General features: G+C 70.6%; 54 protein-coding genes (1 of these 54 cut by a window edge). 26 read left to right on the forward strand and 28 right to left on the reverse strand.

Annotated elements, in window-relative coordinates; genetic code table 11:
* The 5 genes from ABZS69_RS57955 to ABZS69_RS57975 form a co-directional block, all read right to left on the reverse strand.
* On the reverse strand, positions 1–440 hold a 440-nt coding region (locus ABZS69_RS57955; RefSeq protein WP_355390547.1), incomplete at its 3' end, for a glycoside hydrolase family 3 N-terminal domain-containing protein.
* A gap of 20 nt (positions 441–460) precedes the next feature.
* Positions 461–1,294, reverse strand: coding sequence for a carbohydrate ABC transporter permease (locus tag ABZS69_RS57960; RefSeq protein ID WP_355390549.1), 834 nt, complete (start codon positions 1,292–1,294; stop codon positions 461–463).
* On the reverse strand, positions 1,291–2,244 hold the full coding sequence (locus tag ABZS69_RS57965; RefSeq protein WP_355390552.1) for a sugar ABC transporter permease: 954 nt from the start codon (positions 2,242–2,244) through the stop codon (positions 1,291–1,293). Before ABZS69_RS57965 ends, ABZS69_RS57960 begins: the two co-directional genes overlap by 4 nt.
* Positions 2,245–2,251: 7 nt before the next feature.
* Positions 2,252–3,535 (reverse strand): extracellular solute-binding protein, encoded by a 1,284-nt coding sequence (locus tag ABZS69_RS57970; protein ID WP_355390555.1) that lies wholly within the window; start codon positions 3,533–3,535, stop codon positions 2,252–2,254.
* Positions 3,536–3,564: 29 nt separating this feature from the next.
* Positions 3,565–3,870 (reverse strand): endo-1,4-beta-xylanase, encoded by a 306-nt coding sequence (locus ABZS69_RS57975; RefSeq protein WP_355390558.1) that lies wholly within the window; start codon positions 3,868–3,870, stop codon positions 3,565–3,567.
* 173 nt (positions 3,871–4,043) lie between these two features.
* Here ABZS69_RS57975 and ABZS69_RS57980 point away from each other — a divergent pair, with 173 nt between their 5' ends.
* From ABZS69_RS57980 to ABZS69_RS57995, 4 genes are all read left to right on the forward strand, one after another.
* Complete coding sequence (locus tag ABZS69_RS57980; protein WP_355390561.1) at positions 4,044–5,066, forward strand: LacI family DNA-binding transcriptional regulator; 1,023 nt, start codon at positions 4,044–4,046, stop codon at positions 5,064–5,066.
* Positions 5,067–5,225: 159 nt separating this feature from the next.
* A complete protein-coding gene (locus ABZS69_RS57985) occupies positions 5,226–5,588 on the forward strand; it encodes a YbaB/EbfC family nucleoid-associated protein (RefSeq protein WP_355390564.1) in 363 nt (120 codons plus the stop codon).
* Entirely contained in the window at positions 5,585–6,490 is a 906-nt protein-coding gene (locus ABZS69_RS57990) for a hypothetical protein (RefSeq protein WP_355390567.1), read from the forward strand. Before ABZS69_RS57985 ends, ABZS69_RS57990 begins: the two co-directional genes overlap by 4 nt.
* A 12-nt stretch (positions 6,491–6,502) precedes the next feature.
* On the forward strand, positions 6,503–6,862 hold the full coding sequence (locus ABZS69_RS57995) for a hypothetical protein (RefSeq protein ID WP_355390569.1): 360 nt from the start codon (positions 6,503–6,505) through the stop codon (positions 6,860–6,862).
* 3 nt (positions 6,863–6,865) lie between these two features.
* Here the strand turns inward: ABZS69_RS57995 and ABZS69_RS58000 are convergent, their stop codons facing one another.
* Both ABZS69_RS58000 and ABZS69_RS58005 read right to left on the reverse strand, forming a co-directional pair.
* Positions 6,866–7,750: a class III extradiol ring-cleavage dioxygenase gene (locus ABZS69_RS58000; protein ID WP_355390572.1), complete on the reverse strand. Its 885-nt coding sequence runs from the start codon at positions 7,748–7,750 to the stop codon at positions 6,866–6,868.
* Positions 7,747–8,394 carry a MarR family transcriptional regulator gene (locus ABZS69_RS58005; RefSeq protein ID WP_355390574.1) on the reverse strand — a complete coding sequence of 216 codons (648 nt, stop codon included), beginning with the start codon at positions 8,392–8,394 and terminating at the stop codon, positions 7,747–7,749. The genes ABZS69_RS58000 and ABZS69_RS58005 overlap by 4 nt, the downstream gene beginning before the upstream one ends.
* Positions 8,395–8,516: 122 nt before the next feature.
* Between ABZS69_RS58005 and ABZS69_RS58010 the strand changes: the two genes are divergently transcribed.
* Positions 8,517–8,891: a DoxX family protein gene (locus ABZS69_RS58010; RefSeq protein ID WP_355390577.1), complete on the forward strand. Its 375-nt coding sequence runs from the start codon at positions 8,517–8,519 to the stop codon at positions 8,889–8,891.
* A gap of 115 nt (positions 8,892–9,006) precedes the next feature.
* On the opposite strand, the gene ABZS69_RS58015 is transcribed toward ABZS69_RS58010, so the two are convergent.
* Entirely contained in the window at positions 9,007–10,044 is a 1,038-nt protein-coding gene (locus tag ABZS69_RS58015; protein ID WP_355390580.1) for a LacI family DNA-binding transcriptional regulator, read from the reverse strand.
* Positions 10,045–10,275: 231 nt separating this feature from the next.
* On the opposite strand from ABZS69_RS58015, the gene ABZS69_RS58020 reads away from it, so the two are divergent.
* The 4 genes from ABZS69_RS58020 to ABZS69_RS58035 are packed head-to-tail and all read left to right on the forward strand — an operon-like array spanning position 10,276 to position 15,914.
* Positions 10,276–11,589, forward strand: a complete 1,314-nt coding sequence (locus ABZS69_RS58020) for an extracellular solute-binding protein (RefSeq protein ID WP_355390583.1) — start codon at positions 10,276–10,278, stop codon at positions 11,587–11,589.
* A 35-nt stretch (positions 11,590–11,624) separates the two neighbouring features.
* Entirely contained in the window at positions 11,625–12,515 is an 891-nt protein-coding gene (locus tag ABZS69_RS58025; protein WP_355390586.1) for a sugar ABC transporter permease, read from the forward strand.
* The gene (locus tag ABZS69_RS58030) at positions 12,512–13,339 is read left to right on the forward strand and encodes a carbohydrate ABC transporter permease (RefSeq protein WP_355390589.1); all 828 of its coding nucleotides are present in this window, start codon (positions 12,512–12,514) and stop codon (positions 13,337–13,339) included. The genes ABZS69_RS58025 and ABZS69_RS58030 overlap by 4 nt, the downstream gene beginning before the upstream one ends.
* A 7-nt stretch (positions 13,340–13,346) precedes the next feature.
* The gene (locus ABZS69_RS58035) at positions 13,347–15,914 is read left to right on the forward strand and encodes a family 78 glycoside hydrolase catalytic domain (protein ID WP_355390592.1); all 2,568 of its coding nucleotides are present in this window, start codon (positions 13,347–13,349) and stop codon (positions 15,912–15,914) included.
* A 112-nt stretch (positions 15,915–16,026) separates the two neighbouring features.
* Here ABZS69_RS58035 and ABZS69_RS58040 read toward each other — a convergent pair whose 3' ends face one another.
* Genes ABZS69_RS58040 through ABZS69_RS58050 form a run of 3 tightly spaced genes read right to left on the reverse strand, consistent with a single transcriptional unit; the run spans position 16,027 to position 18,273 of the window.
* Positions 16,027–17,298: a cytochrome P450 gene (locus ABZS69_RS58040; protein ID WP_355390595.1), complete on the reverse strand. Its 1,272-nt coding sequence runs from the start codon at positions 17,296–17,298 to the stop codon at positions 16,027–16,029.
* A 1-nt stretch (position 17,299) separates the two neighbouring features.
* On the reverse strand, positions 17,300–17,500 hold the full coding sequence (locus tag ABZS69_RS58045; RefSeq protein WP_355390598.1) for a ferredoxin: 201 nt from the start codon (positions 17,498–17,500) through the stop codon (positions 17,300–17,302).
* Complete coding sequence (locus ABZS69_RS58050) at positions 17,497–18,273, reverse strand: TetR family transcriptional regulator (protein ID WP_355390601.1); 777 nt, start codon at positions 18,271–18,273, stop codon at positions 17,497–17,499. The genes ABZS69_RS58045 and ABZS69_RS58050 overlap by 4 nt, the downstream gene beginning before the upstream one ends.
* 285 nt (positions 18,274–18,558) lie before the next feature.
* Between ABZS69_RS58050 and ABZS69_RS58055 the strand changes: the two genes are divergently transcribed.
* The 3 genes from ABZS69_RS58055 (at position 18,559) to ABZS69_RS58065 (ending at position 20,999) form a co-directional block, all read left to right on the forward strand.
* The gene (locus tag ABZS69_RS58055) at positions 18,559–19,128 is read left to right on the forward strand and encodes a helix-turn-helix domain-containing protein (RefSeq protein WP_355390604.1); all 570 of its coding nucleotides are present in this window, start codon (positions 18,559–18,561) and stop codon (positions 19,126–19,128) included.
* 512 nt (positions 19,129–19,640) lie between these two features.
* On the forward strand, positions 19,641–20,237 hold the full coding sequence (locus ABZS69_RS58060) for a hypothetical protein (RefSeq protein WP_355390607.1): 597 nt from the start codon (positions 19,641–19,643) through the stop codon (positions 20,235–20,237).
* 243 nt (positions 20,238–20,480) lie between these two features.
* Entirely contained in the window at positions 20,481–20,999 is a 519-nt protein-coding gene (locus ABZS69_RS58065) for a hypothetical protein (protein WP_355390610.1), read from the forward strand.
* Between the two features lie 158 nt (positions 21,000–21,157).
* Here ABZS69_RS58065 and ABZS69_RS58070 read toward each other — a convergent pair whose 3' ends face one another.
* Positions 21,158–22,138, reverse strand: a complete 981-nt coding sequence (locus ABZS69_RS58070; protein ID WP_355390613.1) for an aldo/keto reductase — start codon at positions 22,136–22,138, stop codon at positions 21,158–21,160.
* A 262-nt stretch (positions 22,139–22,400) separates the two neighbouring features.
* Between ABZS69_RS58070 and ABZS69_RS58075 the strand changes: the two genes are divergently transcribed.
* On the forward strand, positions 22,401–22,883 hold the full coding sequence (locus ABZS69_RS58075) for an Lrp/AsnC family transcriptional regulator (protein ID WP_355390616.1): 483 nt from the start codon (positions 22,401–22,403) through the stop codon (positions 22,881–22,883).
* 139 nt (positions 22,884–23,022) lie between these two features.
* Positions 23,023–23,640 carry a hypothetical protein gene (locus ABZS69_RS58080; RefSeq protein ID WP_355390618.1) on the forward strand — a complete coding sequence of 206 codons (618 nt, stop codon included), beginning with the start codon at positions 23,023–23,025 and terminating at the stop codon, positions 23,638–23,640.
* 40 nt (positions 23,641–23,680) lie between these two features.
* Here the strand turns inward: ABZS69_RS58080 and ABZS69_RS58085 are convergent, their stop codons facing one another.
* Both ABZS69_RS58085 and ABZS69_RS58090 read right to left on the reverse strand, forming a co-directional pair.
* Positions 23,681–24,811, reverse strand: a complete 1,131-nt coding sequence (locus ABZS69_RS58085; protein ID WP_355390621.1) for a hypothetical protein — start codon at positions 24,809–24,811, stop codon at positions 23,681–23,683.
* Positions 24,812–24,938: 127 nt separating this feature from the next.
* Positions 24,939–25,520 (reverse strand): TetR/AcrR family transcriptional regulator, encoded by a 582-nt coding sequence (locus ABZS69_RS58090; protein ID WP_355390624.1) that lies wholly within the window; start codon positions 25,518–25,520, stop codon positions 24,939–24,941.
* A gap of 99 nt (positions 25,521–25,619) precedes the next feature.
* Here ABZS69_RS58090 and ABZS69_RS58095 point away from each other — a divergent pair, with 99 nt between their 5' ends.
* Positions 25,620–26,813: an MFS transporter gene (locus tag ABZS69_RS58095; RefSeq protein WP_355390626.1), complete on the forward strand. Its 1,194-nt coding sequence runs from the start codon at positions 25,620–25,622 to the stop codon at positions 26,811–26,813.
* Between the two features lie 118 nt (positions 26,814–26,931).
* Here ABZS69_RS58095 and ABZS69_RS58100 read toward each other — a convergent pair whose 3' ends face one another.
* On the reverse strand, positions 26,932–27,765 hold the full coding sequence (locus ABZS69_RS58100; protein WP_355390629.1) for a DUF5829 family protein: 834 nt from the start codon (positions 27,763–27,765) through the stop codon (positions 26,932–26,934).
* A gap of 248 nt (positions 27,766–28,013) precedes the next feature.
* Between ABZS69_RS58100 and ABZS69_RS58105 the strand changes: the two genes are divergently transcribed.
* A complete protein-coding gene (locus ABZS69_RS58105) occupies positions 28,014–28,496 on the forward strand; it encodes a nucleotide excision repair endonuclease (protein WP_355390632.1) in 483 nt (160 codons plus the stop codon).
* Positions 28,497–28,650: 154 nt separating this feature from the next.
* Here the strand turns inward: ABZS69_RS58105 and ABZS69_RS58110 are convergent, their stop codons facing one another.
* Entirely contained in the window at positions 28,651–29,667 is a 1,017-nt protein-coding gene (locus ABZS69_RS58110; protein WP_355390634.1) for a hypothetical protein, read from the reverse strand.
* 49 nt (positions 29,668–29,716) lie between these two features.
* Positions 29,717–30,961, reverse strand: a complete 1,245-nt coding sequence (locus ABZS69_RS58115; protein ID WP_355390636.1) for an ROK family transcriptional regulator — start codon at positions 30,959–30,961, stop codon at positions 29,717–29,719.
* A 95-nt stretch (positions 30,962–31,056) separates the two neighbouring features.
* Between ABZS69_RS58115 and ABZS69_RS58120 the strand changes: the two genes are divergently transcribed.
* Positions 31,057–31,398 (forward strand): DUF5713 family protein, encoded by a 342-nt coding sequence (locus ABZS69_RS58120; protein ID WP_355390639.1) that lies wholly within the window; start codon positions 31,057–31,059, stop codon positions 31,396–31,398.
* A gap of 72 nt (positions 31,399–31,470) precedes the next feature.
* Here ABZS69_RS58120 and ABZS69_RS58125 read toward each other — a convergent pair whose 3' ends face one another.
* Positions 31,471–32,016, reverse strand: a complete 546-nt coding sequence (locus ABZS69_RS58125; protein ID WP_355390642.1) for an ATP-binding protein — start codon at positions 32,014–32,016, stop codon at positions 31,471–31,473.
* A gap of 241 nt (positions 32,017–32,257) precedes the next feature.
* Between ABZS69_RS58125 and ABZS69_RS58130 the strand changes: the two genes are divergently transcribed.
* The 3 genes from ABZS69_RS58130 (at position 32,258) to ABZS69_RS58140 (ending at position 34,849) form a co-directional block, all read left to right on the forward strand.
* Positions 32,258–32,785, forward strand: a complete 528-nt coding sequence (locus tag ABZS69_RS58130; RefSeq protein WP_355390645.1) for a hypothetical protein — start codon at positions 32,258–32,260, stop codon at positions 32,783–32,785.
* Between the two features lie 67 nt (positions 32,786–32,852).
* Entirely contained in the window at positions 32,853–33,524 is a 672-nt protein-coding gene (locus ABZS69_RS58135) for a response regulator transcription factor (protein ID WP_355390648.1), read from the forward strand.
* Positions 33,521–34,849, forward strand: a complete 1,329-nt coding sequence (locus ABZS69_RS58140; RefSeq protein WP_355390651.1) for a HAMP domain-containing sensor histidine kinase — start codon at positions 33,521–33,523, stop codon at positions 34,847–34,849. Before ABZS69_RS58135 ends, ABZS69_RS58140 begins: the two co-directional genes overlap by 4 nt.
* On the opposite strand, the gene ABZS69_RS58145 is transcribed toward ABZS69_RS58140, so the two are convergent.
* Together ABZS69_RS58145 and ABZS69_RS58150 are read right to left on the reverse strand one after the other, a co-directional pair.
* Positions 34,850–36,319: a hypothetical protein gene (locus ABZS69_RS58145; RefSeq protein ID WP_355390654.1), complete on the reverse strand. Its 1,470-nt coding sequence runs from the start codon at positions 36,317–36,319 to the stop codon at positions 34,850–34,852.
* A gap of 82 nt (positions 36,320–36,401) precedes the next feature.
* On the reverse strand, positions 36,402–37,880 hold the full coding sequence (locus tag ABZS69_RS58150) for a PucR family transcriptional regulator (RefSeq protein ID WP_355390657.1): 1,479 nt from the start codon (positions 37,878–37,880) through the stop codon (positions 36,402–36,404).
* 118 nt (positions 37,881–37,998) lie between these two features.
* Between ABZS69_RS58150 and ABZS69_RS58155 the strand changes: the two genes are divergently transcribed.
* Both ABZS69_RS58155 and ABZS69_RS58160 read left to right on the forward strand, forming a co-directional pair.
* On the forward strand, positions 37,999–39,276 hold the full coding sequence (locus tag ABZS69_RS58155) for an MFS transporter (RefSeq protein WP_355390660.1): 1,278 nt from the start codon (positions 37,999–38,001) through the stop codon (positions 39,274–39,276).
* Between the two features lie 9 nt (positions 39,277–39,285).
* Complete coding sequence (locus ABZS69_RS58160) at positions 39,286–40,893, forward strand: amidohydrolase (protein WP_355390663.1); 1,608 nt, start codon at positions 39,286–39,288, stop codon at positions 40,891–40,893.
* On the opposite strand, the gene ABZS69_RS58165 is transcribed toward ABZS69_RS58160, so the two are convergent.
* The gene (locus ABZS69_RS58165) at positions 40,881–41,657 is read right to left on the reverse strand and encodes a phytanoyl-CoA dioxygenase family protein (protein ID WP_355390666.1); all 777 of its coding nucleotides are present in this window, start codon (positions 41,655–41,657) and stop codon (positions 40,881–40,883) included. The two genes, ABZS69_RS58160 and ABZS69_RS58165, sit on opposite strands and share 13 nt — an antisense overlap.
* 93 nt (positions 41,658–41,750) lie before the next feature.
* Between ABZS69_RS58165 and ABZS69_RS58170 the strand changes: the two genes are divergently transcribed.
* Entirely contained in the window at positions 41,751–42,611 is an 861-nt protein-coding gene (locus tag ABZS69_RS58170) for an AraC family transcriptional regulator (RefSeq protein ID WP_355390669.1), read from the forward strand.
* A gap of 42 nt (positions 42,612–42,653) precedes the next feature.
* Positions 42,654–43,916 carry an ABC transporter substrate-binding protein gene (locus tag ABZS69_RS58175; protein ID WP_355390672.1) on the forward strand — a complete coding sequence of 421 codons (1,263 nt, stop codon included), beginning with the start codon at positions 42,654–42,656 and terminating at the stop codon, positions 43,914–43,916.
* A 7-nt stretch (positions 43,917–43,923) separates the two neighbouring features.
* Here the strand turns inward: ABZS69_RS58175 and ABZS69_RS58180 are convergent, their stop codons facing one another.
* Positions 43,924–44,166, reverse strand: a complete 243-nt coding sequence (locus tag ABZS69_RS58180) for a LuxR C-terminal-related transcriptional regulator (RefSeq protein WP_355390675.1) — start codon at positions 44,164–44,166, stop codon at positions 43,924–43,926.
* Between the two features lie 122 nt (positions 44,167–44,288).
* Between ABZS69_RS58180 and ABZS69_RS58185 the strand changes: the two genes are divergently transcribed.
* Together ABZS69_RS58185 and ABZS69_RS58190 are read left to right on the forward strand one after the other, a co-directional pair.
* On the forward strand, positions 44,289–44,414 hold the full coding sequence (locus ABZS69_RS58185) for a hypothetical protein (protein ID WP_355390678.1): 126 nt from the start codon (positions 44,289–44,291) through the stop codon (positions 44,412–44,414).
* Positions 44,415–44,746: 332 nt separating this feature from the next.
* Positions 44,747–46,363, forward strand: coding sequence for an AMP-binding protein (locus tag ABZS69_RS58190; protein WP_355390681.1), 1,617 nt, complete (start codon positions 44,747–44,749; stop codon positions 46,361–46,363).
* Positions 46,364–46,411: 48 nt separating this feature from the next.
* Here the strand turns inward: ABZS69_RS58190 and ABZS69_RS58195 are convergent, their stop codons facing one another.
* The 6 genes in view from ABZS69_RS58195 to ABZS69_RS58220 are tightly spaced (at most 27 nt apart) and all read right to left on the reverse strand, a layout consistent with a single transcriptional unit that may run on beyond the window.
* Positions 46,412–48,157 (reverse strand): CBM35 domain-containing protein, encoded by a 1,746-nt coding sequence (locus ABZS69_RS58195; RefSeq protein ID WP_355390684.1) that lies wholly within the window; start codon positions 48,155–48,157, stop codon positions 46,412–46,414.
* Between the two features lie 27 nt (positions 48,158–48,184).
* On the reverse strand, positions 48,185–49,897 hold the full coding sequence (locus ABZS69_RS58200; RefSeq protein WP_355390687.1) for a CBM35 domain-containing protein: 1,713 nt from the start codon (positions 49,895–49,897) through the stop codon (positions 48,185–48,187).
* Positions 49,894–52,026 (reverse strand): discoidin domain-containing protein, encoded by a 2,133-nt coding sequence (locus tag ABZS69_RS58205; RefSeq protein WP_355390690.1) that lies wholly within the window; start codon positions 52,024–52,026, stop codon positions 49,894–49,896. The genes ABZS69_RS58200 and ABZS69_RS58205 overlap by 4 nt, the downstream gene beginning before the upstream one ends.
* Before the next feature lie 9 nt (positions 52,027–52,035).
* Positions 52,036–53,976 (reverse strand): glycosyl hydrolase family 28 protein, encoded by a 1,941-nt coding sequence (locus ABZS69_RS58210; protein WP_355390693.1) that lies wholly within the window; start codon positions 53,974–53,976, stop codon positions 52,036–52,038.
* A complete protein-coding gene (locus ABZS69_RS58215) occupies positions 53,973–55,784 on the reverse strand; it encodes a glycosyl hydrolase family 28 protein (protein WP_355390696.1) in 1,812 nt (603 codons plus the stop codon). The genes ABZS69_RS58210 and ABZS69_RS58215 overlap by 4 nt, the downstream gene beginning before the upstream one ends.
* Positions 55,781–56,002: the end of a carbohydrate-binding protein gene (locus ABZS69_RS58220; RefSeq protein ID WP_355390698.1), read on the reverse strand. 960 nt of this gene lie beyond the right edge of the window; 222 of the gene's 1,182 nt are visible here — the last part of the coding sequence; its start codon lies beyond the right edge, outside the window — the gene reads right to left on this strand; the stop codon is at positions 55,781–55,783. Before ABZS69_RS58220 ends, ABZS69_RS58215 begins: the two co-directional genes overlap by 4 nt.

Consider the following 56,002-nt stretch of genomic DNA (forward strand, 5'->3'; position numbering starts at 1 on the left):
ATCGCCGCGGCCATGCGCTCGACGAGACCGGGATCGAACGTCGCCGCCCAGGCCAGCGGCGTCGGGTACGCCGTCGCCCCGAACGTCGCGAACCCGGTCAAACACTCCTCATGGGCGATGGCCGGAACGCCGAGCCGGTTCGAGGCCACCACGAGCTCCTGCAGCCTCCGCAGCCGGGCCGCGCCCTCGGCCGCCGACAGCGGCGCGGTGCCGTACACGCGGGTGAGATGCCCGACCCCGCCGCGCAGCCGCTCCTCCACCCCGTCCACCGCCGCGAAACGGTCCTGCAGGGGCGCGACGTTCCCGGGGTCGTCGGTCTGGACCCACACGGAGCCGAGCTGCGCGACCTTCTCCTCCAGCGTCATCTCGGCCAGCAGTGCCTCGACGCGTTCGGCGAACGGGCGGCCGCGGTCACGCCACGGCTCATTCACGAATGTCATGACTTCCTTAGAGTGAGTGATCAGCCCTTGAAGGCGCCGTCCATGATCCCGGCCACCATCCGCCTGCCGACGAACACGAACAGCACCAGCAGCGGCAGGGTGGCCAGGAAAGAGCCCGACATGGCCAGGCCGAGGTCGACGTCGAGGCTGTTCTGCAGCGCCTTGATGGCGATCTGCGCGGTGTACATCTCGGGCGACTTCAGCACGATGAACGGCCACAGGAAGTCGTTCCACGAGGTGACGAAGCCGAGCAGCCCGAGCACGAACGCGGCCGGCCGCACCAGCGGGAACGCGATGCGCCAGAAGATCTGCCAGGTGTTCGCCCCGTCGATGCGGGCGGCCTGCAGGATCTCGTCGCTGATCGTCGACGACAGGTGCTGGCGCATCCAGAAGATGCCGAACGCGCTGGCCAGGCCGGGCACGATGAGCGCCTGCAACGTGTCCACCCAGTCCAGGGCAGAGATGATCATGTACTGCGGGATGACCGCGAGCTGCGTGGGCACGGTCATGGTGAGCACGACGATCAGGAAGAGCGCGTTGCGGCCCGGGAAGCGCAGCTTGGCGAAGGCGAACCCGGCCAGGGAGCAGAGCACCGCGTGCCCGACGCCGATCGTCCCGGCCACGATCAGGCTGTTGACGATCGAGCGTACGAACGGCACGGTCGTGAACACCAGCTCGGCCAGGTGGAAGAAGTTCCCGCCCGGCGCGATCTCCGGCGGCAGCTGGGTGGCGGTCGCCGTGTCGGTCGTGGCCACCACGAACATCCAGTACAGCGGGAAGACGCAGGCGAACGCGGCCAGCCCCAGCAGGAGGTAGGTCCACCAGGGGACCCGATTGCTCTTGGCGCTCATCATCGCTCCGGGCGGATGCGGGTGGACAGGAGATAGTTGACCGTCGCGGCGACGATGACCAGGACGAACAGGGCCACGCCGATGGCCGCGCCGTAGCCGAACTGGAACTGGCCGAAGCCCTGCTCGTACAGGAAGAGCGTCAGCGTCTGGCACTGCCGGACGGGGCCGCACGTCAGCGGCGCGGCCCGCGAGATCAGCAGCGGCTCGGTGAAGATCTGCAGGCCGCCGATCGTCGAGGTCACGACCGTGAACACGATGACCGGCCGAAGCGACGGGATCGAGATGTGGCGGAACTGCTTCCACCCGCCCGCGCCGTCCACCGCGGCCGCCTCGTAGATGGCGCGCGGGATCGCCTGCAGGGAGGCCAGGTAGAGCAGGGTCGTGTAGCCGAACCAGCGCCAGGTCACCATCACGGCGATCAGCAGGTGGCTGCCCCAGACCGACTGCTTGAAGTCGATCGGCTCCACGCCGGCGAACCCGAGCAGCCAGTTGAGCAGGCCGTAGTCGCGGTCGAACATCTGGGCGAAGACGATCGTGGTGGCCGCGACCGAGGTGATGTACGGCACCAGCATCGACATCCGGAAGAACACCGCCAGCCGCAGCCGCGCGTGGTTGAGCAGGTGCGCCAGGAGCAGCGCCAGCACCAGTTGCGGGACGGTGGACAGCACCCAGATGCTGATCGTGTTCCTGAGGGCGTTCCAGAACCGGGCGTCGGCGAGCAGGCGGGTGAAGTTGTCGAAGCCGATGAAGACGTGATCGCCGATGGGGTTCCAGTCGAACAGCGCCACGTAGAACGTGAACAGCAGCGGAACCAGGCCGAAGACCGCGAAGATCAGGAAGAACGGGGCGATGTAGATGTACGGGGCGATGCGCTCCCCGATGCTCTGCCGCACCCGGGTCGTGAGCGCGGGCGGCGTCTCCACCGCCCGCGGCGTGCTGAGGCTCGTCGTCACTCTGGTCCTACTTGCCGATGGCCGTCTTGACGTTGGCCAGCGCCGAGTCCCAGGCCTTGGCGGGGTCGCCCTTGCCCTGCTCGACGTTCGTGATCGCGTTCTGCAGCTCCTGTCCGATGGCCGAGCTGTCCGGGCCGATGTAGAACGGCTTGAGCCCGAGCAGCGAGTCCGTGTAGATGGTCCCGATCGGCGCGCCGGAGAAGAACTCGTCCTTCAGCCCGGTGAGCTGGGCGTCCTTGTAGACCGACGGGGTCGTGGGCAGCGAGCCGGAGTCGACGAAGTGCGTCAGCTGGCCCTGCGGCGACTGGGTCTTGGTGATGTACTCCCAGGCGGCCTTGGCATTCTTGGCGCCCTTGGGGATGGCCAGGTAGCTGCCGCCCCAGTTGCCCGCCCCGCCGGGGATGGTGGCGACGTCCCACTTGCCCTTGGTGTCGGGGGCGTTCCTGCGGATCGCGCCCAGCATCCACGACGGCGCGGAGATCACCGCGAACTGGCCCTTGCCCATGCCCGCGCTCCAGCCCTCGGAGAACGAGCTCTGCTTGGCCGTGATCCCGGCCTGCGCGGCCTTGATCGCCAGATCGAAGCCCGCCTTGACCTGCGGGCTGGTGCTGTAGACGACGTTGCCCGAGGGGTCGTAGTACTTCTGCGGCCCCTGGTTGACCGCCTGGTAGAAGACGCTGGTGGCCGCGTTGTCCACGAACGCCTTGCCGGTCTTGGCGGTGTACTTCTTGCCGGTCTCGATGAAGGCGTCCCAGGTGGGCCAGAGCTTGCTCACCTCCTCGCGGTCGGTCGGCAGCCCGGCCTCCTTGAACAGGTCCGCCCGGTAGGCGACGGCCATGCCGCCCACGTCCGTCGGGATGCCGATGATCTCGCCACCCTTGGCGGTGCTCGCGCTCATCACCCAGTCGAGGTAGTCGCCCTTGATCTTGTCGGCGCCGAGCTGGCGCAGGTCGTAGAAGTTCTGGGGCTGCTGAACGAACTTGGGCAGGTCGTCGCCCTGGATGAGGACGAGGTCGGGCACCTTCCCGCCGGCCAGCGCCGTGGTGAGCGCCTGCGCCGTCTCCACGGAGCTGCCCACCTCGGTGAGCTTGATCTGCACGCCCGAGTTCTGCTTCAGGTAGTCGTCGACGGAGGCCTTCTGGTTGATCCCGGAGAACGACCAGAACTCGAACGACTTGCCGCCGTCACCGGACGGCTGCGACGGGGTGCCGCCGCCTCCGCCTCCGCAGGCGGCCGTGGACAGGGCGATGGCCGCGGCGAGCACGACCGGTGTTACGTTGCGGAACTTCACGACGATCTCTTTCGATGGGGGTCCGGCGCTCAGGAGCGGAGCGCAGTGGCTATGGCGAAGTAGGCGGGCTTCTGGCGGAAGTCCTCGTCGTACGGCACGTCGTCCACCCAGCCGGGGAGCTGGTTGTGCCAGACGAGGGTGTGGCCGCGGACGGACTGGCCGTGTGACCTGGCCAGTTCGACGGGGTTGTCGGTGGCCGAGCCGAAGTGGCGGCCCTTGGCGGCGGCGAGCCGTCCGAGCGTGGTGTCCGCGCCTGCGGGAGTCGCGCCTGCCGGGGTCGCGAGCGCGCCGGCGAGCGCCGCCGACAGGCCGTGTTCGGTGGGAGGTCGGTTCATGCAGCGCTCCTTCGAATGAGAGGGTTCGCAAGCGCGCCGGAAAGTTTCGGTCGAATCTCCGATCGTTAAGCCCGGACTCTAGGTCTGATTCCAGAAACCCGTCAAGAACCTCCTCGTAAGATCGCCGAAACAATCGGACCCAATTGCCGAAACTCTCCCGTTAGACTGCGGCCATGACCGCCACCGAGGAGCCGTCCCAGCCGCTGACCATCACGCAGCTCGCCGAGCTGGCCGGCGTGTCCACCGCGACCGTCTCCAAGGTGGTCAACGGCCGCTCCGAGGTCGCCCCCGAGACCCGCGCCCTCGTCGAGAGCCTCATCCGCCGCCACGGCTATCGCCGCCAGCGCCGGCGCGTGACCGCGTCCGCCCTGGTGGAGGTGGTGTTCCACGCGCTGGGCGGCGACTATCCGATCGAGATGATCAAGGGGGTCGACCAGGTCGCCCGCGAGCACCAGCTGGCTGTGGTGATCTCCGACATGCAGCAGCGCTCCGGCCCCGGGCACGGCTGGATCGAGGGCGTGCTGAGCCGCCGCCCGGCGGGCGTGATCGCGGTGTTCTCCGGCCTGACCGAGGAGCAGCGCGACCAGCTCGTCACCCGTGACATCCCCATCGTCCTGCTCGACCCGTCGGGCGACCCGAGGCCCGGCGTACCGTCGGTCGGCGCGGGCAACTGGAGCGGCGGGCTGTCGGCCACCCGCCACCTGATCGACCTCGGCCACCGCCGCATCGCCGTCATCACCGGCCCCGACTGGGCCCTGTCCAGCAGGGCCCGGCTCGACGGCTACCGCACCGCGCTCGACCTGGCCGGGGTGCCCGTCGACCCCGCCCTGATCGGCTCGGGCGACTTCGTCATCGAGGGCGGGCTGGCCCAGGCCCACCGGCTGCTGCGCCTGCCCGACCCGCCGACCGCGATCTTCGCCTGCAACGACGGGCAGGCCGTCGGCGTCTATCGCGCCGCCTATGAGCTGGGCCTGCGCATCCCCGAGGAGCTGAGCGTGGTCGGCTTCGACGACCTGCCCTCGGCGGAGTGGGCCGTCCCGCCGCTGACCACGGTCCGCCAGCCGCTCACCGAGATGGCCGCCGCGGCGACCACCATGCTCATGAAGCTCGTGCAGGGCGAGCCGCTGCCGCAGACCCGGGTCGAGCTGGGCACCGAGCTGATCGTCCGAGCCAGCACCGCGCCGCCGTCACGCTGACCGAAACTTTCTGGATTCTTGCCGTACGTATCGGGGATTGCCTGCGGACTCCCCGTTCGGCTATTAACCTCAGAGGACCATCTACCAAATCCGAAATAACCCACATTTCCTGCCTGTTAAGCGTAGTCTGAAGATCACGCGACGAATGCAGGAGGCGGGATGACATCACCGGCCGATCCGTTCGGCGTCGCCGGGGACCCGGAGCTGGGGCGGCTGATGGACCGCTTCCAGCGGGACGTGGCGGCACTGGAGCAGCTCAGCGCCCAGATGGCCGCGGTCAAGGGCCGGGGCGAGGCGGCGGAGGGGCGGGTGGTGGTCGAGGTGACGCAGACCGGAGCGCTCTCCGGGCTCACCATCGACCCGCGGGCCATGCGGCTCGGCTCCGGCGAGCTGACCGCGGCGATCCTCGAGGCCGCCGCGAAGGCCGCCCGGAACGCCGAGGAGGCGTCGACCTCCCTGGTGGCCCCGTTCGTCACCGGCACCGTGCTGGGCGACGAGGACGACGGGGCCCGGCGGCGTTGAGGATCAGTCCCGGCCGCGCGAGCATCTACGGCTTCGGCGCGCTCGGCATCGCGGGCTTCGTGTTCAAGATGCTGGCCGTCGACTACCCCGAGGGCGACCCGGCCAAGGCCCGCAGGGCCGCCGAGGTCTGGACCCGGCTGGCCGAGCGCATCGAGCAGAGCCCGGACAAGACGTACCCGGCGGCCGAGTCGGTGTGGCGCAAGAACAGCGGCGGCGGGGTGGAGGAATTCAAGTCGGCCGTCACCTCGGGGCTGTACCCGGACCCCCCGAAGCTGGGGTTCGCCACCGAGCTCGCCCGGCGCTGCCGGCAGAACAGCGCGGCCTGCCTGCAGTACGCCGAGGTGATCGAGAAGGCCAGGGACGCGTACTGGACGCTCGCCCTGGCCAACTTCGCCAGCTTCATCTTCATCACCACCTTTCCCTGGCAGGCGGGGACGGCGTACCAGATCACCCAGTTCCTCATGCGGCGGGCCCAGGCCGGCGTGCTGTCCAAGCTGCTGGAGCACAGCATCGCCAGGATCGTGCTGGCCAAGCTGACGGAGTACACGATCGGCAGCACCTTCTTCGCCGTCGGGGACGTGAGCGTGGTGGCCGGCGTCAAGGCGCTGCGGGGCGAGGACCCCGGCTCCTTCGAGGAGAACGCGACGCAGGCGCTGAAGGAGTTCGCCGCCTCGGTCGCCTTCTACGGCGTGTTCGACGCCGCCATGCCACTGGCCAAGAGCGTGACCGGCAACGCCGACCTGCAGTATTTCCTGAGCCGGATGGCCGGCGGGTCGATCGGCTACGGCCCCTCGTACGACCTCATGAACGGGCAGGAGGGCACCGACCTCATCCCCACCTGGAAGGAGACCCTCGGCCGGATGCTGCTGTACTTCACCATGGCGCACAAGCCCGCGGGCTGATCGGAGGACGACGTGGAGATCCACAAGGACGTGATCCGCTCGGCGGCGGACGCGTTCGACCTCGAAGGGGGCAACCTCGCCACGTTCATCGGCGAGGCGGCGAAGGACCTGGAGGCGATCGGGAACTTCTGGGGCGACGACAGGATCGGCACGACCTTCTACAAGGGCGAGGGCGGCGGCTCCGGGTACGAGGCGGTCACCGGTCAGATCATGGAGGGCTGCGACGTGCTCGTGGACGCCCACGCGGAGATCGCGAAACGCCTGCGCTTCATGATGGGCAACATCCAGGTGACCGACTGGAACATGGTGGCCGTCATCCTGTCGAAGCTCCCGCCCGCCGACCCCGACCGGCCGATCTGGGGAGCGGCCTGAGCGCTACGCCGCCGTCTGGAAAGACCGCTTCGAGAAGCCGATCATGTAGCCGTCGATGACGGTCGTCACCGGCCGGTCCGCCCGTCCGCTCGCCCCCAGCGTGATGAACAGGGGGATGTAGTGGTCGACGGTCGGGTGGGCGTACGGCATGCCGGGGGCGCGGGTCCGGAACGCCGCCAGCTCCCCCACGTCACCCCTGGCCAGGGCATCGGCGGCCCACGCGTCGAAGTCTGAGGACCAGGCGGGGACGGCGCCCCGGTGGAGCATCTCCGGGGTGACGAAGGGCAGCCCGTGCGTCATGAACCCCGACCCGATCACCAGCACGCCCTCCTCCCGCAGCGGGGCCAGCCGCGCCCCGAGCTCCAGCAGCCGGTCGGGGTCGTGGGTCGGGATGCTGAGCTGCAGCACCGGGAGGTCGCCCAGCGGGTACATGGCCATCAGCGGCACCCAGGCCCCGTGGTCGAGGCCGCGGCTGGGGTGCCGGTGGACCGGCTCGCCGTCGGGCATCATCGCGGCCACCCGCCGGGCGAGCGCGCTCGCGTCGGGGGTGTCGTACTTCATCGTGTAGTAGCGCGGGTGGAAGCCGCCGAAGTCGTACACCAGCGGGGTGCCGGCGGCGGGCGCGGACAGGGCCAGGGGCGCGGCCTCCCAGTGGGCGGAGACGATGAGGATGCTCTTGGGCTTGGGCAGCGACTGGGCCCAGGCGAACAGCTCGGCGATCCAGGGGCCGTCGTCGAAGAGCGGGGGCGCGCCGTGGCTGACGTACAGGGCGGGGAGCGGGCCGTCGGCGGGCGTCCACGGGCGCTGGGCGCGGGCCAGGGGCAGCGCGCCGGGCAGGAACGCGTCGTACGCGCCGGCGGGGACGTCCGGGTTGAGGATGGAGGTCATGAAGGCTCCTGATCGAGGGCCGGGTCGGGGGCACCGTTGCGGACAGAGTCGGGGTCACGGCCGGGGGTGGGGTCGAGGTCGAGGTCACGGCCGGGGTCGGGGTCGGGGTCACGGCCAGGGCCGGGGTTGGGGTCGGGCTCTGGGCGCGTGGTGGCCGGGTGCCGGTCCAGGCACGTGTCGCCGGGGTCGATGGCGCGGGTGATGCGCTGACCGATGTCGCGGAGCTGCCGGATCTGCGCCTTGGTGAGAGGGTCGAAGACAAAGCCGCGTACGGCCTCGACGTGCCCGGGAGCGGTCTCGACGACCTTCTCCCAGCCCTCCTCGGTGAGGACGGCCAGGGTGTAGCGGCCGTCGGCCGGGTCGGGCGTGCGGCGCACCCAGCCGCGCTTCTCCAGCCGGTTGACGACGTGGGACAGGCGGGACAGCGACCCCTCCGAGATCATCGCCAGGTCGCTCATGCGCATGGCCCGGTCGGGCGTCATCGACAGCCCCGCCATCACCTGGTACTCGAAGTGGCTGATCCCGGCGTCGCGCTGCAGCTGCCCGTCCAGCGCGGCCGGCAACCTGATCAGCACGCTGACCAGGCTCAGCCAGCTCTCCATCTCCTCGGCGGCAAGCCAGCGCGGCTCCTGAGGGTCCTCCATGCCACCCACTCTAACTTGACGCATCAAGTGATCGCGCTCCGCCTCACGCTTGACGCTTCAAGTCGTAGCTGCGTACATTCCGGTTGAAGCTTTAAGTCATCTCGCAATCGATCGGAATCCCGATGAACGTCGCTTTGTGGATCATCGCCGGCCTTCTCGCCCTGCTCTTCCTCGGAGCCGGCGTGATGAAGCTGTCTCAGCCGAAGGAGAAGCTGGCCGCGTCCGGCATGGGCTGGACGGAGGACTTCTCCGCCGGCGCCGTCAAGGGCATCGGCGCGCTGGAGCTGCTGGCCGCCATCGGGCTCATCCTGCCCGCGGCGCTGGGCATCGTCCCGGTGCTGACGCCGCTGGCCGCCGCCGGTCTGGTCGTGGTCATGGCCGGGGCGGCGATCACGCACGCCCGGCGCAAGGAGTACCAGATGATCATCGCCAACGCGGTGCTCCTCCTGCTGGCCGCCGTGGTGGCCTGGGGCCGCTTCGGCCCGTACTCCTTCTGACGACCGCCCTCCCTGGCCCTTCCGAGCGGGCACGACCCGCACGCCAGGCGGAGGCCGGGGGTCGGGCGCGGTCCGGGGGTCAGGCGGAGGCCGGGGGCCAGGCGCGGCCCAGGCGTCAGGCCGGGGGCGGGGCGGTGGAGCGGCGGGTGACCAAGGTCGGGGTGACGGAGAAGCGCACCGCGGTCGTGCGGCCCTCGATGCGCTCCAGCAGCAGCCGGCCCGCCGTCTTGCCCATGATGGCCCCGTCCTGGTCCACGCTGGTCAGCGAGATGTGCGACAAGCTCGCCGCCCGGGCGTTGTCGTAACCGACCACGGAGACGTCGCCGGGTACGGCGAGCCCGGCCTCGTGGACGGCCGCGAGCGCGCCGAACGCGGCCTGGTCGGCGCCCGCGAAGATCGCGGTGGGCCGGGGCGAGCGGGCCAGCAGTTCGCACGCGCCCTGATGGCCGCCCTCCTCGGTGTAGGAGGTGGCGGCGAGGGCGACGTGCTCGGTCAGGCCATGCTCGGCCATCACCCGCTCGTACGTCCTGGCCCTGATCGTGTGCAGCAGCGCCACCGAGCGGACGGGCCCGACGTCCTTCTGCGTGATGTGCGCGATCCTGCGATGCCCGAGCGCGACGAGATGCTCGACGGCGAGCTCGGCCCCCGCCTCGTCGTCGTCTAACACGGAGTCGTAGACCGCCGAACGGTCGTGGCGGCCGAGCACGACCGTAGGCGTGTTCCTGGCCATCTCCTCCAGCCGGACCCTGGCGATGACGGGCGCGACGACGAGGATGCCGTCGACCTGCCGATCGACCAGGGCGTCGATCGCGCGAACCTCGGCCTCGGCGTCCCTGCCGCTGCCCTGGACGATGATGGCCTGGTAGCCGGCGCCCGCGATCTGCTCGTCGAGGCCGTCGAGGATGTCGGCGAAGAACGGGTTTCTGATGTGCGGCAGCACCACGCCGAACGTGAACGTGCGCCCCCGCATCGCCCGGGCCGCGGCCTGCGGGCGGTAGCCGAGCTCGTCGATGGCGGCCTGCACTTTGACGCGCATCGCCTCGCTGACCCCGTACGCGTTGCGCAGCACCTTCGACACGGCGGTGGTGGAGACCCGGGCGTGGCTGGCCACATCGGTGATCGTCACCCGTCGCCGCCCGTCGCGCGTGACCATGTGACGCACCCCGTTCGACTCGACGCGACCCGATTGTACGAGCTCCAGGCCGGTACCGCGATGAATAACGTTACCCATTCAAAAGATCGGACAACCCCGAGTCAGCCCGTCCCACGTGGATCACGATTGGGGACCGTTCCTCAAATCGTGCCTTGACGCCTCGCGCTGTAACGCTTACGTTAACTCGCATCGGGGGGCGTTAAAACGATTCAACGGACCCGGAGGGGCGTTGTGAAGACCTCTCACCGCATGCTGGGAGCGGCTCTGGCCGTTCTCACGATGACGGCTTTGACCTCCTGCGGCTCGGGCTCCGGCTCGGGCTCCGAGCCGGCGGCCGACGGCACGGTCACCCTGAAGTTCCTCGTGGACAACGGCCAGGCTACGGTCGACACGGCCAAGGCCATGACGGACGCGTTCATGCAGGCCAATCCCAAGATCAAGATCGAGACCGAGACGCGGCCGCCCGGCAGCGAGGGCGACAACATCGTCAAGACCAGACTCTCGACGGGCGACATGTCGGATGTGTTCTGGTACAACTCCGGGTCGCTGCTCCAGGCGCTCAACCCGTCGCAGACCCTGGTCGACCTGACCGGCGACCCGGTGATGCAGAACGTCCAGAAGGACTTCCTCCCTGTCGTGTCCCAGGGCGACCACGTGTTCGGCGTGCCCGCCGGCACCGCCATGGGCGGCGGCATCCTCTACAACCGCAAGGTCTACGAGAAGCTCGGCCTGCAGGTCCCCAAGACCTGGGACGAGTTCATGGCCAACAACGAGAAGATCAAGGCGGCCGGGATCGCGCCGGTGATCTCGACGTTCAAGGACTCCTGGACCTCGCAGCTGTTCGTGCTCGGCGACTTCTACAACGTCCAGGCCGCGGTCCCGAGCTTCGCCGCCGACTACACCGCCGGCAAGGCCAAGTTCGCCACCACCCCGGCGGCCATGGCCGGGTTCCAGCACCTGGCCGACGTGAAGGCCAAGGGCTACCTCAACGAGGGCTACGGCTCGGCCACCGCCGACCAGGGCATGAAGCTGCTCGTCGAGGGCAAGGGCGCGCACTACCCGATGCTCAGCGCCCAGGTGCCGCCGCTGGTGGCCTCGATGCCGCAGGCGGCCACCGACATCGGCTTCTTCGGCATCCCCGGCACCGACGCGGCCAAGGACGGCGCCACCATCTGGGAACCCGCCGCCGTCTACATCCCCAAGACGACCAAGAACCTTGATGCGGCCAAGAAGTTCCTGGCCTTCGTCGCCTCGCCGGCCGCGACCGAGGCGGTCAGCAAGGTCGTCCAGCCCGCGGGGCCGTACCGCATCCAGGGCGCCAAGCTGCCGGACGACGCCGTGCAGGTGGCCAAGGACCTGCAGGCGTACATCGACAGGAGCGCCACCGCGCCCGCGCTGGAGTTCCTGTCCCCGGTCAAGGGCCCGTCGCTGGAGCAGATCACCGTCGCCGTCGGCTCCGGGCTGACCCCGGCCGCCGAGGGGGCCGCCCAGTACGACAAGGACGTCGAGAAGCAGGCCAAGCAGTTGGGGCTCGCGGGGTGGTGACAAGGCAGGACGCCGGGTCCCGGACGGGGCCCGGCGTGGCACCCACGCGGCCGCCCACCGGCCCGGCGAAGCGCAAATCGGCCTACCCGTACGCGCTGTACCTGCCGGCCGCCGTTGTCTACCTGGTCATCTTCCTGGTGCCGACGGTCATGGCCTTCTACTTCGCCCTGACCCGCTGGACCCTGTTCGACAGCACGTTCGTCGGCCTGGACAACTTCCGCGACTTCCTTTCCGAGCAGAACCTGCGCATCGGCTTCGCCAACACGCTCTTCTACGCCGTCCTCACCAGCGGCCTCAAGGTCGTCCTCGGCCTGCTCCTCGGCGTGCTGCTCACCAGCAGGCTGCGGCTGCGCGGATTCCTGCGCTCGGTGGTGTTCTTCCCCGTCCTGGTCTCCACGGTCGCGGTCGGCATCACCTTCAGCGCGCTGCTGCGGCCCGACACCGGCCTGGTCAACAAGGCCCTGGCCCTGGTCGGCATCGACGGCCCCGACTGGCTCGGCGACGCCAACACCGCCCTGCTGTCGGTCGCCCTGGTCGACGTGTGGAAAGGCGTCGGCATCGCCACCGTCATCTACATCGCCGGCATCCTGTCCATCCCCCGCGACTACTACCAGGCCGTGGCCGTGGACGGCGGCGGGGCCTGGCACCGCTTCCGCCACGTCACCCTGCCCCTGAGCTGGCCGGCCACGTACTCCGTCATCATCCTGTCGTTCATCGGGGGCCTGCGCTCCTTCGACCTCATCTGGACGATGACCCGGGGCGGACCCGGCTTCACCAGCGACACCATCGCCTCGATCATCTACAAGCAGTACCAGGCCGGCTTCTTCGGCCTGTCCACCGCCGGCAACGTGCTGCTGTTCATCGTCGTCAGCATCATCGTCGTCCCGCTCAACTACTTCCTCGGCAAGAGGCAGGTGGCCGCATGACCGCACTGAGAAGGCTCGGCGCGGAGGCGATCGCGCTGGTGCTGGCCGGGGTCATCTTCCTCGTCCCGTTCGCGCTCATGCTGCTGACCGCGGTCAAGGACCAGACGCAGGCCACCGACCTGGACTTCGCCTGGCCGGTCAACTGGCCGATCGTGCAGAACTTCGTGGACGTGATCGAGGCCCGCGACTACGTGCTGCTGCGCGCCTACGTCAACAGCACCGTCCTGACTGTCGCGTCGGTCGCGCTGATCGTCGTGTTCGCCTCCATGGCCGCGTTCGTGCTGCAGCGCCGCTCGGGCAGGCTCGGCTCGGTGGCCAACTTCCTGGTGCTGTCCGGGCTGATCATCCCGCCCGCGATCGTGCCCACCATCTGGCTGCTGCAGGCCCTCGGCCTGTTCAAGACCCTGCCGGGGCTGATCCTGGTGGAGGTCGCGTTCGGGCTCTCGTACGCGGTGTTGCTGTTCCGGGCGTTCATCGCGGCCATCCCGCGCGAACTGGACGAGGCCGCCCAGATCGACGGCTGCACCGGCCTCTCGCTCTTCTTCCGGGTGATCTTCCCGCTGCTGCGGCCGGTCACCATCACCGTGATCCTGACCAGCTCGGTGGCCGTCTTCAACGACTTCGTCAACCCGCTGTACTTCACCCCCGGCGACGACAACGCCACCGTGCAGGTCACCCTCTACAACTTCCAGAGCCAGTACAACACCCAGTGGAACCTGCTCTTCATGGACATCGTGCTCATCACGATCCCGCCGTTGCTGCTCTTCATCTTCTTCAATCGCAAGATCGTCGCCGGCATGACCGCCGGTGCAATCAAGGGCTAGGAGACCCGTGACCCTCGTGCATGTCGAAGCGCCCGTCTTCGAACACCACCACGACCCCCTCGGCATCGGCGAAGGCGCGCCGCGCCTGTCGTGGACCATCACCACCGAGCTCCCCGGCTGGCGGCAGGCCGCGTACGAGATCGAGCTCAGCGACGGCACGGCCGGCGGCCGCGTCGAGTCGGCGGAGTCGGTGCTCGTGTCCTGGCCTGGCGCGCCGTTGAGCTCGCGCGAACGGCGCGGCGTCCGGGTGCGCGTGCACGGCCGCGACGGCTCGGTCAGCGACTGGAGCCCCTGGTCGTGGGCGGAGGCCGGGCTGCTGGAGCCGGCCGACTGGACGGCGGGCGCGGCCGCCCCGCCGCTGGAGCTGCTGGGCCTGCCCGACGGCCCCGCGCTGCTGCTGCGCCGCGGCTTCACCGTCCGCGGCCCGGTCGAGCGGGCCCGCCTGTACGTCACCGCCCACGGCATCCACGAGACCGAGATCAACGGCCAGATCGTCGGCGACGACGTCCTCGCCCCCGGCTGGACCAGCTACGGCCACCGCCTGCGCTACCGCACGCACGACGTCACCGACCTGCTGACCGAGGGCGGCAACGCCATCGGCGCCACCCTCGCCGACGGCTGGTACCGGGGCCGCATCGGCTTCCGCGGCGGCAAGACGGACCTGTACGGCGACCGCACCGCGTTCATCGCCCAGCTGGAGATCGCCTACACCGACGGCACCACCGACGTGGTGGCCACCGACGGGAGCTGGCGCTGCGCGACCGGGCCGGTCACCGCCACCAGCCTGTACGACGGCGAGCGGTACGACGCCCGCCTGCTGCCCGCCGGCTGGTCGAGCCCCGGCTTCGACGACGCGGCCTGGCTGCCCGCCGACTCCCTGAGTCACGACCCGGCCCTGCTCATCTCGCCGACGGGCCCGCCGGTCCGGCGCGTGGAGACGCTCGCGCCGGTCGAGGTGCTGGCCGGGCCGGACGGGGAGACGATCCTCGACTTCGGCCAGAACATCGCCGGCCGCCTGCGCATCCGCGTCCAGGGCCCGGCCGGGCACACCGTCACCCTCCGCCACGCCGAGGTCCTGGAGAACGGCGCCCTCGCCCTGCGCCCGCTGCGCGACGCCGCGGCGCTCGACCAGTACACGCTGCGCGGCGACGACGGGCCCGAGGAGTGGGAGCCGCGCTTCACCACGCACGGCTTCCGCTACGCCCAGATCGACGGCTGGCCCGGCGAGCTGGACCCGGCCTCCGACGTCGTGGCCGTGGTCTGCCACACCGACATGCGGCCCATCGGCGACTTCGACAGCTCCGACCCGCTGCTGAACCGCCTGCACGACAACGTCCGGTGGAGCATGCGCGGCAACTTCGTCGACCTGCCCACCGACTGCCCCCAGCGGGACGAGCGCCTGGGCTGGACCGGCGACATCCAGGTCTTCGCGCCGGCCGCCGCCTTCCTGTACGACTGCGCGGGCCCCCTGTCGTCCTGGCTGGCCGACCTGGCCGTCGAGCAGGTCGAGCAGGGCACGGTGCCGCATTACGTGCCGTGGGTGCCGCTGCTGTTCGGCGTGTCGCCGACCGCCGCGTGGGGCGACGCCGCGGTGCTGGTGCCGTGGACGCTCTACCAGCGGTTCGGGGACCTCGGGCTGCTGGGCCGGCAGTACGAGAGCATGAAGGCGTGGGTGGACCAGGTCGCGGGACTCTCCGGCGAGGACCACCTGTGGGACGAGGGGTTCCAGTTCGGCGACTGGCTGGACCCGGCCGCGCCGCCGGACGACCCCGGCAAGGCCCGTACCGACCACGCGCTCGTCGCCACCGCGTACCACGCCCACACCGCCGCGGTCCTGGCCGAGACGGCGGCCCTGCTGGGGCACGACTCCGACGCCGGGCACTACGCGGGCCTGGCGCGGGAGGTGCGTGCGGCGTTCCGCCGGGAGTTCGTCACGCCGTCGGGGCGGCTGGCGTGCGACACCCAGACCGCCTACGCCCTGGCCCTGACCTTCGACCTGCTGGAGGGGTCCGAGCAGCGGGAGCGGGCCGGGCGGCGCCTGGTCGAGCTGGTCGTCCAGGACGACCACCGCATCGGCACCGGGTTCGTCGGCACGCCACTCGTCTGCGACGCGCTCTGCTCGGTCGGGGCGTACGACACGGCGTACACGCTGCTGCTCCAGCGCAACTGCCCGTCCTGGCTGTACCCGGTGACGATGGGCGCCACCACCATCTGGGAGCGGTGGGACAGCATGCTGCCCGACGGTTCGGTCAACCCCGGTGAGATGACCTCGTTCAACCACTACGCGCTCGGCGCGGTGGCCGACTGGATGCACCGCACCGTCGCCGGGCTCGCCCCTGCCGCCCCCGGCTACCGCCGCCTGCGCGTGGCTCCCCGGCCTGGGGGCGATCTCACGCACGCCTCGGCCCGCCTCGACACCCCGTACGGACCCGCGTCCGTCGCGTGGGAGCGGGACGGCGAGACGCTCACGGTCACGGCGACCGTGCCTCCGGGGACGGTCGCCGAGGTGGATCTGCCGGGGGCCATCCCGCAGGAGGTGGGCGCCGGAACCCACACGTTCACCACGACGCTGTGAACCGCCCGGCGCCCGGACTCGGTACCGCCGAGCCCGGGCGCCGGCACCACCGTCAGCCCGTCCGCCCTCTTGCTACGCCGCTGGGCCCGTCCGCCCTCTCGCTACCCCGTGGTCAGCCGATGCGGAGTGGCAGCGTACGCGGGCCGCGTACCTGGCCCGTGGCCCAGGTGACCGCCGCCGGGTCGGCGAGGCTGAAGGCCGGGATGCGCTCCAGCCACACCTCCAGGGCGACCCGCAGCTCCATGCGGGCCAGGTGCGAGCCCACGCAGCGGTGGATGCCCAGGCCGAAGGCGGCGTGCCGGTTGACCTCGCGGTCGATGACGACCTCACCGGCCCGGTCGAACTGCCGCGGGTCGCGGTTGGCCGCCGGGAACGACAGCAGCACCCAGTCGTCGGCCTTCATGTCGACGCCGTTCCAGCTCATGTCCTCCTTGACCAGCCGCGCCATGGTGACCGGCGCGTAGGCCCGCAGGAGCTCCTCCATCGCGGTCGGCAGCAGCCCGGGCTCGGCCACCAGCCGCTCGCGGTCCCGCGGCGTCCTGGCCAGATGCCACAGCGAGGCGCCGATCGCGCTCCACGTGGTGTCGATCCCGGCGATCAGCAGCAGCGCCATCGTCCCGGCCACGTGCGAGGACTGCAGCTTCTGCCCGTACAGCTCGGCGTCGACGAGGTAGGTCGTAAGGTCGTCGCGCGGACGGTCCACGTGGTCGCGGATCTGGACGAGCAGGTAGTCGAACAGCTGCTCCATCCGAGCCATACGCTCCTCCGGCGGCCGGTTCACGCCTTCGAGCACGTTCTCGATGAACTCGCGGAACCTGGGCCCGTCCTCGGGCGGGAAGCCGAGCATGTCGGCGATGACCCGTACCGGGATGTGCTGGGCGTAGTCGCGGGCCGCGTCAACGACGTCCTGGCCGGCCAGCGCGTCGATGAGCGAATGGCAGAACGCCCGCGTCGCCGCCTCCCGCCTGGCGACGGCGGTCTTGGTGAACGCCGGCAGCAGCAGCCTGCGCGCGTCGTGGTGGAACGGCGGGTCGGAGGAGATCGGCGGCGAGCCGCCGATCGGAGCCACCTCGCGGGGCGGCCGGAAGTTGCTCATGATGATCGAGCGCGAGGAGAAGCGCTCGGTGTCGTACGCGATGGCGGCCACGTCCTCGTGCCGCGTCGGCAGCCAGCCGCCGCCGAACCGGTCGGTGTGCGCGATCGGGCAGCGCTGCCGCAGCTCGTCCTGGATGGGGTACGGGTCCGCGGCCCACTCGGGCTCCAGGTGGGAGAAGTCCGTCGCCCAGTCGGCCACCGGGCCGGTGACGATCTCGCTGCGCGTGCCAAGGGGCTGGTCGTCCCCTGTCTCCCGGAAGTCCTGGCTGAAACGGTCGTCAACGCTCATCTCACGCCTCCTCCACGAGGTCGATCGCTCGCTCCGGGCAGTTGGCCGCCGCCCGGCGCGCCGCCGGCTCCTCACCCGACGGCACGACACCGTCGCCGACGACCTGCCCGTAGCCCTCATCGTCCTCACCGAACAGGCCCGGGGCCAGGTCGTAGCAACGACCGTGTCCCTGGCAGCGCCCAGGATCAATCTGTACTTTCACTGCGGGAGCTCCCCTCTGTCGGGCGGGACGACGGCACTGTCGGGTGGGACGACGGCACTGTCGGGTGGGACGACGGCACTGTCGGGTGGGACGACGGCACTGTCGGGTGGGACGACGGCACTGTCGGGTGGAGTAACGACTCCCTCTGGCGAGGCAACGACTCCGCCGGGTGGAGCGACGGCTTTGTCGGGCGGGGCGACGGCGGCCACGACGCGGGTCAGCAGCGCCGACCACTCAGCTTGATCGACGCCGTGCAGGTCCGGCGTGATGAGCGCGCTGCCCATCGCCAGCAGCAGGCAGAAATGGGCCAGCGCGTCCGGCGACAGCCCGGGGTCCAGCTCCCCGTCGCCCTGACCCGCGCGTACCAGCTCGGCGATCCAGTCGGCCCGCTCCCCCACGTAGTCGCGCATCGGGCGGGCCACGTCCTCGTCACGCCTGGCCGCGACCAGCGCCTCGACAACGAGGTAACCGGCAGCCTCACGGGGACGCGGCAGCCGGGGCCCGAGCACCAGGAGCAACTCCGCGACCGACCGGTCGGGGTCGGCCGCGAACAGGCCGGCCAGAATCCGCCTCCCGTGGGCACGCAGCGCGGCGACGAGCAGCTCGGCCTTGGAGCCGAAGTGCGCGTACAGCGCTCCGTTGCTCACCCCTGCGGCGGCGGCGATGTCGGCCACGCGCATGCCGTCGTACCCACGCGCGGCGAACACCTCGGCAGCCGCCTTCAACAACCGCTCCCGCGTCTCGGCAGCCGTGACGCCCGCGATGCGACCCATATCTGAATTTAAAGATTGTTCATTTCATTCGTCAATGCCAGGCCGGATTGGCTGGGTACGGGGGCCTACGAGAGGCAGTGTGAGCAGCGAGCTCGCCGATAGGCAACGGATGATGTTGGAGGTGGCGATGCGCCGCCGGCCTGCGCTGATCGCGGGTCAGGTGGTGAGTGCCGGGCAGTGGTTCGCGTCCTTGAAGGCGGTGGCAATGCTGGTCCACCGACGCGTGATTTCAAGATCCAGTAGACGTCTTGAGTATTCTCACCTGCTGGTCTTACCGTCGTGGCCATGCGACAGATCGATGACCCGGACGTGCTCAAGGTCTTGACCAGCCGGTTTCGATGGAAGCTCTTCAGCCTCCTGTTCCGGATCGGCCCGGTCACGGTGAGCGAGCTCGCCAGGCGGATGGATGCCGACCCCGGCCAGGTGAGCTATCACCTGCGGCAGCTGCAGAAACATGACTTGATCGAGGACGTGCCGGAGCTCGCCCGCGACAGCCGGGAACGCTGGGTGCGGTCAGCCATGGGCGGGTTGGCAGTGGTGAAGGACTTCGAAGCCCCGGAAGCCAGAGCCGCGGTGCGGGCGTGGACTTCACAGTGGGTGATCGACCAGTTCGAGCGGCTGCGCGACTACGAACGCACCCACATGACGCTTCCTGAGGACTGGCAGAACGCGGGCTTCGGAAGCAGCCGCCACCTACGGCTCACCAAGGATGAGCTGGCGCAGCTGTCCGACCAGCTCGATGCCGTGTTGCAGCCGTGGCGCGAGCTGACCAGATCGCGCGTCGAATCGAGCGACGCTCCGCCGGACACCCGCCCGATCTTCCTCTTCTACCACGCATTCCCCGAGGAACCTTGAGGAGCCTTCCATGCATCACATGTATGAAGAGCTCGTCCGTGCGGACCTGGCTGAGCAGCGAGCCGAGGCCGCACGGCTACGCATGATCCCTCAGCGCCCGCGCCGACCTGTTCTTCCGCGCCTCCGCGGCCGGTTCGCGGTCACCCTCCGCCGCCTCGCCGATCACCTCGAACCCGCCTGATAGTCCGTACGGGTATCTGTAGGCGTAGATCGCCAGAGCACGACCCGCATGTCACGGGTGCGTATGTCGGCGAACAGCTCCCGCCCACTCCTGGTCCTGTCCAGCCCGATCTGGGAGACCGCAAAGCGGCACTATGCGCACCTCAAGGAGTTCCTCCTGCAGCATGCCGTTCAGATGGCAACGCGCATCGACCGCGCCTGATGACTCGCGAACCGATCGAGAGTGGGTGCAACCCCAGCGACTGGCGGGAGGTTGAGCTCGTGATTCTCTGGACTCCAGGTTTCATTGGCGGATTCGTACCTGATCGCGGATCGCGGCCTCATAGGGAGATGTGTTGATCTCGGACTATCAGCAACGGTTGCGCCAGCACCTCCTGGCTGCTCCCGTCCTCCAGGCCCCGGCGCCCTGGCAACCGGTGCTGGACAACAGGACGCCCATCGGCGGCCTGTTGGGCATCGGCTTCGCCGTCCATCCAGAGAGCCGACGCGATCTGGTCATGGTCGTCTCCAGTGACGGCCACGGGCTCTTCGACGCGGTCACCGGCGAGAAGATCGCCCGGGACCGTGATCCCGACCCCGACACCAGCACCCCCGACGCCTCCCCGGACCTCACCTGCCCCGGCCTCGGGCCGATCACAGGCACCCGGGTACACATTGCCGGCCTCTTCGGTGGCGGCCTCCACAGCACCACCCCGGACGGCTGGGCCCTCGATGTCGTCAGCCCCGAATGGCCCAACGATCGCGTCCTGCTTTCCGCGGGTGGCGACATATACAAGGACCCACCGGGAGAACGCTGGTGGCACGTCTTCCACTCCAACTACTCCACCTTCCGCGCTGCCGGATTCTCGCCCTCGGGCCTCACCCTTGCGGTCGCTACCAGCAGCGACCTCACCCTCTGGACTCGGCCAACCCTCAACTTCCGGGCGTGAACACGGAGCTTGGCCTCACCTGATCGTCGTCGGCGGACCGGCGGCACCCATGTTCTGGGCCGTTCACGTCTTGATGGCCGTGCGGAACGGATGCCCACCGTGGACGATGGTCGAGTCGCCGGGGCTCAAACCACTCGCCCTCTGGGAACCAGGCGAGCCGCACCGCCCGATGCCTGACCTGCCGCCCCATGGGTGAGCACGAGCCGCCGGAAACGTCAGTTCGTGATCTTAAGCTTGGCGGTCATGAACACCACGCGGACCGTGTCGTTCGATCTTCACGTCAGCTACCGGCAGGCGTACCTCATCGACTACGGCACGATGGCCCCGGAAGCCTTCCCCGATGACCATCCGGAGCACCCTGTGGGGATCATACGGGTGAAGGACGATAAAGCTCTCCTGGTCACGGGTCTGCACACGGGCATCGTCGGCTTCTCGGCGATGGTGGCCGACCACGACCCGGGAGCATACATCGACGGGTACGAGGACATTGTGGAGATCAGTTTTCGCTCCGAGATCGGACGCGTCTGGCTGTGCGAGTGGGCAGGCGAACGAGTCCATGACCTACCGGAGTTGCCCTCGGGTCCGGGGTGGTATCGGCTGCGCTATCACGCCGTGAACATGGACGAGGGCGCGGAGGTGAACAGCTCGATGGACGTGGTCGTCGACCGCTATCTGCTGCAGGTCTGGCCGCAGAGTGCATCCGCACCGCGTGTGGTCAAAAGCACGAGCCATCAGCTCGCCTACTGGCGCAGTGCGGGCTGACGTCCCGACGGAGGCCTCTGACCGACCGGCCGGGCAGGTGACGGCGGCGATCAAGCGCGTCCTCGAACCCCGCTCGGATCGCGCTGTCAAGCTGATCAGACATTGGTCCAAATGACAGTTCCCTGGTCGACGAGCGGTTTCGCTGTCATGTTCGGCTTTCAGGAGTGCCCGATGATTCGATGTGGACGGTAGGGGGCCTCCAGGCGGGCCGACTCCTCCTCGCTCAGGGACACCTCCACCGCAGCGATCGCGTCGTCCAGATGGCCCACCTTGCTCGCCCCGACGATCGGCGCGCTCACACCAGGTCTCCCGAGCAGCCATGCGAGCGCAAGCTGTGCCGGAGGCAGTCCTCGTTCGCCGGCGACCGCGCGCAACACGTCGACGACGTCGAAGTCCGCGTCCTCGTACATGCTGTCGGCCAGCGGGTCGCTGCCGGATCGGACCGTGCGCCGGCGGCCGTCGCGGTGGCGGCTCCCGGTGAGCAGCCCGCGTGCGAGCGGGCTCCACGGGATGGCGCCCACTCCCTGGTCCAGGCAGAGCGGGATCATTTCCCGCTCCTCCTCCCGGTACACGAGGTTGTAGTGGTTCTGCATCGACACGAATTTGGTCCAGCCGGCCGTCTGAGCGGTGTGCTGCGCCTTGGCGAACTGCCAGGCGTACATGCTGGAGGCCCCGATGTAACGCGCCTTGCCGGCCCGCACCACGTCGTGCAGGGCCTCCATGGTCTCCTCGATCGGCGTCTCCTCGTCCCAGCGGTGGATCTGGTACAGATCGACATAGTCGGTCCCGAGCCTGGTCAGCGAGGCGTCGATGGCTGACAGCACGTGTTTGCGGGACAGCCCCCGATCGTTCGGGCCCGGCCCCGTCGGGAAGTAGACCTTCGTGGCGAGAACGTAGTCGTCGCGGCGGGCGAAGAGCTTGCCGAGCAGCCGCCCGGTGATCTCCTCGCTCGCGCCGTCGGAGTACATGTCGGCGGTGTCGAAGAACGTCACGCCGGCCTCGACCGCGCGCCGCACGATCGGCTCGGCCACGTCCTCGCGCAGCATCCACTCCCGGGAACGCGGATCGCCGTACGTCATCATGCCCAGGCAGATCCGGGAGACCCGCAACCCCGACGAGCCCAGCTTCACGTATCGCATTTCGTCTTGCCTTCCTGTAAGAGCGCGGCCTTCACCGCAGAGGCCGGAGCTCCCGATGGAGCGAGCCGGGCGAAGGTCCGCCAGGGGTGCCGCCACAGCCCGAGAACGAGTGCGGCGCTCCAGATCCTCAGCCCCGCGACCCTGGCGAACAGGAGCACGGCACTCCCGATGAAGTAGGTCCGTGGAGGCGCCGCGGACAGGACGGCGCGAGGGCCGATGGGCGGCATGAGCCCAATCGTCGGCCAACCCGTAATTTAGGAGAATGGCGAATCGAAAGATCAGACCCGAGCGGGCATACGAATCCAAGGGAATCGACGCCCTCGACCTTCGTATCCTCGCCGAGCTGCAGGTCGACGCCAGAGTGAGCTTCGCCGAACTGGGCCGCCGGGTCACCCTTTCAGCCCCCGCCGTGGCCGACAGGGTGCAGCGGCTGGAGGAGAGCGGAGTGATCACCGGCTATCACGCCGAGGTCGACCCGCGGGCCCTGGGCTTTCCGGTCACCGTGATGGTTCGCATCCGCCCGGCGATCCGGGAGTTGCACCGCATCTCCAAGATCGCCCAGGAAGTTCCCCAGATCGTCGAGTGCTACCGGATGACGGGTGACGACTGCTTCTACTTCACGATGCACCTGCGGGCGGTCGACGAGCTCGAACCGATCCTCGACCTGTTCACCCCGTACGGTCACACGACCACGTCTCTCATCCACACCGCGCCCGTACCACGCCGCCCCCTCCCCCTTGAGTGAGCCCGCAGCCCCATTGAGAGGTCCCCGCAACGTGCTCCCCGGCAGGGTCGTATTCGTCGATTGGCATGGTGTGCTGTCCTGCGACCCCTTCTGGGCGTCCATCCGGGACGAGGCCCGGCATCCCCTTCACTCCCAACTTGTGGAGAGCCTGGCGCCGATCTTCGCCGGCGAGACGGCCCGCGCCTGGATGAAGGGCCGGCTGTCCTCCGCTCAGGTCATCGCGGACATGGGCATCAAGCTGGACCGCCGGTTCCGCGACGACTTCCTCCAGCGCCGGTTACTGACCGACTGCGCCCGGATGCGGGTCAACGTTCCGTTGTTCGAGATGCTCCGCGAGGTCAAGACAAGTGCCTCGGTCGTCGTGTCCACCGACAACATGGACTGCTTCGCCGACACTTTCCGGCGGGTACGCAAGTCCCGGCGCCCCACAGACCGCCGTTCGGCGGCGACGTTGGCCCACTGGGCCTACATCTGCGACGACCTGATCTGTTCCAGCGACGTCGCGGTGCTCAAGAGCGAAGGTCCCGCCGGATTCTTCGGGCCTTGGCTGAGCCGGCACGGCATGACCTTCCTCGACGCGCTGCTCATCGATGACTCGGCGAGCAACTGCGCGGACTTCCGGCAGCAGGGAGGAACCGCCTTGTGCTGGAGGATGGGCGCCGGCGACATCGCCGAAGTCGCCGCCGCGCTGAGCCGATGGCTCGACGCGCCTGCCGAATCCGAACTCCCGCCTGGTCACCGACGTAGGTCTGGCTGAAATACGCTTCGCCTCGGTCACCCACACCGCGGGCGAGGTGTCAGCCGCGCAGCCGTTCAACCGTGATCACTCGGGCGGCTTCCGCCTCTGTCGCCGCCCGGACCTCCACGAAATCGTTCTCGTTCCGCAGGATAGTGACGATCCCGGTCAGCAGGGTGTTCATCCGGATGGCATCACGGGCGACGACCTGCCGGCCTGCCGACAGCACGTCGGCGTGCGCGTTCTCGTCCTTGGCCCACACCCAGGCCCGGCCGCTGTGCCCCGGATCGGGCCCGATCAGGACGGTACGCACGCTGGACGCCTCCAGCACCAGCGTGGGAGCGTCGTCCGGGTTCAGCTCCCGGCCGATGCGCCTGTCCACGCGCAGCCGCGTGGCGTAGTACTCCAGCCTCGACCGCGACCAGGACTCCAAGTTCCGTGGCAGGTTGCCGAGCATGTCATACCGCAGGTCGCCCAGCACCTCGTCGATGCGCCGCCAGTCGTCGTCGGGCGTCGAGGGTCCGGCCTCGGCGCTCGGAACGCGTTCCAGGCGATCCACCTGAGGGTCGTACCGGATCACCGAGGTGGCGGAATCGGCCCAGGGGTGCGGTCGCAGCGCGGGCCACTGCCCCGGCTGCGGGGCGCGGGAGCCGCGGGCGAGCGGAAGGACCTCGCGCATCCTGACCGCCGCCGGCCCGCCCGCCTCCGAATCCGCGCGCAGGGCGGGACCGGCGGCGTCTGCCAGCGGCCAGAACCGCAGCAGCCAGCGCTCCTCGACGGTTTCGGTCTCGCTGTCGTCCCACGCGGCCGGCCGGGTACGCACCGCACCGGTGTAGACGCGCAGCCCGTAGGCGCAGAACGGCGGGCCCAGCAGCAGTTTCTGGCCGGTGGGGCTGAGTCCGGGGCAGCGCAACTCCACGATGCCACCCGGGCTCAGGTAGACGACCTGCCCCGCCGCTGCCCAGGGCGCGCCGGGTGCGTCCTCGACCCCGGGCTCGGCGTTCCAGGCCTCCATCCGTACGCGGGCCCTCCGCGCCCGGACCTTGCTCACCAGCTCGACCGAACCCAGAGCGATGCCACCGGGCTCGCTCCCCAGGTCGGCGTCGTCGCCCAGGCCGGATGCGTCGTCGAGACCGAAGCCGCCGTACGAGGTCGGGACCTCGTCCTCGACGCCGCGGATCAGTTCGGGCATTGCGTCCCTCCATCGCGATCATCGCCTGTCAACGGGGACGCTAGCGACCGCGGGCGACATTTACGGTCTGACGTGAGCCACGATGAATCGCCTCCCGCGCGCGGCAGGCCGACGGGCAGCTGTCACGTCAGGGCGCGGAGGTCGTGAGCGTTCTGATCGTGAAGTCGATCGCCGTGGCGAGCCGTTGGGGGTCGTGGCCGGCGCGTTCGCGTACGCGCAGTCCGAGCACCGTCGTGAACAGCAGCTCCACCGCCGCCTCGACGTCCAACGCGGCGGGCAGGTCGCCGTCGCGGATGCCGCGGCGCAGCAGTGACGCCAGGGTGTCCCGGGTGACCTCGAACGCGGCCTCGGTCTTCCGCTGGACCTCGGGGTCGGTGGTGCCGAGTTCGGCGGCCGTGTTGACCACGAAGCAGCCGCGGCCGGCCTCGTGGCTGATCATCCAGATCAGCCACTCCCGCAGGATCTGGAGGCTGGGGCCGGGCGCGCCGAGCTGCTCTTCGGCTTGGGTGGACTCCGTCGCCCGATAGTGGTCCAGCGCTCGCAAGAACAGCGTGTGCTTGTCGTTGAATGTCCGGTACAGACTGCTCTGCTTGAGCGCGAGCTCGGCGCCCAGGTCGCGGACGGACGTGGCGTGGTAGCCGCGACGCCAAAACAGGTGGGTCGCCTTGGCGATCACATCCTGCTCGTCGAACTCCCTGGGCCGTGCCATGGCCGCCACTCTACCAGAATTGTGGAGCGATCGCTCCCGTATTAGGGTGTGTCGTCGTATGGGAGCGATCGCTCCCGAATGAGTGAAAGGAGGTTCGACGTGACGGCGACGGAACCTACGACGACCGGCCGGGACGCGACAGCGAGGAGTCATTGGGCCGCGGTGTCCGCCGTGGCCTTCGGGACGTTTCTCCTGGTGACGGCCGAGCAATTGCCCATCGGACTGCTCACCCCCGTCGGGTCGGCGCTGTCTGTGTCCGAGGGTGCGGCGGGGTTGATGGTCACGGTCCCCAGCGTCGTCGCCGCCATCGCGGCGCCGGTCGTGCCGGTGCTCGTCGGCAGGATGAATCGCAGGCTCCTGCTCGTCGCCCTGATGGGGCTCATGACGCTCGCCAACCTGGCCTCCGCCCTGGCGCCGGACTACCCGCTCCTGATCGCCGCCCGCGTGCTGGTCGGGGTGGCGATCGGCGGGTTCTGGGCCGTGGCCGGGGGTCTGGCCGTACGGCTCGTCCCGGCGGCGCACGTGCCGCGGGCCACCGCGATCATCTTCGGCGGCGTCGGGGCCGCGAACGTGTTCGGCGTCCCCATCGGCACGATGATCGGCGGGCTGGCGAGCTGGCGGATCGCGTTCGGCGCGCTGGGCGCGCTCGCGCTCGCCGTGCTCGTCGCCCTGCTGGTGGTGCTGCCGCCGTTGGCCGCCGCTCGGCCCGTCGGCCTGCGGCGGCTGGCCGGCCAGTTCCGCGACCGGGGTGTCCGGGTCGGCATCCTGGCGACCTTCCTGATCGTGACCGGCCACTTCTCGGCCTACACGTTCGTGAGCCCGGTGCTGCGGGAGCTGTCCGGCATCGACGGGCGGCTCGTCGGGCCGCTGCTGTTCGGATTCGGCGTGGCGGGCATCGTGGGGAACTTCGTCGCGGGTGCCGCCGTGGCAAAGAGGCTCCATCGCACGGTCCTCGCCATCGCCGCCATCTTGGGGGTGACCCTGCTGCTCTACCCCGTGGCGGGGCTCTCCGCCGCGGGCGGGGTGACGCTGCTCGTGGTCTGGGGCCTGGTGTACGGCGGGGTCTCCACGAGCCTCCAGACGTGGATGATCAGGGCCGCGCCGCAGGCGGTCGAGGAAGCCTCCGCGCTGTGGGTGGCGGTGTTCAACCTCTCGATCGGTCTCGGCGCGCTGGCCGGCGGCGCGATCGTCGATGCCCTGCCGCTCCAGGGGATCCTGTGGCTCGCCGGCGTTCTCGTCCTGCTGGCCGCGCCGACAGTGTGGAGCGCGCGCCGGATCGCCGGCCTCGGCTGACCCGGCCGCCCGCGCGAGGGGGGACGCGGGACGTTGTGGGTGGTGGCGGGGACGAGGCAGATGACGCCCGGCCGGCGACGATCGATGCGTCGCCGGCCGGGCGCGTACAGGAGGGGCTTTACCGCGGGGCGTCGAAGGTCCACTCGGCGCGGGCGCCGGGGCCCACGGCAAGGGTCGAACGTCCGATCCGCTCCTCGGTACGGCTCTCCACGGAGCGGTTGAGCGACATGGAGACCTGCTTCAGACCCGCCTGCTCACGAGCGACGGAGTCGAGCTGGATGGTGGTGCCGCCGCCGGTCGCGATGGCGCCGCCGCCGGTGGTCGCGACGTCGAACCCGCCCGCCTTGAGCAGCGGCACCGTGTTGGCCAGGTCCCGCGCGGTGACGCCGATGCGGAGGTAGGTGATGTCGCGCATCAGGTGGTCCTGGTAGGCGTCGGGCAGGTAGCGTTCCCGGCTGACGTCACCCGGGTAGCTCTCCGGCTCGGTCTGGCTGCGCGGGTCCGCGAAGTACTCCGGGAAGTACTCCATCGACCACGGGTCGAACGCCTCGTACTGGGCGGAGGTGGTGCGGATGGTGTCGAACCACGGGATCGGGACACCATCGCCAAAGTCACGCGTCTGACGGTATTCGGCCGGGTCGGAGATGCCCTGGGCCTTCAGCGCCGCGGTCACCTTGGCCAGGTCGCCGACCCGCTCGGTCGAGACGGCCAGACCGGCGGAGCCGAAAAGCGCGTCCTGGCCGGGCAGGTCGCCCTCGCCGAACAGCTCGATGTACGTCTCGCGGCCCTTGAGGTAGCGGCCCTTCCAGGTCAACCCGCCACCGGTCGTGGTGCGGACCTCGAAGTTGGCGAACTCACGCAGGTAGGCGGAGTTCTCGACGGCGTCGGCCGTCTCGCGGTCCACCACGCTGTAGGAGTGGTTGTAGAACAGCAACTGCCCTTGGGACGACACGCGGAATTCTTCCGCCTGAGCCGTCCCCACACCCCCGGCGAGCGCAACGGTGCAGGTCGCCGCGATAGCGGTCATCATCCGTAATGTCCGGCGAATCAGCATGGGAGTGATCTTAAAGCGCGGATGATCACCTTCACTATCGTTTTGACAGGACCCAAACTGTCAATGTGGCGTTCCTATAGCAGCCATGTAGCGAGCCCCCGCCACAATCGTTGACACCCCTGGCGGCCGATGTTTCACTCGGCCGGGTGTCAGCCAGATCCCCGGCTGCCCGCGCGGCGGCGCGGCTGCCTCGTGAGCCCGGCGTCTATCGCTTCCGCGACCGGCGCGGCCAGATCCTCTACCTGGGTCGCGCCACCGACCTCCGGAGCCGGGTGCGGTCCTACTGGGGTGACCTGCGCGATCGCCTCCACCTGACGGAGATGGTCGCCCGGATCGTCCGGGTCGAGGCGGTGGTGTGCGGCTCGGTGCACGAGGCCGCGTGGCTCGAACGCAACCTGCTGGAAGCCGACCTGCCCCGCTGGAATCGCACGCCGGGCGGCGCGGTGAACTCGATCTACATCCTGGTCGACCCGCGTCCGCGCACCGCCGGGGTGCGGACGAGCCACGTCGCCCGCTTCGACGGTGTCATCGACTTCGGCCCCCGCCTCGGCGGGACGAACGCCGGCGCCGCGCGTGCGGGTGGGCGGACGGCCTCGCCGTCACGTTCACCATTCGCGGCGGGCGCCTGAACGGGTGGGAGCAGCGCGAGTGCGGGCGCTCGGCCGTTGCCCGGGCGAGCGCCGCCACGCCTCCTGAATGGGCCGAGTTCGCCCGGCGCAACGCCGAGCTGGCCGCGGCGCTCGTCCGAGCCTGACCGGGGCGCCCGCTCGCGGGTGGCGCGCGTCAGAACTCGATGAATCCGTACAGCGCGAGATGGTTCGACTTCGTGCCGCTCACCGTGTGGTCAATGCTCGACGGCTGTACGGCGCCCTTGACGAAGAGGTAGTCGATCTTCCTGGAGCCGCTGGTCGCCTTCGCTCCATAGCCGGTCATGCCGAAGCCGCTGAGAGTCGTGCAGGCGATGTTCGTGCGATTCGCGTCGATCCCGATCACGCGGATCGTGGACGCGTTCATGAGGCTCGTGGCGTCCGTGCCGACATGGATGCCGGAGTTCGCGATGCCCGTGTAGTCGTCGCCAGCGCAGGCGTTCGCGCCGTTCTGTTCCGGGAGGTGCATGGTCGCGGCGAAGACCGTCGTGCCCGTTTCCTTGATCGTGAATTTCGCGGCGATGGCGCTCGTGCGCTTCCACTTGTATTGGTTGGTGGTGCCGTCGTCGCTGTTCGGCGGCTTGTAGAGGGTGCACCCGGCGCCGCCGCCGTACGAGGTCCCGGGCTTCAACCAGCCGGCGCTCCAGTATTTCGAGACGTCGCCCGCCGCCAGGCTCAGCGTTCTGGTGTTGTAGACGATCCCGTTCGTCTGCTTCTTCTTCAGGTCGCCGAGCTCCTGCTGGCTGCATTTGTGCGTGCTGCCCCACACCTCGGGGTCGTCCCAGGCCACGAGCACCTTGTACGTGCCCGCCGGATATCCGAACTTGGCCGAGAGCTGGTCGGCGTACGCCGTGGCCTGTCCGGTGCCGCGTACCTGCTGCACGATCAGGAGGTCGGGAGCCTGCACGCCGGAGGTGCCCGTCTTGCCGCTGTCGTCGACCAGCATCGACGTGAGGTGGTCCGGGCCCGAGATCCGGGTGCACGAGCCGTCGGCGTTGTTCCGCACCAGGTTCTCGATGTTGTTGTTGTAGACCCGTAAGACCCGGTCGGCCGCCGCGGTCGTGGGTGCCGCATGCGCGATCGAGGGGGTGGTGAGCGACGCGGTCATCGCGAGCGCGATCGCGCCAAGGGATGATCGGTAAAGGAATGACATTACCGCAGAGTAGCCGTACACCCTCGAATCGCCGCGAAAACACCATAGTTCACAGATCGCCGTAGAACACCCGCTCGCGTGCCTGCTCGACCGCGACCAGCAGGGCGCCGCGCACCACAGGCCGGTCCGGGATCGTGCTCGCCTCCACCCGAGGCCGGGCCAGGCACATCCGGGCGACAGCCCGCTGAACCCGACCGGCGAGCGCGTCGCCTCCGGCGGAACCGACGTGGCTGCCCAGCACGACCAGCTCAGGATCGAGAACGGCGCAGATGGACGCGACCCCCAGAGCGATCCGCCGCGCCAGCTCGTCCAGGAACGCCGCCCCCGCCGCACTCCCCGACGCCCCCTCCGCGCTTCCCACCGCGCTCCCCACCCCGCTCCCCACCCCGGCCCCGGCCGCCTCCCGCGCCGCTGCCGCCACGCTCCGCGCGGCGTCCTCGGCCGCGATCCGGTACGTCTCGGCGAGTTCCTGCACCACCCGCCAGCCCACCAGGGCCTGGAAGGCGGCGCCCACCTCATGGCGGCTGCGGTCGAACCCGCCGTCGCTCACGGCCGCGCCGGGGACGGGCATCCAGCCGAGCTCACCGGCCGCGCCCGCGGTCCCCCGCAGGAGCTGGTCGCCCACCATGACCGCCGATCCCGGCCCACGTCCGATCCAGACCAGCGCGAAGTTGCGTACGCCGCTCGCGGCTCCCAGCGCGCGCTCCGCGATCGCGGCGAGGTTGACGTCGTTGTCGATCGTGACGGGCAGCCCCAGGCTCCGGTGGAGGACCTCGATCACGTCCCCGCACCATGCGGGCATGTCGTAGCAGAAGTGAACGCGGCTCGTAGCGGGGTCGATGACGGCCGGGAGGCCGATCACGCACGCCCGCACCTGCGCCACGTCGATCCGCGCGGCCCGGGTGAGGTGCTCCACGATCGTGCCCACCGCTCCGGCCGGATCCATGGCGACCTCGGTCGGGACCGTCGTCTCCGCCAGCACCCGCCCCATGATGTCGGCGAGAACGGCGGTCGTCGTGTCCGGGTCGACGTCGATCCCGATCACGTACCCGCACGACGGGTTGAGCCCGTAAAGGACCGCGTTGGGCCCGCGCCCGCCCTCCTGCACGCCGGCCCTGACGACCAGGCCGCGCTCCTCCAGCCGGGACAGGACGTGGTTGGCCGTCACCTTCGACAGCCCGGTCATCTCGCTCACCTGCGCCCGGGTCAGCGCTCCCGACGAGCCCAGCAACTCCAGCGCGGCACGGTCGTTCAGCTCACGTAACAGACGCGGACGCCCCGGCTTCGAATTCATGTGATCAATCCTGGCCCACGCGGCGACGGGCGGGTGTTCGTTGGTGGGATCGGGCAGGATCGGCGGCACCGGATCGCGGCGAGAAGGAGATCAGGGTGCCCCTCACCAACCAGCAGGCAGCCGGCCACGCCTTCCTCAAGGGCATGTACGGGGACGGCTACTACCCCCGCCGGCTCGTCGACAAGGGCAGAGAGATCCTGCTGCGCCTGTGCGAGCGGATCGAGGCCGAGCGGCCGTCGGACCTCCCGTCGCTGTACGCCCTCACGCGGGCGGCGACGGACGAGTTCAACGAGCTGGCGGTCGAGTTCCTGGTGGCGGGCAGCCAGATGGAGACCGTGGCGCGCGAGGTGATCGCCGAGGACTTCTGGTTCGTGGCGACGGCCTACGGGTTCGCGGACGCGGACATCGAAGAGCTGATCGAGACCCGCGACTGGTGACGGACACCGCGGTTCAGGGGCAGCTGACCTGGTAGGGCTCGTCGGGGACGTAGCGGGCCCACTCGCGCTCGGTCAGCGACCGCGCAGATCTCGGCGCGCGGATCGGTGGGCAGGCGGATCTCCCACAGGCGGACCCGCCCCTGCGCGTCGGCGCCGGCCAGCTTGGTGCCGTCGGGGCTGATCGCCTCCGGTCAGCGCGCTCAGCTGGACCGACAGCTCGGTCAGCGGGTCGGCGGTGGGCGTCATCACCAGGGAGGGCCAGCCCGCTCCGTCCGGCGCCCCCGCCGGGTGCCCGCCCTTCAGGTACGGCAGCAGCCCGGCACGCAGCAACGAGGACTTGCCCGCCCCCGACGGCCCGGTGACCACCAGCATGCTCGGCGCGTCGAGCCGCCCGGCCAGCATCCGCGCCAGCTGGGCGGTGGCCTGCTCGCGGCCGTAGAACACCTCGGCGTCCCGCTCGTCGAACGGCGCCAGCCCCCCGGTACGGGCTGCCCCGCCACAGCGGTCCGGGCCGGGCGTGCGGGAAGTGCTGGTGGTACTCGTAGTGCAGGACCGGGCCGATCTTCCCGGTGACCGAGCCGTGCACGATGTTGCCGTGGATCTCGACGTGGTCCCCACCGTACGTAAATCGCGCCAAGTCGTTGCCTAGGGCATCGCGGAGCACGTGCCGGAGGAGGACCGGCGGCCGGTCGAGAACGGGGTGCGCGAGGACGGGGACCTACGGCGTGCACGGGTGCTGCGGGTGAGCTGGTTCTACGGCGTTTCTAAGGTTCGCCGACGGCTGGGTGAAGGTGGGCCGGGTTGGCTGGCGGCAGCCACCGGCCGGAGGAGCCGGCCGGTCGGGAGAAGGAGACGCGACATGGACCGACGCAAGGCCGGCCTGGCCGCCGGCATCGTGATGGCGCTGGTGATGGCGCTGACGCTGGGCGGGTCGGGGGCACTGGCGGCCTCGCCCCGGCAAGACCCCACGGGTGATCCCTGCGCCAAGGCCGCGACCTGCACGCCCACGAAGGATCCGTGCGCCAAAGCCCCGACGTGCACCCCCGCCGACATCGCGAAAGCCAAGGCGGCCAAGGCTGCCGAGGCCGCGGAGCCCGGCCGGGGCGAGGCGAAGTGCTCGCCCGGCATGAAGCAACCGGAGCAGCCCAAGCCCGTCGAGTCCGGAATGCTGGCCAAGGCGCTGGCCGCCTCGCTCGGGGTCGGCCTCGACCAGGCGACCGCCGCCGCCGCGCAGCTGGACCTGCTCAGCCAGAAAGGCGGGATAAATCCGAAATCGCCGGAGTTCGCCGCGATAGCCGAGCGCCTGGGTGTGCCGGCGGAGCGGCTGATCCAGGCACTGGACGACTTCAAGCGATCCCTCGTAACCGAGAAGACCCCCGGCTCCTGAGCCCGCCTGACCACCGAGCCGGCCGCCGGGGGTGCGCGGCGGCGGGCCCGGCGGAGAGAGTGGCATCATGCACATCCTGGTGGCCGACGACGACGAGGCGGTGCGCCGCTCGCTGACGCGCGCGCTCGCCCGTGAGGGATACCACGTCAGCACCGCCGCCGACGGCCTGCGCGCGCTGGAGGCGGCCGGCGGCGGCCGGCAGGACGCGGTGGTGCTCGACATCATGATGCCCGGCCTGGACGGGCTGGAGGTGTGCCGCCGCCTCCGCGCCGGCGGCGACCGCACGCCCATCCTGATGCTCACCGCCCGCGACCTGGTCGCCGACCGCGTCGCCGGGCTGGACGCCGGGGCCGACGACTACCTGGTCAAGCCGTTCGCGCTGGAGGAGCTGCGGGCCCGCCTGCGCGCCCTGCTCCGGCGCAGCGGCGCGGCCGAGGAGGTGCTGCGCTTCGCCGACCTGGAGCTGGACACCGCGGCCTGCCGGGCCGCCCGCGGCGCGCGGGTACTCGACCTGACCAGGACCGAGTACACGCTGCTGAAGGTGTTCCTGCGCAACCCAAACCGGGTGCTGAGCCGCAGCGTGATCTTCGACGCCGTCTGGGGGTACGACTTCGGCCCGTCGTCCAACGCGCTCTGGGTCTACATCAGCTACCTGCGGGCCAAGCTGGAGGCCGGCGGCGAGCCGCGGCTGATCCAGACGGTGCGCGGGCTGGGCTACGTGCTGCGGGAGGAGACGTGACGCTGCGGACCAGGGTCGCACTGGCCGGGGCGGCCGTGGTGGCGGCGGCCCTGCTGATCGCCTCCCTGGTGGTCTATCCGGCGACGGCGGCCGGGCTGAGCGGCCAGCACGACGGCGAGCTGGTGCTGGCCGCCGGGCAGGCGCCCCAGCTGCTGGCCTCGTTCAAGGCCACCCGCGCGCCCCTGCCGGACTATCCGGTGACCGTGGGCAACACGTTGCTGCAGTTCTTCCCGTCGCCCGCGAATCCGGGTCCGACCACCGGCTTCGTCCCGCTCACCGACAGGGACGCCGGGGTCGCGTGGGGCAAGCTCCCCGCGTACTTCCAGGAGGTGAGCTACGGCGGGGCGCGCTACCGCGTCTACACGGCTCCACTCGGCCAGGTGGACCAGGGGCTGGTGCGCACCGCGTTCCCGCTGAACCTGGACGACGAGACGTTGAACAATCTGAAGCTCCTGCTGGGAGCGCTGATCCTGGGCGGCGCGCTGGTCGCCGGGATGGCCGCGCGGCTGCTCGCCGGGCGGGTGCTGCGTCCCATCGGCCGCCTGACCGAGGTGGTCGAGCACGTCACCGCCACCCGTACGCTCACCGCGGGCGGGCTCGACGGCAGCGGGCGCGACGAGGTCGCCCGGCTGGCCCGCTCGTTCACCACGATGACGGGCGCGCTGAACGAGTCCCTACTGGCCCAGCGGCGCCTGGTCGCCGACGCCTCGCACGAGCTGCGCACCCCGCTGACCAGCCTCATCACCAACCTCGAACTGCTCGGCGAAGGGCGCGGCACCGCCGACCCGCAGGCCCCCGCCCTGGTCGGCGAGGCCCGCGCACAGGCCGGGGAGCTGCGGGTGCTGGTCAACGACCTGGTGGAGCTGGCCAGGTACGGCGACGTCCAGATCCACACCGAGGACGTCCGCCTGGACCTGATGGCGGAGCGCGTGATCGCCAGGGCGCGGGGGCGGGGGCCGCATGTGCGGCTGCGGGCGGAGCTGGCCGAGTGCCTGATCCACGCCGACCCCGACGCCGTCGAACGCGCCGCCGCCAACCTCGTGGACAACGCGATCAAGTGGAGCCCGCCGGGCGGCGAGGTGCTGGTCGAGGTGACCGCGACGGGCACGCTGGCGGTCTCCGACCAGGGGCCCGGCATCGCCGCCGAGGACCTGCCGTTCGTCTTCGACCGTTTCTACCGCGCCGAGGCGGCCCGCTCCCTGCCCGGCTCGGGGCTGGGGCTGGCCATCGTGCGCCAGATCGCCGAGGCGCACGACGGCGCGGTCCGCGCCGAGCCCCTCGCCCGGGGCGTCCGCCTCGTCCTGTCCCTCCCCCTCGCCACCTGATCACCCGGCTCCGGGCCGGCCGCCCTCCTCGGGGTGCGGGTAGTACGCGTGCCACCTGCCCGGATGGGCTCCCGGCAAGCGGGCCCGGACCCAGGACCGGAGGAACGGCGCCGGGGCCGGCCGGCCGCGGTTGACGGCGACCACGTGCTTGCCCGCGGCCAGGGCGCCGCGGACCGCGCCGGGGAACTCGGCCTCCTGGGGCCAGCGCAGCACCGTGTGGGCCTCGCAGCCCGCCCGGTAGGCGATCATCGCCGCGTGCTCCCCGTACACCAGGCAGGGCGGCTGGACCCGGAGCGCCCGGGCCACCTCGGCGTCGGCCTCGCGCTTGGACAGCCGCTGCGCGGTGATCTTCTCCAGCGTGATCCCCTGCAGGGCGAACTGGGCCAGAACGCCCGCCGCCACCAGGCCCCAGCCGGCGCGGCGGGCCTGACCGCGCCGCCCGTCCAGCAGGAAGACGGCCCCATAAGCGAGCGGGAACGCCAGCAGCGCGTACGTGGGCAGCAGGAAGCGAGGCGCGGCGTAACCGACCAGGAAGGCGTACGGCACGGCCATCAGCAGGCCGGCGACGGCAGGGAGCGCGCATTCGGCCAGGCGGCCCCGGCGGTGGGCGGCGTACAGGCCGAGCAGGGCGAGAAGGGGGATGGCGCTCCACCACAGCAGCCAGGGCAGCGAGACGGGCCCGCAGTGCGCGGGAGGGCGGCAGAGCAGCGGGCCGTTGAGCGCACGGGCGTGCTCGGGCAGCGAGAAGTGCAGCCCGGTCTCGTTCGCGGCCCCCGCGGCGTGCCAGCGGGCGGCCGGCCCGCCGAAGCGGACGAACGCCTCGACGATCCAGTCGGCCCAGCCCACGGCCAGCCCCGCGTTCACGGCGAGCCCGGCCCGCCACCGCCCGGCCAGGACCGCCGCCACGGCGAGCGCGAGGGCCAGCCAGACGCTGTCCGGCGGGCGCAGCAGGGCCACCGCGGCCACGCTCGCGCCCAGCCCGGCCGCCGGGCGCCAGCCGCCGCCCGGCCGCAGGCAGCGCAGGAGGCAGCCCGTGGCGGCCACCGCGCCGAAGGCCACCCACAGGTTCGGCATGGCCTGGCCGCCGTAGAACAGCGACAGCCACAACGACGCGAACAGCAGCGCCGCGAGCGGCACCACCGGCCCCGGGCGCACCCGGCGCCACGTCCCGAAGGACACGTACAGGGCCAGAGCCGACAGCAGGCACAGGTAGACCCGCAGCGCCTCCGTGGAGGACGTGATCGCCACCAGAGGGGCGACGATCAGGGTGATCCCCCTGGCCCGCGGCGCGATGAACTCGGTGGCCGGCACGCGGGGATCGACCTGGCTGACGTAGACGACCTCGTCCCACCCCAGCCCCATGCCGGGGGTGACCAAGACCAGCTGGGCGATCCCGTAGCAGGCGGCCACCAGAACCAGCAGCGCCCGCCATGGGTCGGCGCGCAGCCATGAGCGAAGCGAAGATCCCACGGGCCTCTTCCTAGTGCAGGCCCCCGGCCGCGGCTCCCGGGCAGGGCCGCGACTTGCCTGAAGGAATGCCCAGCCATGAGCTCTAGCCGGGCGGGACGAGGTCGCCGAGGGAGAGCGCCAGCCAGAGCTGGAGCCGGTGCCCGGGGTCGGCGAGGGGGCGGCCCGAGACGCGTTCGGCGACGGCCAGGCGGCGGCGCAGGGTGTTGCGGTGCACGCCCAGCCGCCGCGCGGCCGTCTCCAGGTTCGACCCCGCCTCCAGGTACGCGCGGAGCGAATCGACCAGGTCGCCGCCGTGCCGCGCCTCGTACTCACGCAGCGGGCGGAGCGCGGCGGCGGCGAAGCGGTGCGCGGCGTCGGGCACGAAGGCGTCCCTGAGCAGCGCGGACGTTTCGAGGTCGGCGACGTGGACGTAACCGTCGCCCCGGGCGGCCAGCGTGGCGGCGTGTCGGACCGCCGAGGGGAGCTCGTCCAGGCCGAGCGCCCGGCAGCCGCCGCCCGGCACGCCCAGCCGCGCGCACAGCTCCGTCCCCCACCGGGCCGGCCGTTCCGGCAGCACGAACACGGTGGCATCCGGCCGTCCGCACACCAGGGCCAGCTCCTCGGCGTCCGCCGCCACCTCCTCCAGCGCCTCCAGCGCCGCCTCCGCCGGCACCGGGGCCGCCGTCACGACCACCTCGTACGGCGGCGCCGCGACCGGGCACAACTCGCCGAGCTGGCCCGGCGACAGCCCGCCGTCGAGCACGGCGGCCAGCAGCGCGCCCCGCTGGGCGTGCGCCTTCGCCCGGCCGGCCCGCACGCCGAGCAGCTCCATGGCGAGCAGGCAGGCGGCCTGGTTGGCCAGCATCCTGGCGTGCCACTCCAGCGGCGAGGCGGTGCGCACCGCCAGCCAGCCGGTCGGCGGCCCGGAGAAGCCGAGGCTCTGCACCTGCACGGCCTGGATGCCGTCGTCCAGCACGCCCGCGCTCGGCCGGGCCGCGCCCTCCGCCAGCTCCAGGGCCCTGGCGTGCCAGGGCCGCTCCCCCGCCGGCACGGCCGCCCGGGGCTTGCCCTGCGGGTCCAGCAGCAGGGACTCGCCGCCGGTGTGCTCTGCCAGGGCGCGCAGGATGCCCGAGGTGCCCGACAGCAGCGCGGCCCGCGCCATGGCCTCCTGTGCGGCGACCACCCGCCGCTCCCCGCGCACCCGCTCGTCGGCGTGCCACCGGGCCACGGCCTCGGTCACCGCGATGAACGGGGTCAGGATCTCCAGCACCGGCAGCCCCTGGAGGTCCGCGGCGGCCAGCACCTCCTCCGGGACGGCGGTCACGGCCTCGCCGAGCGCGAAGGCGAGCCCGGCGCAGCCCGCGCCCGACAGCCGCTCGACGTACGCCTGCCGCCCGGCGGGGTCGTCCGGCAGGCCGAGGCCGATGGTCATCACCAGCTCGCCCCCGCGCAGCCACGGCACGGGGTCGGCCAGCTCGGACACGTGCGCCCAGCGGACCACACGCGACAGCCCGGCGCGCCCGGCCAGCAGCCGCATGCGCATCCCGGGCAAGGTCATGGCCTGGGCGACGGTCAACGCCATGAGAACCCCCTCCAGTGCATACTGCACCCTAAATCACCGGCGGCAGTGCGATTTATCCCGGCCCCTACCAGGCTGACCTGCGCTTATCGTCGTCGCACCCCCTGAGACCGGAGGATCCATGAATCGCGCCACCAGGGCGGCCGGCGCCGCCTTCGTCGGGACCACGATCGAGTGGTACGACTTCTACGTCTACGCCACGGCGGCCGCGCTGCTCTTCGACGACCTGTTCTTCCCCAACGCCTCCAGCCCCACGGTGGCGCTCATGGCGTCCTTCGCCACGTACGCGGTCGGATTCTTCGCCAGGCCGCTCGGCGGCATCGTGTTCGGCCACTTCGGCGACCGGGTCGGCCGGAAGTCGGCGCTGGTGGTCACGCTGCTCATGATGGGCGGCGCGACGTTCGCCGTGGGGGTGCTGCCCACGTACGCGTCGATCGGCACGCTCGCCCCCGTGCTCCTGGTGCTGCTCCGCTTCGTGCAGGGGCTGGCGGTCGGCGGCGAGTGGGGCGGGGCCGCGCTGATGGCGGTCGAGCACGCGCCGCCCGGCAAGAAAACCTTCTACGGCGGTTTCGCCCAGCTCGGCAACCCGGCGGGCGCGCTGCTGGCCACGGGCGCGTTCAGCCTGATGACCCTGTTCGGCGACGACGCGCTGCACTCGTGGGGCTGGCGGGTGCCGTTCATCGTCTCGGCCGTGCTGGTGCTGGTGGGCCTGTTCATCCGGCTGCGCGTCGAGGAGTCGCCCGTCTTCGAGGAGGCCGACAAGACCGGGGTGCCGATCAAGGAGGTCTTCCGCACGTCGTGGCGGTCGGTCGTGTTCGGCATCGGCACGCTGCCGGTGGCCATCGGCGGCTACTACATCCTCACCACGTTCCTGCTGTCGTACGCCACGGGCCCGTCCGTGGGCGAGACCGAGCAGCTCATCCTGAACGGCCTGAGCCTGGCCGCGTTCGTGGAGCTGGTCGCCACGCTCGGCATCGCCTGGATGGGCGACAGGTTCGGCGGGCGCAAGGTCGCCATCTGGTTCCTGATCGCCACGGCGGTGCTGGCGGTGCCGCAGTTCGCGGTGCTCGGCACGCACAACACGTTGCTGATCTTCCTGATGCTCGGCGTGATGCGGCTGGCCACCTCGGGCACGTACGGGCCGATGGCGGCGATCCTGGCCGAGATGTTCCCGCCGCAGGTCCGCTACACCGGGATCTCGCTCGCCTACCAGGGCGCCGGCGCGATCTTCGGCGGCCTGTCGCCGCTGGCCGCCACCGCGCTCGTGGGCGCGGTCGGCGGCGCCGCGTGGCCGGCCGTGACCCTGCTGGTCGCCATGTGCGCGCTCAGCGTGCTCTGCCTGGCCGTGGCGCCCCGTCACCGCGACCGCGTGCCGGCCGCTCCGATCACCACCGAATAGGAGAGTGCATTGTCCACCACCGTCATCACCGGCGGGAACGTCATCACCATGGACCCCTCGAACCCGTACGCGCGGGCCGTGGCCGTACGCGACGGCCGCGTCCTGGCCGTGGGGCGCGAGGAGGAGGTCCTGGCCCAGGCGGGCCCGGGGGCCGAGGTCGTGGAGGCGGGCGGGCGGAGCGTGCTGCCCGGCTTCATCGACCCGCACAACCACCTGCTGTCCACCGCCGAGACGCTGGTGGCGGTGGACGCACGCTACCCGGCCGTGAGCAGCGCCGCCGACCTGGTCGCCGCGGTCGCCGCCGAGGCCGCCAGGACCCCGGCGGGCCAGTGGATCAGGGCGTACGGGATGGACGACGCCAAATACCCGGGCGGGCGGCCGACCCGGAAGCAGCTCGACGAGGCCACCACCGAGCACCCGGTGATCGTCTACCACGTGTCCGGGCACCAGGCGGTGGTCAACTCGGCCGCGCTGTCCTGGCGCGGCATCGGCGACGACGTGGCCGACCCGGCGGGCGGCGCGTTCGTGCGCGACGAGGGCGGGCGGCTGACCGGCATGGTGCTGGACTCGGCGATGGAGCTGATCCTGCCCGTGGCCGTGGACATCGGCTGCCACGGCCCGAACTTCCACGTCGACCTGCCCTTGGAGCAGCTGCGGTCGTGGCTGGAGCTGGCCGGGGAGACGTACCTGCGGGCCGGGGTGACCACCGTGTGCGACCCGCAGGTCTCGCGCCGCGAGCTGCTGGTCTACCGCTCCGCGTGGGAGGCCGGCACGCTGCCGGTGCGCACGGCGGTCATGCCGCTGTCGCACATGCTGGACGAGCTGTCCTCGATCGGCCTGGCGGGCCCGTTCGGCGACGACCGGCTGCGGTTCGGCGCGATGAAGTTCTACTGCGACGGCACGCTGCTGGGCGGCACGGCGATGTTCGACGAGCCGTACGGCGAGGGCTTCACCGGCTCGCTCTACCACCAGCCGGAGCAGCTCGTGGACCTCGTACGGCGGGCCGCGACGGCGGGCTGGCAGATCGGCATCCACACCCAGGGCGACCGGGCCATGGGCTACTCCCTCGAAGCGATCAAGGCCGCGGTGGCGGTCTCGGGCGACGACGCCCGGCCCAGGATCGAGCACTGCGGCCACCCGACGCCCGCCCAGGTCAGGGAGTTCGCCGCGCTCGGGGTGATCCCGGTCAACCAGCCCAACTTCCTCTACGACAGCGGCACCGACTTGGTGCGCCGGCTCGGCGAGCGGCGGGGGCACCGGCTCCAGCCGATCCGCGAGGAGCTGGACGCGGGGCTGCGCCCGGTGCTGTCCAGCGACTCGTTCGTCTCCTCGTTGCGGCCCATGGAGACGATCTCGAACGCGGTGCGCCGCCGCACCAGGGAGGGCGGCCCGATCGGGGCGGAGCAGGCGATCACCCTGGAGGAGGCGCTACGCGCGCACACGATCGACGCGGCCTACGCCCTGCGCATGGAGGACCGGATCGGCTCGCTCACGCCCGGCAAGCTCGCCGACGTGGTGGTCCTGGACGGCGACGTCCGGAGCCTGCCCGCCGGCGAGCTGTCCGGCGTGGACGCGTGGCTGACCATGCTCGACGGGGACGTCGCCTACCGCGCGTGATGCCCCGCTCCGGCGAACGGCATGTGCTCGCCCTCCACGTACGCGGGGAACGGCTGGTAGACGTTCACGCCCGGGTCCCCGCGGAACAGCAGGGCCGACACGAACGGCTGCTCCTCGCTGGTGATCCGGGTCGAGGTCGGGATGTAGCGGATGGTCAGGCCGCAGCGCCGGCGCGGTGAGGTGTTGGCGCTGGAGGCGTGCAGGATGTTGGGGTGGTGGACCTCCACGTCGCCGGGCGCGAGGACCAGGTCCACGGCCTGCGACTCGTCCACCGTCACCGCGCTCTCCGAGCCGAGCACGTTGTCGATGTCGTCGCGCTGCCGCAGCTCGTGCAGGTCCTGCCGGTGCGAGCCGGGGATCACGCGCAGGCAGCCGTTCTCCGTCGTGGCCTCGTCCACGGCCAGCCAGAGCGTGACGACGCGCATCGGCTCCAGCGGCCAGTACGCGCCGTCCTGGTGCCACAGGACCGGTTTGCCGGAGAACGGCGGCTTGCTGATGTAGTGCGAGGCGAACAGCGCGACGTCGGGGCCGACGAAGAGCTCTGCGAGGTCCAGCAGCCGGTCGTCCCCGACCAGCCGCACCCAGAACGGGTCGCGGGCGACCAGCTCGGTGCCCAGGTCCTCGCCGTTCAGGTCGGGGTGCCTGGCCTGGAGCCAGGCGACGTGGTCGCCCGCCTCGGCGATCAGGTCGCGGTCGAGGACGTCGCGGAAGATCGTGTAGCCGTCGCGGTCGTAGTCCTGAAGGGTCCGGTCGACTCTCACCATGCGCTCCTTGTGGGGTGGGCGTCACTCGGATTCTTCGGTCTTCGCGGGGCGGGTTACTAGTAATCGCCGCTCCACAAGTATTAATTTCCTGACATGCCGACCGTCCTGCGCTGGGCCGAGTTCGCAGCCGGCCTGCCGTACCACGCGGCCCTGGTCCCGGTGAAGGGCGGCCGCAGGGACCGGCCGGAGCCGCACTCCCACGCCGACTTCCACGAGCTGGTCCTCGTGACCGCCGGGGCGGGCGCGCAGCGCGTGGGCGAGGCGGAGCTGCCGCTGCGCGCGGGCGACCTGGTGCTGGTACGGCCGCACGACCGGCACGAGTTCGCCTCGGACGGCGGCATGCGCTTCGTCAACATCGCCTTCCCGAGCGAGCGCTGGCGGGCCTTCGCCGACCTGGCCGGGCTGGCGGGACCGGCGGACTGGGACCGCCGCGAGCTCCCGCTGTCGGCCCGCGCCGACCTGGACGGGCCGGCGGCGGCCGGGTTCGCCCGCGTGCTGGCCGCCTATTCCGGCGTGCCCCGCGTGCTCGACCTGGTCGGGCTGCTGACGGCGGTCGTCCCGCTGCTGGAGGCCGCCGACGGGACGGCCGTGGACGCGCGGCCCGGCTGGCTGGTGTCGGCCTGCCTCGCGATGCGGCGCGAGGAGAACCTGCGCGAGGGCCTGCCCAGGCTGCAGGCCCTGGCCGCGGTCAGCCCGGGGCACCTGGCCCGCTCGATGCGCCGGCATTACGGGTGCACGCCGATCGGGTTCGTGGCCGGGCGCCGGCTGGAGCACGCCGCGCTGCTGCTGACCACGACGACGGAGGGCATCGGCCGGATCGCCCAGCGCTGCGGCTTCTCCGGCCAGTCGTATTTCGGCCGGCTCTTCCAGGAGAGGTACGGCATGGCCCCGCGATGTTACCGGGAGGTTACGCGGCGAGCCGTCGTCCCTATGGACAGCCAAGATATCAAGTGATTAGATGACTTAATCCCCCCAAGATCGAAGAGGAGGCCGGGCATGATCCGGTCACTTGGTGTCGCCACAGTCATCTGCCTCGCACTCGCCGCCTGCTCCTCCGGCGGATCCGCACCCCAGCAGGCCGCCGGCAAGACGGAGCTGAAGCTCTACAACGACAAGGGCGCCTGGAGCAAATACTTCGAAGAGATGAGCGGCCTGTCCAAGCAGCAGATCGGCCTGTCCATGAAGCCGGTCGGCTACACCGACGAGCCGACGTACCAGGCGTTCATCAAGGCGTCCTTCCGCACGGACGTCAAGCCCGACCTGTTCACGTGGACGACGGGCGGGCGGCTGGCGGAGATCGTCGCGCAGAAGCAGGTGTCGGACACCACCGCCATCTGGCAGGAGGCGATCAAGAACGGCGACCTGTCGGCGGACCTGGCCAAGTACTACACGGTGAACGGCAAGCAGTACTGCGTGCCGCTGAACGCCGCGTACTGGGGCATGTTCTACAACAAGAGCGTCTTCGACAAGTACCGGCTGAAGCCGCCGGCGACGTGGGACGAGCTGGTCAAGGTCGCCGACACCCTGAAGAAGAACGGCGTGACCGCCTTCTACCACACGTCGGTGCTGTTCTCCTTCGTCTGGTTCGAGCAGCTCCTGGCCGGCACCGACCCCGACCTCTACGACCGGCTCTCGGCGGGCCAGGCGAAGTACACCGACCCGGGCGTGGTCGACGTGATGAAGCGGTGGAAGTCGATGATCGACGCCGGGTACTTCAACAACCCCGGCGACAAGACCGACCCGGGCGACGTGCTCAAGACCGGCAAGGCCGCGATGGTGTCGTTCGGCACGTGGTTCAACACGAGCATGACGCAGCGCGACATGAAGGCGGGCACCGACTACGGCTTCTTCGTCATCCCGAACGTCAACCCCGCGCTGCCCAAGACGTCGATGATCTTCGAGAGCGGCCCGCTCTGCTCGCTGACCAAGGCGCCCGATCCCGGCGCGAGCACGAAGTACCTCAAGTGGTGGGTGGGCGCGCCGGCCCAGGAGAAGTGGGCCACGGCCAGGGGCGACGTCTCGGCCAACCCCAAGGTCGCCATCGCCGACCAGGCCATCGCCGAGGTCAGCAAGGCGGCGGGCAGCGGTGAGTACCGCCTGGTGAACCGCTACTTCGAGGCCACCCCGCCCCCGGTGCTCACCGCCGCGCTGGACGGCTTCGGCGCCTTCGTCGTCAAGCCGGACGGCTACCAGAAGGTCCTGACCGACATCCAGGCGGCCGCCGACGAGTACTGGAGCACCCACCCGCAGGGAAGCTGACCCCGGGTCAGGGCAGGAAGCCGCGGTGGCGGGCGGCGACGACCGTCTCCATGCGGGTGTGCGTCCCCAGCTTGCGCATCGCGTTGCGCAGGTAGCTCTTGACCGTCTCCGGCCGGATCCCGAGCCTGACCCCGGTCTCCGCGTTGCCGCAGCCCATCGCGACCAGGGCGAGGACGTCGAGCTCGCGCGGCGACAGCGGGCTCGACCGCTCCGGGGGCCGGCCGTCCGAGCGGGCCAGGCGGTCGCACACGTCCTGCAGGCGGGCCCGGAGCCCGGCGTCGGCGACGTCCTGGGTGATGGCCCTGAGCTGGGCGTGCGCCTGGCGGACCGCCTCCCACTCGGCGGCGGTCGCCGATCGGCAGGGGCTCGCGGATGCCGCCGTACAGGACCCCGGACACGCCGCCGTCCACCGTGACCGGCACGGCCGCGATGGCCCGCAGCCCCTCGGCGATCACGGGCTTGTCGTACTCGTGGCTGATGCGCGGGTCGGCGGCGTAGTCGTCGACGCTGCCGGGGCGCGCGGTGGTGATCACCCGGCCGCCGAGCCCGTTGCCCGCGCTGACGACCAGGCCGCCGAACACGACCGGCAACCCGGCGACCGTCCATTCAGCAGCGGAGATATCGCTGCCTTGATATGCGCTTCTAGCGCCCGCAGGGGCGTCGGTCAGGGCTTGGCCGTCGCCTACTCCGCTACCTCAGCGGGGAAAGCGAGAAGCCGCTCTCGTCAGGGAGCGGAGGAGTCACGACACCAGCATGACGAGGTCCCCCGCTGAAAGCCACCCCCTAAACCGGGGGTGGCGGCTGGCCCAGAAATGGGGAATTCTCCGTTCATGGCTGATGCATTGCTCTCGTACGCCTCGGGCGTGTCCGAGGTCCCCCTGCTGGGCGAGACGATCGGGGAGAACTTCGAGCGCGCCGTGGCGCGGTTCGGCGAGCGCGAGGCGCTGGTGGACGTGGCCTCCGGGCGCCGCTGGACCTACGCGGAGCTCGACGCCGCCGTGAACGAGGTGGCGCTCGGCCTGCTGGCCCGCGGCATCGCCAAGGGCGACCGGGTCGGCATCTGGTCGCCCAACTGCGCCGAGTGGGTGCTCGTCCAGTACGCCACCGCCAAGATCGGCGCGATCCTGGTCAACGTCAACCCCGCGTACCGGGCCCACGAGCTGGCCTACGTCGTGAAGCAGTCGGGCCTGCGGCTGCTCGTCAGCGCGGTCACGCACAAGACCAGCGACTACCGGGCGATGATCGGCGAGATCGGGTTCGCGGACGCGGTGTTCATCGGCGGGCCCGGCTGGGACGAGCTGGTCGAAGGCGGCAGGCGCGCCGACCCGGCCCTGCTGGCGGAGCGGGCGGCGCGGCTGACGTTCGACGACCCGATCAACATCCAGTACACGTCGGGCACCACCGGCTTCCCCAAGGGCGCCACGCTGTCCCACCACAACATCCTCAACAACGGCTACTTCGTCGGTGAGCTGGTCGGCTACACGGAGGCTGACCGGGTGTGCCTGCCGGTGCCGCTGTACCACTGCTTCGGGATGGTCATGGGCAACCTCGGCGCGACCTCCCACGGCTCGTGCGTCGTGCTGCCCTCGCCGGGGTTCGACCCGGAGGCGACGCTGCGCGCGGTGCAGGCGGAGGGGTGCACGTCCCTGTACGGGGTGCCGACGATGTTCATCGCCGAGCTGGCCCTGCTGTCCGGGTCCGGAAATTTCGATCTTTCGACACTCAGAACGGGCATCATGGCCGGCTCCCCGTGCCCCGTCGAGGTCATGAAACGCGTCGTCAGCGAGATGAACATGACCGAGGTCGCCATCTGCTACGGCATGACCGAGACCTCCCCCGTCTCCACGATGACCCGGCGGGACGACGGCCTGGCCCGCCGCACCGAGACCGTCGGCCGCGTCATGTCGCACATCGAGGTCAAGGTCGTCGACCCGGAGACCCGGCTGGCGCTCCCCCGCGGCGTGCCGGGCGAGCTGTGCACCCGCGGCTACTCGGTCATGCTCGGCTACTGGGCCCAGCCCGACGCCACGGCCGAGGCCATCGACGCCGCCCGCTGGATGCGCACCGGCGACCTGGCCACCATGGACGCCGACGGCTACCTCAACATCGTCGGCCGCATCAAGGACATGGTCATCCGCGGCGGCGAGAACATCTACCCGCGCGAGATCGAGGAGTTCCTCTACGGCCACCCGGACGTCAGCGACGTGCAGGTGATCGGCGTGCCCGACGAGAAGTACGGGGAGGAGCTGATGGCCTGGATCGTCATGCGGCCGGGCGCCGAGCCGCTGACGGCCGAGCGCGTCAGGGAGTTCTGCGCGGACCGCCTGGCCCACTACAAGATCCCCCGGTACGTGCACGTGGTGGACGCGTTCCCCATGACGGTCACCGGCAAGATCCGCAAGGTGGAGATGCGCGAGCGGGCCGCCAGCATCCTCGGCCGTTCATGAGATCCATGGTGCGGCGCCGCACTTGCGCGGCGCCGCACCGGGTGCGTGTCAGTTCTGGTCGAGGAAGCGCTGGGCCAGCGTGCGGCCCAGGGTGACCGCCTGGGTGTGGTTCTCGATGGTCCCGACCTTGGTGCCGGAGCCGGTGAAGACGATGTACGTGACGCCGGTGTCCGTGCCGCCGTTGCTCGGGTCGGGGTTGATGCCGAGGTCGGCGGCCGTCCGGTAGGACGCCTCTCCGATGATCCCGCTCGGCCCCGTGTCACCCATCACGGCGTACTCCACCTGCCCGTTGTAGACGATCGCCACCACGGTGCCGCAGCCGATGCCCTTCGTCCGGTAGTCCCAGATGGAGCTGGTGCTCGGCACCACCATGTACGCGAGTTGCGCCGCGTTGAGCGGCGAGTCCCCGCTGGTGTGGCAGAACGTGTCGGCCTGGAAGCAGCAGTCGGTGTTCTCGTTGCACTGCGTCGTGCGCACCCCGTCGCAGTCGATGTCCATGTCTCCCTTCCAGAACACGGCCCCGGTCTTCTCGCACACCGCGACCGTCGCCGAGCTCACGTCGGAGTCCGTCTTGTACTTGCCGTTGGAGATCTGGCTGCACGCGGTCACCTTCGCGAGCAACTGGTCGGCCGTCGGCCCGGTGCCACCGGAGCCGGTCGTGCCGGTGGCCGCGGCGCTGCGCCCGGACTCGTTGCCCGCCGCGTCGATCGCGGTGACCGTGTACGTGTGCGTGGACCCGGCGGTGAGCCCGCCGATCGTGGCGCCGGCCGTCGGCGTGGTCGTGACCACGGTCGTCCCCTCGTAGACGCGGTAGCCGGTGACGGCCACGTTGTCGGAGGAGTCCGTCCAGGCCAGCGTGATGCTGGCGGCCGAGGTGCCGGTGACGCGGACGTCCGCGGGCGCGGTCGGCGCCTGCCCGTCGGGCCCGCCGGAGCCGCTGACCGAGAGCCGGTCCACGTTGGGGCCGCCGTTGGCGGTGGTGCCGGTCGCACGGACGGTGTTGACGCCGGCGTTCAGCGAGACCGTCAGTGCGGCGTCCGCCCAGGTGTCCCAGTTTCCGGTGCCGGGGAAGTCGCGGGTCTGGACGGTGGTGCCGTTCACCGCGACGGCCATCGGCCGGTTGACGGTCGTGCCGTTGGCGTACCTCAGCGTGAGGGTGTGCGTGCCGGCCTCGGCCACGTTGACGGACCACTCGATGTAGCCGCCCACGGCGTTGACGTAGTCGACGAAGCCGGAGCCGGTGTAGCCGGTGTGGTTGGTCGCCACCGAGGCCTCCGACAGCGTGGCGGCCTCCGCCTGGTACTCGGTCGCGGGCGCGTCGGCCATGGTGGCCTCGAGGTAGTCGAGGTTGGGGTTGCCGCCCGAGGCCGTCGAGATGATCCGGATCTTGTTGTCGCCCGCGGCGAGCGTGGCGGTCAGGGTGGAGGTGGCCCACGTGGTCCAGGCCCCGGTGGGGCCGAACGTGCGCCCGGCCGAGACGACCGTGCCGTTGACAGAGACGTCGGTGGTGCGGGTCGTGGTGGTGCCGTTGGCGTAGCGGATGGCGAGCGTGGCGGTGCCGGCCGCGGGCGCGTTCACCGTCCACTCGGTGTACGGGCCCACGGCGTTGTCGCTGTTGACGAAGCCGGTGCCGGAGAACCCGGCGTGGTTGGACTCGACGACGCCCTGGACGTTGGTGGCGTTCTCGGCCTCGTACCGCACCGTCGCGGCGCGGGCGGGTAAGGCGACCAGGCCGGTGAGGGCCAGGCAGGAGACGGCCAGGACGACGAGACGGCGTAAGCGTGGGGGGTGCACAGGCGTTCCTTCCGATCAGCGGACGTCTCAGGAGACGTCGAGGTAGTCGACGTTGGGTCCGCCGTTGGCGGTGGTGCCCGTCAGGCGGACGGTGTTGGCCCCGGCGTTCAGCGACACCGTGAAGGTGGAGTCCACCCAGGTGTCCCAGTCACCCGTGCCGGGGAAGTCGCGGGTCTGGGCGACTGCGCCGTTGACCGCGACGGCCATCGGCCGGTTCACCGAGGTGCCGTTGGCGTAGCGGATGGTGAGGGTGCGCGAGCCGGCCTCGGCGGCGTTCACGGTGAACTCCACGTACGAGCCGGTCACGTTGTCGGCGTTGACGAACCCGGTGCCTGAGTAGCCGGCGTGGTTCGACTCGGCGGCGCCCTGCGAGATCGTCGCGTTCTCGGCCTCGTACCGGGTCGCGGCGGCGGCCGGTCTGGCGCGGATGAGGCGGGTCTCGCCGGGGCGCAGGGTGGCGCTGTAGGAGGAGGCGACGGTGCCCTCGGAGGCGCCCGACCACAGGTTCGTGACGGCGGCCGGGCCGGTGAAGCCGGCCTGCGACCAGGTGACGCTCACCGTGGAGTTGCCCGACGTGCCGGTGTTGTAGAGCGCGACGACGTAGTCGCCGTTGGCCTCGCGCTTGCGCCACACCTGCTTGACGCCGCTGTTGACGACGCGGTCGGCGGCCACGCCGTCCTGGTCGACCGCGAGGAGCCGGTCGTTCTTCAGCATCGCCAGGTCGACCGAGGTGAGCGCGGTCAGGTCGGTGCCGAGCAGGAGCGGGCTGGCGACCATCGCCCAGTGCGTCATGTGCGAGCGGCGCTGGTCGGCGGTGAGCCCGACCTGGTCGCCGTTGCCGATCTGCAGCGAGTCGTAGTCGTTCCAGCCGCCCGGGCCGGCGTACTGCTGCCAGGAGGCGGCCGAGGTGAACCGGCTGACGACGTGCGACCAGTCGGTGAGCGGGTAGCCGCTGCCGTTCGGGCCTGGGCCGCAGTAGCACTCGACGTCGCCCTGGGTGCGCCAGCTGTTGGCCAGCCGCTTCCAGGTGGTGGCCTGGGCGATCGGCAGGTTGTTGGAGAGCGCGAAGTTGATCGGCCGGCCCGTCTGGCGCAGCGCCTTGTCCCACGCCTCGACGTCCGCGACCGTGGAGGCGTCCGCGCCGTCGATCTTGAGGTAGTCCACGCCCCACGAGGCCATCTGGTCGGCCCACGAGTTGATGAACGCCTGCGCGCCCGGGTGGGAGTACTTGAGCCGGTACATGTTCTTGCAGTTGTAGTTCTTGTGGGTCTGCGAGGTGTCCGCGATGTCCTGCGCGTGGTACGACGTGCCCTCGATCGGCTTGTTGGCCGTGACGGCGTTCTTCGCGATGCCCGGGGTGACGTAGAAGCCGAACTTCAGCCCCTTGGCGTGCACGTAGTCGGCCAGCGCCTTGATCCCGGACGGGAACTTGGCGGTGTCGACCGCCCAGCGGCCGTAGTCGTCGACGACGAAGCCGTTGGAGTCGCACTTCTGGTAGAAGTCGTCGAGGTTGATGTAGACGAACCCCTTGTCGGCCAGGCCGCTGCTGACCAGGGCGTCCGCCTGGGCCTTCATCTTGGTCTCGTCGGGCCAGCGGCGGACGAAGCTCCAGCTGCTCCAGCCCATCGCGGGCCTGATCGACAGCCCGTTGTCCGAGGCGGCGGCCGGGGCCGCGGGCCCGGCCAGGGGCATGGTCAGGCACGTGGCGGCCAGCGCCAGCGCCGCTAATAGCGCTTTCATGAGGCGCCTCCCGTCGTGACGTCGATGCAGTCGAGGTTCGGGTTGCCGCCGTCGGTCGTCGCGGTCACCCGCAGCGTGTTGGCCCCGGCGTTGAGCGGGACGGTGAAGGTGTCGCTCGCCCAGGTGGTCCAGGCGCCGGTGCCGGGGTAGTCGCGGGTCTGCGCGGCGCCGCCGTTCACGGTGACGGCCGCCGGGCGGGCGGTCGTGGTGCCGTTGGCGTAGCGCAGGGCGATCGTGGCGGTTCCGGCCGCGGGCGCGTTGATCGTCCATTCGGTGTAGGACCCGGTGACGTTGTCGCCGTTGACGAAGCCGGTGCCGGAGTAGCCGGCGTGGTTGGACTCGACCGCGCCCTGGGAGACCGTCGCGTTCTCGGCCTCGTAGCGGGTGCCGGTGGAGCCGCCGCCGCCCGCGTACTGGCCGCCGACCCACGCCTCGTCCACCCGCCAGCGGGCGACGCCGTGGTGCCCGGTCTTGGAGAGCCGGACGTAGCGGGCGGTGACCCCGCTCAGGTCGATGAACTGCACGCCGCGCGCGTTCGGCACGGTCCCGGTCTTGACCGCGCTCCCCCAGGTCGAGCCGTCGTTGCTGACGTGCACCTGGTAAGTGGAGATCCGCGCCGACCCGGACGACGGGTAGACGGTGGAGTCCTCCCGCTGGTTGAACGCCAGGTACTGGATCGGCTTGGCGGAGCCCAGGTCGAAGGTGAGCCGCGCGGGCTCGGCGGCGTCGCTGTCCCAGTAGGTCAGGTAGTTCCCGTCGCCGGCCGCCGCCGCGCCGTGGCCGCTGGTGGACGAGCTCGCCGACAGCGTGACGCCGGTGTAGACGCCCTGGCGGCCACTGGTGAGGACCTTGAATACGGTGTCGTACTGGTCCCAGGCGGAGATCCCGCTGAGCGTCAGCGTGCCGCCCGACTGCGTGAACGCCACCGGGGCGCCCGTGCGCAGGTTCGTCACCGAGCCGACCCGGTAGCCGTTGTCGCGCAGCGACAGCGTGCTGCCGGACGGCGGCGTGATCACGTGGATGTAGTGCCGGTCGGGGTCGTTCTTGGCGACGGTGGTCACGCCGTGCGCGCCGTTGTTCCAGAAGCCCGGCTTGAGCCCGCCGAACATGTAGCCGCCGCCTTCGGTGCCGCCGAGCGACTCCCAGATCTCCTCCAGGTACGTGTTCGCGAAGTTGTTGAAGCTGACCTGCTGGGCGGGGAACTTGCCGTTGACCATAGCGGTCTCGGCCATCAGCGCCTTGACCGACGATCCCGCGTTCGTGATGAGCCGGCCGAGCGTGAGCTTGCGGTCCACGGCCTGGTCGGAGCCGCCGTACCACCAGGGGCCGCCGGTGGGCAGCTTGAAGTCGGCCTCGATCAGCCGGGGCAGCGCCGTGTAGACCGCCTGCGGGTAGTCGTACGACGGCGTCATGCCGGTCTTCTGCTCGTTGCTGATCATGTCCATGATCGGCGTGTCTTCGTTGTTGTTCGAGATCGTCATGTCGGGGCGCTGCTGGTAGATCTTGGCGTAGAGGTCGTTGCGCTCCCAGTAGGCGTTGTCGTTGTCGATCCAGAACCCGGCGAGCTTGGGATAGCGCTGCATCTGCTCGAAGAACTGCAGGTAGCTGAACTCGCCGAACCCGTCGCGGGTGGTCAGGTCCACGTCGTGGCCGACGTAGCCGGAGAAGGCCGAGGAGTTGAGCCACGACCCCGACGACAGCCCCTCGTTGTGCCACTGCGGGTCGTCGGTCATGTAGTTGATGACCTTCACGCCCTGCGCGTCGGCGGCGTCGATCAGCTCGCCGAGGAAGTCCCGCGTGGTGCGGCAGGAGCCCGGGATCGCCGACGGGTACGGCCGGGCGTAGCCGAGCCGGCTGTGGAAGGTGGCCAGCACGATGTACTGGGCGTGCAGCTTCTTGGCCTCGTTCACCCAGTAGGAGGCGCTCCAGCCGCCGTTGGTGACGTCGGCCTCCCACGCGCTGCAGCTGGTGTGCTGCGGCGAGGTCCGCTCGCCCCAGTGCAGGAAGAGGCCGGAGATCGAGTTGCGCAGGAACGCCTGGCGCGGGTGTTGCAGGTCGGCCCGCGCCGGGAGGGCGGTGAGCAGGCCGAGCAGGAGCGCGAAGACGGCGAGCGTCGCCGTGCGTCTCATGGTGCTCTCCTAGGATCCGGGGTTGAACGCCGGGTCGCTGCTGATGGCGACGCGGTCGAGGCGGGCGCCGTCCTCGCGGTAGGCGAAGGTGATCGTGCGCGCTCCGGCCGCCAGGTCGTACGTGACGGGCAGCTTGGCCCAGTGCCAGGAGGTGCCGATCGGGACGCTGTTCCAGTTCGTCCACGAGCCGGTGCCCGAGCGCACCCAGAACGAGTCGTCGCCGTCGTTGGCGGCGATCACGCGGGCCCAGACGGCGAACGTGCCGTCGTGCTCGACCGTGAACGGGATCGTCGTCCAGCCGGTGGAGGGCGCGCTGGACTTGCTGTTGTTGCCGGCGGCGACGGTCACGTACGAGCCGCCGGACGCGGCGGTGTCGGCGGTCACCTGCATGGGAGCGGTGACCGTGCCCGCCTCCGCCTCGGCGTACAGGCTCTCCGGGGTGCCGGGGACCGGCGTGGAGTTGGTGGCGCGCACGCGCAGCGCGTCGCCGGAGGTGTTGGCGCTGTCGCGCACGGCGTAGCCGGTGACGCCGCTGAATCCGACGTCGTAGGCGCTGCCGCTGCCGCGCTGCGCGATGACGCCGTTCACCTGCACGTCGGAGGCGTCGTCGGCGATCACGTAGGGCCGGTTGTCGTTGTCGTCGAACCGGGTCTCGCCGTTGAGCGTGATGCCGGCGGCGTGCCTGATCCAGTAGCCGTACGAGGGGCGCGCGCCGTAGTCGCGCGGCGGGTACGTGGTGAGGAACTCGCCGGGCACCCTGCTCGCCTCCGAGGCGGGGTGGCCGCCGGGGACGGTGAGGTCGACGTTCTGGAACGTGATGCCGGGGCCGAGGTCCACGGACGGCGTGCCGGTCAGCGTGCTGGTGTAGTCGGAGGCGCCCACGGTGCCGGTGACGACGGGCGCGGTCAGGTCGGTCCCAGTCACGTTGGAGATCGTGATGTTGCGGATCCGTCCGGCGGGGGGCGAGCCTGGGCAGCGCTTCCGCTCACCGATCTTGAAGAAGAACGGCGACGTGGTCTTGGTGAGCGTCACGTTGTCGTAGTGGACGTCCTCGATGATCGCGCCGTCCATGGACACGATGCCGATGCCGGCCTTGCCCGCGCCCAGCACGGTGATGTTCTCGAACCGGAAATCGCGGAAGCTCCCGCAGGTCTCCGAGCCGAACTGGAGCGCGTTGTTCTCGTGCGAGTAGACAGTGGTGTCGCGCACGCGGACGTTCTGGCTGGTGTAGGTGTGGCCGAGCGCGTAGTCGCTCTTGAACACCAAGGCGTCGTCGCTGGCCTCGATGCGGCTGTTGGTGACGGTGACGTTCCAGCTGTTGATCAGGTTGATGCCGTCGCGCACGCCGCTGCTGGTGTGGATCGTCTTGAGATTGTCGATCGTGATGTCGTGGCAGCCGTTGATCAGGGCGGCGAAGTGACCGCCGCGCCGGAACGTGACGCCCTCGATGCTGATGTTCGAGCACTCGGTGAGCGTCAGCGCCTTGTCGGCCTGGCCTGAGGACGGGTTGCCGGTGATGAGGTTGCCGTCGCCGTCGATCGTGCCGGTGCCGGTGATGTGGAAGTCGGTGATGCCGCTGCCCCACATGAGCGAGTTGTGGAAGTGGCTGTGGCCGTAGTCCTGGTAGTCGTCGTTGGGGTTGGACTCGGCGGCGTCCATGCCGCTGCTCGCGGCCAGGATCGTCGAGCCGGAGTCGAGCCTGAGCGTGACGTTCGACTTCAGGTGGATGGTGCGGGCCCGGTAGCGGCCGGAGGGGAAGACGACCGTGCCGCCGGGGGCCGCGCCGGCCGCGTTGATGGCTCGGTCGATGGCGTCGTCGTCGTTGGTCGAGCCGTTGCCGGTGGCGCCGTAGTCGCGCACGTTGAACTCGGCGAGGGCCTGCGCCGGGAGGGGCGCGGCTCCGAGCAGGGCGAGGGCGCATACCAGCAGGGCTCTGGCGAGCGGTTTCATGGCTGGAGCTCCACATAGTCGAGGTTGGGCAGGCCGCCGGCGGTGGTGGCGGTGAGCCGGACGGCGTTGGTCCCGGAGGCGAGGGGCACAGTGACGGCGGTGGACACCCAGGTGGTCCACGCGCCGGTGCCGGAGGCGTTCACGGCGGATCCGGCGGCGGTGCCGTTGACGGTGACCGCGAACGGCCGGTTGGTGCTCGTGCCGTTGGCGTACCTGATCGTGAGCGCCCGGCCGCCGGCCGCCGCCGCGCTCACCGCGAACTCCACGTACGCGCCGGCCACGTTGTCGGAGTTGACGAACCCCGTGCCCGAGTAGCCGGCGTGGTTCGACTCGGCGGCGCCCTGGGAGATCACGGCGTCCTCGGCCTCGTACCGCGTCCCGGCCGGCGGCTGGGTGTTGGAGATGTCCTTGCCGTTGACGCTCACCCGGGACAGCACGAGGTTGTCGACGTTCGAGGCGGTCGGCGTGGCCGTCGTGATCCCGGTGAACGTGCTGTTGGAGATCGTGACGTTCTTGATGTGGTCGGTCGAGCGGCCGTCCAGGTCGTACGCCTTGGCCGCGCCGTCGATCGTGAGGCCGTCGGCGGTGAAGTTCTGCACGACCGGCGGCAGGGAGCCCGAGGTCTCGTAGTTGAGCGTGACGTAGAGGGCGCTGCGCTCCAGGTCGTGGCCGGTGATGCGGCGCAGGTGCACGCCGTCCACGAAGCCGCCGCGGTTGAAGCTGGTCTTGACGTAGAGGGCGTACTTGACCGGGTAGCGGCCGGGGAAGCCGGGCGCGTTGCACTCGCAGTCCTCGGCGAACACGTCGCGGACCCCGCCGGACATCTCGCTGCCGATGGTCACCCCGCCCCACCGGCCGCTGAACTTGCAGTTCTGGATCACGATGCTCTGCGAGGGGCGGTTCACCCGGCGGCCGTCGCGGTCGCGGCCCGACTTGACGGGCACGCAGTCGTCGTTGGTGTCGAACCTGCAGCCGGTGATCAGCACGTCGGTGCACGAGTCGGGGTCGCAGCCGTCACCCTGGGAGTTGGTGGAGTAGAAGGTGACGTTCCGGACGGTGACGTTGGTGCAGTAGACCGGGTGCAGGGTCCACATCGCCGGGTTGCGCAGGTTGACGCCCTCGACCAGCACCGCCGTGCAGTTGTAGAGGCCGATCATGTTGGGCCGCAGCTTGTGGCCACTGCCGAACTGGCGCTGCGCCACCGGGGTGTCGTCCGCGCCCCAGGACCTGAGCTGGTCGCGGTCCGCGCCGCCGCTCCCCCACGACGACCAGTCGCCCGCGGGCGCGTTGCCGTCTATCGTGCCCGTGCCCGTGATGGCGACGTTGGTCTGGCCGTTGGCGTAGATGAAGGGCGAGTAGTTGTAGCACTCGATGCCCTCCCAGCGGGTCAGCACCGTCGGCAGGTAGGAGCCGGGGTCCGTGCGGAACCGGATGGTGCCGTTCACCTGGAGGTTGACGTTCGAGAGCAGGTGGATCTTGCCGGTGCGGAACGTTCCCGCCGGCACCACGACGCGGCCGCCGCCCGCCGCGTTGCACGCGGCTATGGCATCGCGGAACGCGGCCGTGCAGTCGGTGGAGTTGTCCGGCTTGGCACCGTAATCGGTGATCGGGAACGTGCGGTCGGGGAAGGTCGGCGGCACGATCCTGGCCAGGATCTCGGGCACCCGGTCCCACGGCGAGGCAGCGGCGGTAACCCCGGTGACCGGGCCGGCCGGCCCGCCGGCGGCGCGGGCCGTGCCGGTGCTCACCAGGAGGGCGCCGCCCGCCACGCCGCCGGCTTTGAGCAGGTCACGCCGGGAGATCGTCATTGGACCACCTCTAAGTAGTCGAGGTTCGGGCAGCCACCCGCGGTGGCGGCGGTGAGGCGGACGGTGTTGGCCCCGGCGGCGAGGTCGGCGACCACGCTGCGGGAGGCCCAGGTGGTCCAGGCGCCGGTGCCGGGGAAGGACACGCCGGAGGCCACGACGCGGCCGTTGACGGCCACGTCCACGGGGCGGTCGGCGCTCGTGCCGTTGGCGTAGCGGAC

It is taken from the genome of Nonomuraea sp. NPDC005650 (assembly GCF_040605375.1).
GTDB lineage: Bacteria > Actinomycetota > Actinomycetes > Streptosporangiales > Streptosporangiaceae > Nonomuraea.

Coding starts and splice junctions, on each gene's coding strand:
- ABZS69_RS58215 (WP_355390696.1), bottom strand. CDS start 55,784: ATGACGATCTCCCGGCGTGACCTGCTCAAAGCCGGCGGCGTGGCGGGC.
- ABZS69_RS58015 (WP_355390580.1), bottom strand. CDS start 10,044: ATGGTCACGCGCGACGGGCGGCGACGGGTGACGATCACCGATGTGGCC.
- ABZS69_RS58115 (WP_355390636.1), bottom strand. CDS start 30,961: ATGAATTCGAAGCCGGGGCGTCCGCGTCTGTTACGTGAGCTGAACGAC.
- ABZS69_RS58110 (WP_355390634.1), bottom strand. CDS start 29,667: ATGTCATTCCTTTACCGATCATCCCTTGGCGCGATCGCGCTCGCGATG.
- ABZS69_RS58205 (WP_355390690.1), bottom strand. CDS start 52,026: ATGAGACGCACGGCGACGCTCGCCGTCTTCGCGCTCCTGCTCGGCCTG.
- ABZS69_RS58185 (WP_355390678.1), top strand. CDS start 44,289: ATGCCGCCGTACAGGACCCCGGACACGCCGCCGTCCACCGTGACCGGC.
- ABZS69_RS58130 (WP_355390645.1), top strand. CDS start 32,258: ATGGACCGACGCAAGGCCGGCCTGGCCGCCGGCATCGTGATGGCGCTG.
- ABZS69_RS58070 (WP_355390613.1), bottom strand. CDS start 22,138: ATGCGATACGTGAAGCTGGGCTCGTCGGGGTTGCGGGTCTCCCGGATC.
- ABZS69_RS58010 (WP_355390577.1), top strand. CDS start 8,517: ATGAACGTCGCTTTGTGGATCATCGCCGGCCTTCTCGCCCTGCTCTTC.
- ABZS69_RS57980 (WP_355390561.1), top strand. CDS start 4,044: ATGACCGCCACCGAGGAGCCGTCCCAGCCGCTGACCATCACGCAGCTC.
- ABZS69_RS58050 (WP_355390601.1), bottom strand. CDS start 18,273: ATGGGTCGCATCGCGGGCGTCACGGCTGCCGAGACGCGGGAGCGGTTG.
- ABZS69_RS58190 (WP_355390681.1), top strand. CDS start 44,747: ATGGCTGATGCATTGCTCTCGTACGCCTCGGGCGTGTCCGAGGTCCCC.
- ABZS69_RS58075 (WP_355390616.1), top strand. CDS start 22,401: ATGGCGAATCGAAAGATCAGACCCGAGCGGGCATACGAATCCAAGGGA.
- ABZS69_RS58005 (WP_355390574.1), bottom strand. CDS start 8,394: ATGGAGGACCCTCAGGAGCCGCGCTGGCTTGCCGCCGAGGAGATGGAG.
- ABZS69_RS58210 (WP_355390693.1), bottom strand. CDS start 53,976: ATGAAACCGCTCGCCAGAGCCCTGCTGGTATGCGCCCTCGCCCTGCTC.
- ABZS69_RS57985 (WP_355390564.1), top strand. CDS start 5,226: ATGACATCACCGGCCGATCCGTTCGGCGTCGCCGGGGACCCGGAGCTG.
- ABZS69_RS58175 (WP_355390672.1), top strand. CDS start 42,654: ATGATCCGGTCACTTGGTGTCGCCACAGTCATCTGCCTCGCACTCGCC.
- ABZS69_RS58000 (WP_355390572.1), bottom strand. CDS start 7,750: ATGACCTCCATCCTCAACCCGGACGTCCCCGCCGGCGCGTACGACGCG.
- ABZS69_RS58170 (WP_355390669.1), top strand. CDS start 41,751: ATGCCGACCGTCCTGCGCTGGGCCGAGTTCGCAGCCGGCCTGCCGTAC.
- ABZS69_RS58155 (WP_355390660.1), top strand. CDS start 37,999: ATGAATCGCGCCACCAGGGCGGCCGGCGCCGCCTTCGTCGGGACCACG.
- ABZS69_RS58065 (WP_355390610.1), top strand. CDS start 20,481: ATGAACACCACGCGGACCGTGTCGTTCGATCTTCACGTCAGCTACCGG.
- ABZS69_RS57975 (WP_355390558.1), bottom strand. CDS start 3,870: ATGAACCGACCTCCCACCGAACACGGCCTGTCGGCGGCGCTCGCCGGC.
- ABZS69_RS58030 (WP_355390589.1), top strand. CDS start 12,512: ATGACCGCACTGAGAAGGCTCGGCGCGGAGGCGATCGCGCTGGTGCTG.
- ABZS69_RS58090 (WP_355390624.1), bottom strand. CDS start 25,520: ATGGCACGGCCCAGGGAGTTCGACGAGCAGGATGTGATCGCCAAGGCG.
- ABZS69_RS58150 (WP_355390657.1), bottom strand. CDS start 37,880: ATGGCGTTGACCGTCGCCCAGGCCATGACCTTGCCCGGGATGCGCATG.
- ABZS69_RS58040 (WP_355390595.1), bottom strand. CDS start 17,298: ATGAGCGTTGACGACCGTTTCAGCCAGGACTTCCGGGAGACAGGGGAC.
- ABZS69_RS57960 (WP_355390549.1), bottom strand. CDS start 1,294: ATGATGAGCGCCAAGAGCAATCGGGTCCCCTGGTGGACCTACCTCCTG.
- ABZS69_RS58165 (WP_355390666.1), bottom strand. CDS start 41,657: ATGGTGAGAGTCGACCGGACCCTTCAGGACTACGACCGCGACGGCTAC.
- ABZS69_RS58200 (WP_355390687.1), bottom strand. CDS start 49,897: ATGAAAGCGCTATTAGCGGCGCTGGCGCTGGCCGCCACGTGCCTGACC.
- ABZS69_RS58135 (WP_355390648.1), top strand. CDS start 32,853: ATGCACATCCTGGTGGCCGACGACGACGAGGCGGTGCGCCGCTCGCTG.
- ABZS69_RS58055 (WP_355390604.1), top strand. CDS start 18,559: ATGCGACAGATCGATGACCCGGACGTGCTCAAGGTCTTGACCAGCCGG.
- ABZS69_RS58085 (WP_355390621.1), bottom strand. CDS start 24,811: ATGCCCGAACTGATCCGCGGCGTCGAGGACGAGGTCCCGACCTCGTAC.